Annotated in this window: 51 protein-coding genes (1 of these 51 only partly in view); 29 read left to right on the top strand and 22 right to left on the bottom strand. The window is 65.3% G+C overall.

Annotation, left to right across the window (positions count from 1 at the left end; all coding sequences use genetic code 11):
- The 7 genes from AC3FLX_RS09095 to AC3FLX_RS09065 all read left to right on the top strand — a co-directional run.
- Nucleotides 1-528, top strand: the 3' portion of a protein-coding gene (locus AC3FLX_RS09095) for a GlxA family transcriptional regulator (RefSeq protein WP_488695793.1). Its footprint begins 444 nt before the window's first position; 528 of the gene's 972 nt are visible here — the last part of the coding sequence; the start codon falls outside the window, past its left edge; the stop codon is at nucleotides 526-528.
- A 129-nt stretch (nucleotides 529-657) separates the two neighbouring features.
- Nucleotides 658-1,410, top strand: coding sequence for an SDR family oxidoreductase (locus tag AC3FLX_RS09090; protein WP_488695791.1), 753 nt, complete (start codon nucleotides 658-660; stop codon nucleotides 1,408-1,410).
- 14 nt (nucleotides 1,411-1,424) lie between these two features.
- Nucleotides 1,425-1,925, top strand: coding sequence for an Ohr family peroxiredoxin (locus AC3FLX_RS09085; RefSeq protein WP_488695789.1), 501 nt, complete (start codon nucleotides 1,425-1,427; stop codon nucleotides 1,923-1,925).
- Nucleotides 1,926-2,322: 397 nt separating this feature from the next.
- A complete protein-coding gene (locus tag AC3FLX_RS09080; RefSeq protein ID WP_488695788.1) occupies nucleotides 2,323-2,802 on the top strand; it encodes a carboxymuconolactone decarboxylase family protein in 480 nt (159 codons plus the stop codon).
- Nucleotides 2,803-2,806: 4 nt separating this feature from the next.
- Nucleotides 2,807-3,214: a cupin domain-containing protein gene (locus AC3FLX_RS09075; RefSeq protein ID WP_488695786.1), complete on the top strand. Its 408-nt coding sequence runs from the start codon at nucleotides 2,807-2,809 to the stop codon at nucleotides 3,212-3,214.
- Nucleotides 3,215-3,375: 161 nt separating this feature from the next.
- Nucleotides 3,376-4,584 (top strand): NAD(P)/FAD-dependent oxidoreductase, encoded by a 1,209-nt coding sequence (locus AC3FLX_RS09070; RefSeq protein WP_488695784.1) that lies wholly within the window; start codon nucleotides 3,376-3,378, stop codon nucleotides 4,582-4,584.
- 312 nt (nucleotides 4,585-4,896) lie between these two features.
- A complete protein-coding gene (locus tag AC3FLX_RS09065) occupies nucleotides 4,897-5,649 on the top strand; it encodes a response regulator transcription factor (protein ID WP_488695782.1) in 753 nt (250 codons plus the stop codon).
- Here AC3FLX_RS09065 and AC3FLX_RS09060 read toward each other — a convergent pair.
- The 5 genes from AC3FLX_RS09060 to AC3FLX_RS09040 form a co-directional block, all read right to left on the bottom strand.
- Entirely contained in the window at nucleotides 5,643-6,860 is a 1,218-nt protein-coding gene (locus tag AC3FLX_RS09060) for a DUF3734 domain-containing protein (protein ID WP_488695781.1), read from the bottom strand. The genes AC3FLX_RS09065 and AC3FLX_RS09060 overlap by 7 nt on opposite strands.
- Nucleotides 6,861-6,939: 79 nt before the next feature.
- Nucleotides 6,940-7,722: a 3-hydroxybutyrate dehydrogenase gene (locus AC3FLX_RS09055; protein ID WP_488695779.1), complete on the bottom strand. Its 783-nt coding sequence runs from the start codon at nucleotides 7,720-7,722 to the stop codon at nucleotides 6,940-6,942.
- Nucleotides 7,723-7,737: 15 nt separating this feature from the next.
- Nucleotides 7,738-8,493 carry an acetoacetate decarboxylase gene (locus AC3FLX_RS09050; protein ID WP_488695777.1) on the bottom strand — a complete coding sequence of 252 codons (756 nt, stop codon included), beginning with the start codon at nucleotides 8,491-8,493 and terminating at the stop codon, nucleotides 7,738-7,740.
- A 307-nt stretch (nucleotides 8,494-8,800) separates the two neighbouring features.
- Entirely contained in the window at nucleotides 8,801-9,577 is a 777-nt protein-coding gene (locus tag AC3FLX_RS09045; protein WP_488695776.1) for a 3-hydroxybutyrate dehydrogenase, read from the bottom strand.
- 12 nt (nucleotides 9,578-9,589) lie between these two features.
- The gene (locus AC3FLX_RS09040) at nucleotides 9,590-10,981 is read right to left on the bottom strand and encodes a GntP family permease (protein WP_488695774.1); all 1,392 of its coding nucleotides are present in this window, start codon (nucleotides 10,979-10,981) and stop codon (nucleotides 9,590-9,592) included.
- 269 nt (nucleotides 10,982-11,250) lie between these two features.
- Between AC3FLX_RS09040 and AC3FLX_RS09035 the strand changes: the two genes are divergently transcribed.
- Complete coding sequence (locus tag AC3FLX_RS09035) at nucleotides 11,251-12,780, top strand: sigma-54 interaction domain-containing protein (protein ID WP_488695773.1); 1,530 nt, start codon at nucleotides 11,251-11,253, stop codon at nucleotides 12,778-12,780.
- 70 nt (nucleotides 12,781-12,850) lie between these two features.
- Nucleotides 12,851-14,758, top strand: a complete 1,908-nt coding sequence (locus AC3FLX_RS09030) for a sigma-54-dependent Fis family transcriptional regulator (protein ID WP_488695771.1) — start codon at nucleotides 12,851-12,853, stop codon at nucleotides 14,756-14,758.
- 29 nt (nucleotides 14,759-14,787) lie between these two features.
- Here the strand turns inward: AC3FLX_RS09030 and adh are convergent, their stop codons facing one another.
- On the bottom strand, nucleotides 14,788-16,308 hold the full coding sequence (adh, locus tag AC3FLX_RS09025; RefSeq protein ID WP_488695769.1) for an aldehyde dehydrogenase: 1,521 nt from the start codon (nucleotides 16,306-16,308) through the stop codon (nucleotides 14,788-14,790).
- A gap of 230 nt (nucleotides 16,309-16,538) precedes the next feature.
- On the opposite strand from adh, the gene AC3FLX_RS09020 reads away from it, so the two are divergent.
- The 3 genes from AC3FLX_RS09020 to AC3FLX_RS09010 all read left to right on the top strand — a co-directional run bounded on the left by AC3FLX_RS09020 (nucleotide 16,539) and on the right by AC3FLX_RS09010 (nucleotide 20,545).
- On the top strand, nucleotides 16,539-17,603 hold the full coding sequence (locus AC3FLX_RS09020; RefSeq protein ID WP_488695768.1) for a transporter: 1,065 nt from the start codon (nucleotides 16,539-16,541) through the stop codon (nucleotides 17,601-17,603).
- A 100-nt stretch (nucleotides 17,604-17,703) separates the two neighbouring features.
- The gene (gene ppk2 / locus AC3FLX_RS09015; RefSeq protein WP_488695766.1) at nucleotides 17,704-18,654 is read left to right on the top strand and encodes a polyphosphate kinase 2; all 951 of its coding nucleotides are present in this window, start codon (nucleotides 17,704-17,706) and stop codon (nucleotides 18,652-18,654) included.
- Between the two features lie 190 nt (nucleotides 18,655-18,844).
- Nucleotides 18,845-20,545 carry a M30 family zinc metallopeptidase gene (locus AC3FLX_RS09010; RefSeq protein WP_488695764.1) on the top strand — a complete coding sequence of 567 codons (1,701 nt, stop codon included), beginning with the start codon at nucleotides 18,845-18,847 and terminating at the stop codon, nucleotides 20,543-20,545.
- Nucleotides 20,546-20,560: 15 nt separating this feature from the next.
- On the opposite strand, the gene AC3FLX_RS09005 is transcribed toward AC3FLX_RS09010, so the two are convergent.
- Complete coding sequence (locus AC3FLX_RS09005) at nucleotides 20,561-21,652, bottom strand: substrate-binding domain-containing protein (protein ID WP_488695762.1); 1,092 nt, start codon at nucleotides 21,650-21,652, stop codon at nucleotides 20,561-20,563.
- 136 nt (nucleotides 21,653-21,788) lie between these two features.
- Here AC3FLX_RS09005 and AC3FLX_RS09000 point away from each other — a divergent pair, with 136 nt between their 5' ends.
- From AC3FLX_RS09000 to AC3FLX_RS08980, 5 genes are all read left to right on the top strand, one after another.
- A complete protein-coding gene (locus tag AC3FLX_RS09000; protein ID WP_488695761.1) occupies nucleotides 21,789-22,304 on the top strand; it encodes a formate dehydrogenase subunit gamma in 516 nt (171 codons plus the stop codon).
- Nucleotides 22,301-23,857 carry a formate dehydrogenase beta subunit gene (locus tag AC3FLX_RS08995; protein ID WP_488695759.1) on the top strand — a complete coding sequence of 519 codons (1,557 nt, stop codon included), beginning with the start codon at nucleotides 22,301-22,303 and terminating at the stop codon, nucleotides 23,855-23,857. The genes AC3FLX_RS09000 and AC3FLX_RS08995 overlap by 4 nt, the downstream gene beginning before the upstream one ends.
- Nucleotides 23,858-23,929: 72 nt before the next feature.
- Nucleotides 23,930-26,803: a formate dehydrogenase subunit alpha gene (gene fdhF / locus AC3FLX_RS08990; protein ID WP_488695758.1), complete on the top strand. Its 2,874-nt coding sequence runs from the start codon at nucleotides 23,930-23,932 to the stop codon at nucleotides 26,801-26,803.
- Nucleotides 26,804-26,816: 13 nt separating this feature from the next.
- Entirely contained in the window at nucleotides 26,817-27,665 is an 849-nt protein-coding gene (fdhD, locus tag AC3FLX_RS08985) for a formate dehydrogenase accessory sulfurtransferase FdhD (RefSeq protein ID WP_488695756.1), read from the top strand.
- A gap of 10 nt (nucleotides 27,666-27,675) precedes the next feature.
- Nucleotides 27,676-27,933, top strand: coding sequence for a formate dehydrogenase subunit delta (locus AC3FLX_RS08980; protein WP_488695755.1), 258 nt, complete (start codon nucleotides 27,676-27,678; stop codon nucleotides 27,931-27,933).
- Here the strand turns inward: AC3FLX_RS08980 and AC3FLX_RS08975 are convergent.
- From AC3FLX_RS08975 to AC3FLX_RS08965, 3 genes are all read right to left on the bottom strand, one after another.
- Nucleotides 27,923-28,396, bottom strand: a complete 474-nt coding sequence (locus AC3FLX_RS08975) for an MgtC/SapB family protein (RefSeq protein WP_488696212.1) — start codon at nucleotides 28,394-28,396, stop codon at nucleotides 27,923-27,925. The genes AC3FLX_RS08980 and AC3FLX_RS08975 overlap by 11 nt on opposite strands.
- Before the next feature lie 101 nt (nucleotides 28,397-28,497).
- Entirely contained in the window at nucleotides 28,498-29,193 is a 696-nt protein-coding gene (locus AC3FLX_RS08970) for a transglycosylase domain-containing protein (RefSeq protein ID WP_488695753.1), read from the bottom strand.
- Between the two features lie 73 nt (nucleotides 29,194-29,266).
- Nucleotides 29,267-30,790: a DASS family sodium-coupled anion symporter gene (locus AC3FLX_RS08965; RefSeq protein WP_488695751.1), complete on the bottom strand. Its 1,524-nt coding sequence runs from the start codon at nucleotides 30,788-30,790 to the stop codon at nucleotides 29,267-29,269.
- Between the two features lie 301 nt (nucleotides 30,791-31,091).
- Between AC3FLX_RS08965 and AC3FLX_RS08960 the strand changes: the two genes are divergently transcribed.
- The gene (locus AC3FLX_RS08960; protein ID WP_488695749.1) at nucleotides 31,092-31,868 is read left to right on the top strand and encodes a tyrosine-protein phosphatase; all 777 of its coding nucleotides are present in this window, start codon (nucleotides 31,092-31,094) and stop codon (nucleotides 31,866-31,868) included.
- On the opposite strand, the gene AC3FLX_RS08955 is transcribed toward AC3FLX_RS08960, so the two are convergent.
- Nucleotides 31,863-33,086 (bottom strand): acetate/propionate family kinase, encoded by a 1,224-nt coding sequence (locus tag AC3FLX_RS08955; protein ID WP_488695747.1) that lies wholly within the window; start codon nucleotides 33,084-33,086, stop codon nucleotides 31,863-31,865. The two genes, AC3FLX_RS08960 and AC3FLX_RS08955, sit on opposite strands and share 6 nt — an antisense overlap.
- Before the next feature lie 12 nt (nucleotides 33,087-33,098).
- Nucleotides 33,099-34,046, bottom strand: a complete 948-nt coding sequence (locus AC3FLX_RS08950; protein ID WP_488695745.1) for a phosphate acetyltransferase — start codon at nucleotides 34,044-34,046, stop codon at nucleotides 33,099-33,101.
- Between the two features lie 265 nt (nucleotides 34,047-34,311).
- On the opposite strand from AC3FLX_RS08950, the gene AC3FLX_RS08945 reads away from it, so the two are divergent.
- From AC3FLX_RS08945 to AC3FLX_RS08925, 5 genes are all read left to right on the top strand, one after another.
- Nucleotides 34,312-36,609 carry a DUF3141 domain-containing protein gene (locus AC3FLX_RS08945; protein ID WP_488695743.1) on the top strand — a complete coding sequence of 766 codons (2,298 nt, stop codon included), beginning with the start codon at nucleotides 34,312-34,314 and terminating at the stop codon, nucleotides 36,607-36,609.
- Nucleotides 36,610-36,643: 34 nt separating this feature from the next.
- Nucleotides 36,644-37,423 (top strand): enoyl-ACP reductase FabI, encoded by a 780-nt coding sequence (gene fabI / locus AC3FLX_RS08940; RefSeq protein ID WP_488695742.1) that lies wholly within the window; start codon nucleotides 36,644-36,646, stop codon nucleotides 37,421-37,423.
- 91 nt (nucleotides 37,424-37,514) lie between these two features.
- Complete coding sequence (locus tag AC3FLX_RS08935) at nucleotides 37,515-37,757, top strand: RNA recognition motif domain-containing protein (RefSeq protein WP_488695740.1); 243 nt, start codon at nucleotides 37,515-37,517, stop codon at nucleotides 37,755-37,757.
- 59 nt (nucleotides 37,758-37,816) lie between these two features.
- Nucleotides 37,817-38,620, top strand: a complete 804-nt coding sequence (locus AC3FLX_RS08930) for a TOBE domain-containing protein (protein WP_488695738.1) — start codon at nucleotides 37,817-37,819, stop codon at nucleotides 38,618-38,620.
- 3 nt (nucleotides 38,621-38,623) lie between these two features.
- A complete protein-coding gene (locus tag AC3FLX_RS08925) occupies nucleotides 38,624-39,136 on the top strand; it encodes a class IV adenylate cyclase (protein WP_488695736.1) in 513 nt (170 codons plus the stop codon).
- Here AC3FLX_RS08925 and AC3FLX_RS08920 read toward each other — a convergent pair.
- The 3 genes from AC3FLX_RS08920 to modA are packed head-to-tail and all read right to left on the bottom strand — an operon-like array spanning nucleotide 39,133 to nucleotide 41,381.
- Nucleotides 39,133-39,855 carry an ATP-binding cassette domain-containing protein gene (locus AC3FLX_RS08920; protein ID WP_488695734.1) on the bottom strand — a complete coding sequence of 241 codons (723 nt, stop codon included), beginning with the start codon at nucleotides 39,853-39,855 and terminating at the stop codon, nucleotides 39,133-39,135. The genes AC3FLX_RS08925 and AC3FLX_RS08920 overlap by 4 nt on opposite strands.
- A 7-nt stretch (nucleotides 39,856-39,862) precedes the next feature.
- Nucleotides 39,863-40,579, bottom strand: coding sequence for a molybdate ABC transporter permease subunit (gene modB, locus AC3FLX_RS08915; RefSeq protein WP_488695733.1), 717 nt, complete (start codon nucleotides 40,577-40,579; stop codon nucleotides 39,863-39,865).
- Nucleotides 40,580-40,610: 31 nt separating this feature from the next.
- Nucleotides 40,611-41,381, bottom strand: a complete 771-nt coding sequence (modA, locus tag AC3FLX_RS08910) for a molybdate ABC transporter substrate-binding protein (protein ID WP_488695731.1) — start codon at nucleotides 41,379-41,381, stop codon at nucleotides 40,611-40,613.
- 272 nt (nucleotides 41,382-41,653) lie between these two features.
- Between modA and AC3FLX_RS08905 the strand changes: the two genes are divergently transcribed.
- The 3 genes from AC3FLX_RS08905 to AC3FLX_RS08895 all read left to right on the top strand — a co-directional run bounded on the left by AC3FLX_RS08905 (nucleotide 41,654) and on the right by AC3FLX_RS08895 (nucleotide 45,210).
- Nucleotides 41,654-43,720, top strand: a complete 2,067-nt coding sequence (locus AC3FLX_RS08905; protein ID WP_488695729.1) for a bifunctional 2',3'-cyclic-nucleotide 2'-phosphodiesterase/3'-nucleotidase — start codon at nucleotides 41,654-41,656, stop codon at nucleotides 43,718-43,720.
- Between the two features lie 14 nt (nucleotides 43,721-43,734).
- Entirely contained in the window at nucleotides 43,735-44,547 is an 813-nt protein-coding gene (locus AC3FLX_RS08900) for a tetratricopeptide repeat protein (protein ID WP_488695727.1), read from the top strand.
- 111 nt (nucleotides 44,548-44,658) lie between these two features.
- Nucleotides 44,659-45,210: a nucleoside 2-deoxyribosyltransferase gene (locus tag AC3FLX_RS08895; RefSeq protein WP_488695725.1), complete on the top strand. Its 552-nt coding sequence runs from the start codon at nucleotides 44,659-44,661 to the stop codon at nucleotides 45,208-45,210.
- Here AC3FLX_RS08895 and AC3FLX_RS08890 read toward each other — a convergent pair.
- The 6 genes from AC3FLX_RS08890 to AC3FLX_RS08865 form a co-directional block, all read right to left on the bottom strand.
- Nucleotides 45,207-45,866 carry a PqiC family protein gene (locus AC3FLX_RS08890; protein ID WP_488695724.1) on the bottom strand — a complete coding sequence of 220 codons (660 nt, stop codon included), beginning with the start codon at nucleotides 45,864-45,866 and terminating at the stop codon, nucleotides 45,207-45,209. The genes AC3FLX_RS08895 and AC3FLX_RS08890 overlap by 4 nt on opposite strands.
- Entirely contained in the window at nucleotides 45,863-47,506 is a 1,644-nt protein-coding gene (locus AC3FLX_RS08885; RefSeq protein WP_488695722.1) for a PqiB family protein, read from the bottom strand. The genes AC3FLX_RS08890 and AC3FLX_RS08885 overlap by 4 nt, the downstream gene beginning before the upstream one ends.
- Nucleotides 47,493-48,269 (bottom strand): paraquat-inducible protein A, encoded by a 777-nt coding sequence (locus tag AC3FLX_RS08880; protein WP_488695720.1) that lies wholly within the window; start codon nucleotides 48,267-48,269, stop codon nucleotides 47,493-47,495. Before AC3FLX_RS08880 ends, AC3FLX_RS08885 begins: the two co-directional genes overlap by 14 nt.
- On the bottom strand, nucleotides 48,266-48,943 hold the full coding sequence (locus AC3FLX_RS08875; protein WP_488695715.1) for a paraquat-inducible protein A: 678 nt from the start codon (nucleotides 48,941-48,943) through the stop codon (nucleotides 48,266-48,268). The genes AC3FLX_RS08880 and AC3FLX_RS08875 overlap by 4 nt, the downstream gene beginning before the upstream one ends.
- Entirely contained in the window at nucleotides 48,940-50,043 is a 1,104-nt protein-coding gene (locus AC3FLX_RS08870; protein ID WP_488695711.1) for an AI-2E family transporter, read from the bottom strand. The genes AC3FLX_RS08875 and AC3FLX_RS08870 overlap by 4 nt, the downstream gene beginning before the upstream one ends.
- A gap of 122 nt (nucleotides 50,044-50,165) precedes the next feature.
- Nucleotides 50,166-51,308, bottom strand: a complete 1,143-nt coding sequence (locus tag AC3FLX_RS08865; protein WP_488695709.1) for an HPP family protein — start codon at nucleotides 51,306-51,308, stop codon at nucleotides 50,166-50,168.
- A 128-nt stretch (nucleotides 51,309-51,436) separates the two neighbouring features.
- Here AC3FLX_RS08865 and AC3FLX_RS08860 point away from each other — a divergent pair, with 128 nt between their 5' ends.
- Nucleotides 51,437-53,260 (top strand): chloride channel protein, encoded by a 1,824-nt coding sequence (locus AC3FLX_RS08860; RefSeq protein WP_488695708.1) that lies wholly within the window; start codon nucleotides 51,437-51,439, stop codon nucleotides 53,258-53,260.
- Here AC3FLX_RS08860 and AC3FLX_RS08855 read toward each other — a convergent pair whose 3' ends face one another.
- Complete coding sequence (locus tag AC3FLX_RS08855; RefSeq protein WP_488695706.1) at nucleotides 53,261-53,683, bottom strand: Lrp/AsnC family transcriptional regulator; 423 nt, start codon at nucleotides 53,681-53,683, stop codon at nucleotides 53,261-53,263. It lies immediately after the preceding gene.
- A gap of 155 nt (nucleotides 53,684-53,838) precedes the next feature.
- Here AC3FLX_RS08855 and AC3FLX_RS08850 point away from each other — a divergent pair, with 155 nt between their 5' ends.
- A complete protein-coding gene (locus tag AC3FLX_RS08850; RefSeq protein ID WP_488695704.1) occupies nucleotides 53,839-54,717 on the top strand; it encodes a dimethylarginine dimethylaminohydrolase family protein in 879 nt (292 codons plus the stop codon).
- A gap of 13 nt (nucleotides 54,718-54,730) precedes the next feature.
- Nucleotides 54,731-55,882: an ornithine cyclodeaminase gene (gene ocd, locus AC3FLX_RS08845; protein ID WP_488695702.1), complete on the top strand. Its 1,152-nt coding sequence runs from the start codon at nucleotides 54,731-54,733 to the stop codon at nucleotides 55,880-55,882.
- Nucleotides 55,883-55,925: the final 43 nt, after the last annotated feature.

The raw sequence follows: 55,925 nt of genomic DNA, 5'->3' as shown, positions 1-55,925 counted from the left end.
GACCCCGAAGCCATCTTCGTGCGGCAGCGGAACCTGTGGACGTCGGCCGGCGTGACCACCGGTATCGACCTGGCGCTGGCAATGGTGGAGGCCGATTATGGCCACGAGGTGGCGCTCAACTCGGCCAAGGAACTCGCCGTCTACATGAAGCGGCCCGGCGCGCAGCCACAGCTCAGCGAGATGCTGATCTCCCAGAGCCGCCAGGTGCCCGTGTTCGAATCGCTGCACCTGTGGATCGTCCAGAACCTGTCGAAGGAAGAACTTTCGGTCGAACAACTGGCGGAGCACGTGGGCATGAGTCCGCGCAACTTCGCGCGCGTCTACAAGGAAAAGACCGGCCGCACGCCTGCCAAGGGCGTCGAACACTTCCGCCTGGAGGCCGCGCGCCGCCAGTTGCAGGACCTGGGCCGGCCCATCGAAGTGATTGCGAGCGATTGCGGCTTCGGCAGCGAAGAGCGCATGCGCGTGACGTTCCAGCGCCACTTCGGGTTATCCCCAAGCGAGTACCGGCTGAAGGTCAACCGCTAGGATCGTCCCGATCCGATTGATGCAATTCAGGAAACACCATGCGTCCAGCACTGGTCTGGTGCCAGCCTCCGGCCGGGCCTAGCATGGGGGTTATGTGGACGCGGTCCACCCTGAGCATGGAGATGCATCATGAAGATTGTTGTCATAGGCGGCACCGGGCTGATCGGCAAGAAGGTTGTGGCGCGGCTGGCCGCACAGGGACATGAGGTGCTGGCGGCCTCGCCTGGCACCGGCGTCAACGCGGTCACCGGCGAAGGCCTGGCACAGGCACTGGCCGGTGCGCAGGTGGTGGTGGATGTAGCGAACTCGCCCTCGTTCGAGGATCAGGCGGTGCTGCAATTCTTCGAGGCGTCGGGCCGCAACCTCGCGGCGGCCGAGAAAGCCGCGGGCGTGGCGCACCACGTGGCGCTGTCCGTGGTCGGTACGGACCAGCTCGACCAGAGCGGCTACTTCCGCGCCAAGATCGCGCAGGAAGCGCTGATCCGTGGCGCTGGCATCCCGTACACGATCGTGCGCGCCACGCAGTTCATGGAGTTCCTCGGCGCCATCGCCCAGTCGGCGGGACAGGCCGACACGATCACCATGACGTCGGCGTTCATCCAGCCAATTTCTTCCGATGACGTTGGGCACGCCGTGGCGGACGCGGCACTGGCTGCACCGGTCAACGGCATCGTCGAAATCGCCGGCCCCGAACGTTTCCGCATGAGCGACCTCGTGCAACGCTATCTGCAGGACACCGGCGACAAGCGCGCCGTCAAGGCCGATCCGGCAGCTCCCTATTTTGGCGCCACGCTGCAGGAAGGCACGCTCGTGCCCGCAGGCGAGGCACGCCTTGGCCACATCCACTATGAGGACTGGATTCGTCCGCAATTAAAAAAATAAGCCGGAGACACTTCATGGATAACGAGAGGTTGCAACCTCCGCCATTAACACTGCTCGATAGATACCGGGGTCAAGGATTCACCGCGCTGTACACGACAACCGTCACCGTGTCCGGTGGCGAAGCCGGGCACGGCCGCGCTTCCGGCGTAGCCAGGTCAGACGATGGCAATCTCATCCTCGACCTGCGGTTGCCGGCGGCGCTCGGTGGTCCGGGGAGTGGCACCAATCCCGAGCAGCTTTTTGCCGCTGGCTACGCCGGGTGCTTTCACGGCGCCCTGAGCCTGCTTGCCAAGCGTGCAGGTGTCGATATGACGCACGCCACGGTCGCCGTGGAGGTGGCATTCGGCCGCGACCCGGTTGACGGTGGCTACGCACTGATTGCCGAGATTCGCGTTCGCATGCCGGGGGTGGAACGCGCGGTTGCCGAGGAACTGGTGCGCAACACCGAGCGGTTCTGTCCCTACGCCAAGATGGCCCGCGAGGGCATTCACAGCGTCGTGAGCGTCATCGACTGATCTCACGTTGTCCGTCCCTGCCAGGATGCCGGCGGTCTGTCCGCCGCCGCTCCTGGCACGGACAGCCGGCGAGCCGCTGCAACGGTGGCTCCATGACGCGTTGCGACAGGCGCTTGCCAGTCGAGCCGGCATCGCATGACTTCCCCAATCCATTGATTCATTGATTCAAGGCGAGGCGCGCGCGCCTACATTGCCTTTGTCATGGCCATGTCGCGCAAAACAGCGTCTCCTACGCTGCACGCGCCGATTGGTGCCGGTGTGACAACAGTGTGGGCACTGTCGCGGCACTACCGGCGCACGCTGCCGCGCACTACGATTCGATTCAAGCAGTACCCGCTGCGCGTGTGGCGCGCCGGGCTCGGTAAGTGTCATTCCCTTCGTCCTGCAGGAGAGATCCATGTCGCAACGTTTGAACTACTTTCAGCAATCCCCGGAACTAACGAAAAAGCTGGTCGAGCTGGGCGCACTGTTCCAGAAGACGACGATCGAGCAGAGCATCCGCGAACTCGTCGAGATCCGTGCGTCGCAGTTGAATGGCTGCGCTTTCTGCGTCGACATGCATGTCAAGCAGGCCAAGATCCACGGTGAGCGCGAACTGCGCCTGCACCATGTAGCGATCTGGCGCGAATCGACGCTGTTCGCCCCGCGCGAGCGCGCCGCGCTGGCCTGGACCGAGGTGCTGACCAACCTGCCGGCCCACGGCGTGCCGGACGATGTCTTCGAGCGCGTGCGCACCCAGTTCTCCGAGAAGGAATTGTCGGACCTGACGTTCCAGATCGGTGCGATCAACGCATGGAACCGGCTCAACGTCGCATTCCAGATGGTGCCCGGCTCGGCCGACAAGATGTTCGGCCTCGACAAGGCCGGACTGGAGTAAAGCCATGACGCGCGTTCTTTCCATCGCGGCCCTGCTCGCCGCGGCATGCATGGCGCTGGCGCAGCCGGTGTTTGCCGCATCGCCAGAGGTCAAGGTCACCGAGCTGACCAGGGAGCCGTTGCCCGAGTATCCGGGCAAGGAAGTCGAGATGATCGTCGTGGAGTATCCGCCGGGCGGCTACGACCCCGTGCATCGTCACGACGCACATGGCTTCATCTATGTCCTGGAAGGCACCATCGTCATGGGCGTGAAGGGCGGCAAGGAAGTCACGCTCAAGGCGGGTCAGACCTTTCATGAAGGCCCCGACGACGTCCATACCGTCGGGCGCAACGCCAGCAAAACCAAGCCGGCCAAGTTCGTCGTGTTCCTGATCAAGAAGCAGGGAGCGCCGATCCTGACGCTCGAGAAGTAAGCCGCTCCAGCCAATCAGCCAATCAGCCGGCAGGCGCCCTCCGGGCGCGCCTGCCGCGCGCATCCGTTTTACCCGTTCCATCCGCCACGATCCGCCGGCGCCTGCGTGCCACGCGGCCGGTGTCGTTCGTCCATTAGCAACTGAAGAGTGAGGTCATCAACATGAAGCGAAACATCCTGATCGTCGGCGGCGGATTCGCCGGACTCTGGACAGCCCTTGGCGCGGCGCGCGTCGTCGACATGCAAGGCGACGCCGCCTCGGACATCGAGATTACGCTGGTGTCGCCGCGTCCCGAACTGCATGTGCGTCCGCGCCTGCACGAAACCCATCCCGAGCAGATGGCCGTGCCGTTCCAGCCGCTGCTGGATGCCGTTGGCGTGAAGTACCTGGAAGGCAGCGTCGAACGCCTTCATCCGAGTGATCACAGCGTCGACGTCGTCACGGCCACGGGCCGTACGCAATCGGTAACCTACGACCGCCTGGTGCTGACCAGCGGCAGCCGCCTGTTCCGCCCGCCACTGCCCGGTCTGGCCGAGCACGCCTTCGCGGTCGACCAGATCGATGAAGCCGTCAAGCTGCGCAAGCATCTGGAGGGCCTGGCATCGCAACCGGATACCGCCGCGCGCAATACGTTCGTCGTCGTTGGCGGCGGCTTTACCGGGCTGGAAGTTGCCACGGAGCTGCCGGTCCGGCTGCAAGCGATCTTCGGTGACACGATGCGTCCGCGCATCGTGGTGGTGGAACGCGCGGATGCGATCGGCCCGGATCTCGGCCCCGGCCCGCGTCCGCAGATCCTCGAAGCACTCGAACACCTCGGTATCGAAACACGTGTGGGCGGTGGCGTGGTGTCGTTCGATGCGAACGGCGTGGTCACCGGCACCGGCGAACGCATCGATGCCAGCACCGTGATCTGGACGGGCGGCATGGTGGCCAGCGCGCTGACCGCGCAGGTAGGACCGGCAGTGGATCGCCAGGGCCGGCTGGAAGTCTCCGGCGACCTGCGCGTCACCGGTGCCAAGGACATCTTCGGCGCTGGAGACGTGGTGCGCGCGCTGACCGATGACGACGGCCACTATTCGCTGATGTCGTGCCAGCACGCGCTGTTCATGGGCCGCTTTGCGGGCCACAACGTAGTCGCCGACCTGCTGGGCCTGCCCACGCTGGAATACCGGCAGCCGTTCTATGCCACCTGTCTCGATCTGGGATCGTGGGGCGCGGTGTACACCGAAGGCTGGGACCGCGACGTCAAGCTGACGCATGCCGAGGGCAAGGAACGCAAGATCATGATCAATACGCAGTGGATCTACCCGCCCGCACCGGTACGCGAGCAGGCGCTGGCGGCAGGCGATCCCAATATCTCGTACGCGTAACGCACAACACGTCACGCATAACACGTAGCGCGTATCGACCGTTGTTCGCTCCCGTTGGCCGACGCCTTCCACCTCCGGGGGCGTCGGTCTTTTTTTGTACTGCCATCCGATGCGTGTTATCGCGGCCAACGTTGCCCCGCTGGCGCGCCGATTGGTGCGCGAATGGAAACGCGGCCTCCGCTCGCCGCGTCTTGTTGCAGCACCCGGGGCTTTCTAGACTTCCATCAACACAGTCGCACAGTGTGATCTCAGGCAATGCGCCAGTGCGATGACATCCCTTGTACAGCCATACCGGAGCCCATCGTGAACGCCATGACATCCAAGCCCATCCGCGGCCGCGACACCATCGAACCCGTGGTCTATATCGTCGACGACGACCCGGACATGAACGACGCGCTGGCCGATCTGCTGTGCTCGGTCGGTATCCGTTCCAGATCGTTCCTGTCGGCCGATGCATTCCTGGCGACGCAGATCGAGGCGGTGCCCGGTTGCGCGGTGATCGATGTGCGACTGCGCGGCGCCAATGGGCTTGAAGTCCAGCGCGAGATGATCCGGCGCGGCATTTGCGTGCCAGTGGTGTTCATCACCGGACACGGCGATATCGAGATGACCGTGCGCGCGATGAAGGCCGGTGCGATCGATTTTCTGGCCAAGCCATTCCGCGACCAGGACTTCCTTGATGCCGTCACGGGCGCGATTGCCGTCGATCGCAGCAAGCGCCAGGCACTGCAATGCTGCGACGATCTTCGCGCGCGTTACGCGACGCTGAGCGGCCGCGAGCGCGAAGTGATGGCGCTGGCGGTATCCGGCCTCATGAACAAGCAGATCGCGGGCAGGATCGGCATCAGCGAGGTCACGATCAAGATCCACCGTAGCCGCGCCATGCGCAAGATGGCCGCGCGCACCTTCGCGGACCTTGTGAAGATGGCGATCGAACTCGATCTGCCTGCCAATGCGGAGTCCGCCTTCGCGGCGGTGGCTGCATTGACGCCGATAACGGCGGCACCCGTGCTGGCACCGCGCCCGGCGATGGGCGCGGCGTCACAGATGATGGCCGCCTACTGACGCGCTTCGGCGTTGGAGCGGTGGATGTCGTGCGTGACGAACGGATACTCGTGCGTCGGCATGGCCAGCCATTCGGGGTGCAGCAGCGTGCCGCGAATATCTTCGAGTCCGCTCTTCCAGTGCTCGCGCATCGTCAGCGGACCGAACTGGAAGTCCTTGGCGCTGCCTTCGAACGACTTGTCTCGATAGATCAGCTGAATCACATTGCGGCGTGCGTCGCAGGCGTGGGCGGCGGCGCGCTGGTACGCATCGCTCTGCCGGCGGGCGGCCGGCACCAGGTCCAGCACATCGCTGAGCAGGCGGCGGAAATTCTGCTGCTCGCTCATGTAGTCGGTGATGAAGCGGGTGCGGCTTGAATACTGGATGTCCTTCTGGCGCGTGGTCACGCCATCGAGGTTATGGGGCAGGGCGCCGCGCGCGCTCCATAGGTCCACCTGGAAGATCAGCGCGTTCCGGCGCGGCTGTTCCCGAAGAATCGCCTGCAGCGGCGTGTTCGAGACCAGGCCACCATCCCAGTAATATTCCCCGTCGATCTCCACTGCCGGAAAGCCCGGCGGCAAGGCACCGGAGGCCATGAAGTGCTCGGCACGCAGCCGCATCCGGGTGTTGTCGAAGTACACGAAGTTGCCGTTGCGCACGTTCACGGCACCCACCGACACGCGCATCTCGTCGGGACGGTTGATGCGGTCGAAGTCGGCAAAGCGTTCGAGCGTGGCTTTCAGCGGTTGCGTATCGTAATAGCTCGCGCTGTGCGCGGTTGCGGGCTGCGCAAAACCGGTGGGCCACAGGCGGGGCGAGAAGAATCCGTTCTGGCCTTCCACCAGCGCGCGCGCGGCCTCCATGCCGTCAAACCAGATGCGCAGCGGGTCTGGCCAGTGCTGCGCGCTGTCGGCAATCATGTCGTAGGGAATCAGGCTGGGCAGCCACGGCTGCCGGCAGATGTGCTGCCAGAATTCGCGCAGCTTCGTCACGCGATGCTCGGGCGCGTTGCCCGCGATGATCGCCGCATTGAGCGCGCCGATCGAAATGCCTGCCACCCAGTTCGGCTCGATACCGGCTTCGGCAAGGCCCTGGTAGACGCCCGCCTGGTACGAGCCGAGTGCGCCGCCGCCCTGCAGCACCAGTGCCTTGACGGCGTAGCCGCCATCCACGGCGGTACGTACCGCCGCGGCGCCGGAGGTGCCCTGCAAGTCCTGTCTCTCTTGAAACATGATGTGTCTGCTCCTGCGTTGTCGGTTGTCGCGCCCCGCCGCTGGCCGCAAGCGCCGGAGGCGGGGCGCGGCCGCGCGGTTATTGCATGTACCAGCCGTGGCTGACCACGAACGACTGGCCGGTCAGCGCGGCCGACGGATACGCGCACAGGAACAGGGCAGTCTGGGCCACATCGTCGACCGTTGTGAACACGCCGTCGACGGTGCCGCCCAGCATCACGCGACGCACTACTTCTTCCTCGCTGATGCCGAGCTCGCGCGCCTGCTCCGGAATCTGCTTGTCCACCAGCGGCGTGCGAACAAAGCCGGGGCAGATCACATGCGAGCGCACATTGCGTTCGCCACCTTCCTTGGCCACCACGCGAGCCAGGCCCAGCAGGCCATGCTTGGCGGCCACGTAGGCGCACTTGAGCGGCGAGGCTTCGTGCGAATGCACCGATCCCATGTAGATCACGGTGCCGCCGCGGCCTTCGCGGTACATATGGCGTAGTGCGGCGCGCGTGGTCAGGAAGGCGCCATCGAGGTGGATGGCTTGCATGCGCTTCCAGTCCGAGAAGCTGTACTCGTGGATCGGATTGACGATCTGGATACCGGCATTCGAGACCAGGATGTCGACGCCGCCGAAGCGGTCCGCCACGGCTTCCGTCGCACGGTCCACGGCCTGCTCGTCGGTGACGTCCATCGCCACACCCATCGCCAGGCCGCCGGCGGCCTCGATCGAGCGGGCGACCTTGACGGCCGCTTCCTCGTTGAGATCGGCCACGGCCACGGCCGCGCCTTCACTGGCCAGCAGTTCCGCGATGGCCTTGCCAATACCGCTGGCCGCGCCCGTGACGATGGCCGATTTGCCTTGAAGCTTCATGATGGTTCTCCGGAATCAGGGTTGGGATGGTTTCTGCAGGTAATCGAAGACGACTTCGCCAAGGCCCAGCGTCAAATCGGCCACATAGTGCTTGGCGCCCAGCACTTCGAGCACCGGCAGCGATGCCACCGGTGCCAGTGCGTGGGGGAACAGGGACAGCGCCGCCGGGCCGCTCCATGCGCCCTTGACATCGACGTCCTTGAGGAAATAGCAGACCAGCTCGCACACGCGCGCCGTGCCATCGACGTGGGGCAGGATCTTGAGCAGGTAGTTCGGCGTGTCGGTCAGCGCGTCGCGCACCTGGCCGGGCGGGATGCACTTGTGCTTGTAGCCCATCGTGCCTGTGGCCACGCGCACCGGGCCATAGTCGAGCGTGCCGAGCAGCGTGTCTTTTTCGACCGAGAGATGCGGGCTGGCCAGCTTCTTCGGAAAGCCCCAGATCTCGCGCCCGCCGGCCAGCGGCGGATGGTCATCCAGGAACATCGAGTGCGTGTAGTTGCCGGGCCGGCCCTGGTATGTCACCGGGATGACCTGGCCGGATTCGGTGTAGTCGCCAAAGCCCGTGGAGTCGGGCATGCGGATGAACTCGTAGTGCACCACCGGGTCGGTCACTTCCAGCGGCTCGGGTACCACTGCGCGCAGCAGATCGGGATCGGTGCGGTAGGAAATGACGAAGTATTCCCGCTGCAGGAACCGGTACGGTCCCATCGGATAGGCCGGGCTGCATAGTGGCGTGGCGTAAGCGCGCTCCCGGATGGTCTGGATGTCCATGACTGGCCTCCTGAACAATGCCGTGCCGCGACGCCGCCGTCCCAATGACAGTGGCGCATCGCGGCCCGGGATCATTCTGGTAGGCCAGTGATTCGGAAGCCATCACACGTCGGTATCGTTGGGGCGATGCTTACGTATGATGGCTGCTGACACCCTGGGGACATGGTGCAGAACACCGCACGTGGCGGTGTGTCGACCCGTGTGCGAAGGCGGTGCCGGTTAGTGATCCGCGGAAGAAAAAAAGCCCCGACGTGTGTCGGGGCCTCTGGCGACATTGGGCCACACCATGTGGGCCAGGGACAAAGCGCTACTGCGCCGTCCATCCCCCGTCCATCGCCCACGCCGCACCGCGCACCTGGTCGCCGAACGGCGAGCACAGCATCAGCACGAGGTTGCCGAGCTGTTCGGGCGTGACGAATTGCCCCGATGGCTGCTTGTCGGAGAGCAGACGGGCCTGCGCCGCCTCGGTGGTGATGCTTTCGCGCTGCGCGATGGCATCGATCTGCGCGGCCACCAGCGGCGTCAGCACAAAGCCCGGGCAGATGGCGTTGCAAGTGATGCCGGTGGCGGCGGTTTCCAGAGCGGTCACCTTGGTCAGGCCCACCAGGCCGTGCTTGGCTGCCACATAGGCCGACTTGCCTGCCGAACCAACCAGGCCGTGCACCGAGGCGATGTTGATGATGCGGCCCCAGTTCGCGGCACGCATCGCGGGCAACGCCAGGCGCGTGGTGTGAAAGCCGGAGCTGAGGTTGATGGCGATGATGTCATCCCACTTCTGCACCGGAAAATCTTCCACGGGCGACACATGCTGGATGCCGGCGTTGTTGACGACGATGTCCACGCCGCCGAACTGTTGGGTGGCCAGCGCGAACATCGCTTCGATTTCATCGGCGCGGCGCATGTCGGCGCCGTGATGAATCGCCTGCGCGCCGGTGGCGCGGATGGTTGCCAGGGCGGCATCGACGTCGCCGAAGCCGTTCAGCACGATATTGGCACCGGCCTGCGCCAGCGCCTGTGCGATACCGAGTCCGATGCCGCTCGTGGAGCCGGTGATCAGTGCGGTCTTGCCTTGCAGATTGACCATGATGCCGCTCCCTTAGACCAGACCCGTCATGTAGAACACCGAGATCACGAAGAACACGGCCAGCGTCTTGATCAGCGTGATGGCAAAGATGTCGCGGTACGACTCGCGGTGCGTCAGGCCGGTCACGGCCAGCAGCGTGATCACGGCACCGTTGTGCGGCAGCGTATCCATGCCGCCGCTGGCCATCGACACCACGCGGTGCAGCACTTCCAGCGGAATCTGCGCGGCCTGCGCGCCCTGGATGAATACATCGGACATCGCAGCCAGCGCGATGCTCATGCCGCCCGATGCCGAACCGGTGATACCGGCCAGCGTGCTGACGGACACCGCGGCGTTGACCAGCGGGTTTGGGATGCTGCGCAGTGCATCGCTGACCACCAGGAAGCCGGGCAGGGCGGCAATCACGCCACCGAAGCCGTATTCCGATGCGGTATTCATCGATGCCAGCAGCGCGCCCGATACGGCGCTCTTGGTGCCTTCGGCAAAGCGCGAGCGCACCGCACCGAACGCGGTGACCAGCACCACCACGATACCCAGCAGCAGGGCGCCTTCCACGGCCCAGATGGCGGTTACGCTGGCAATCTTGGTTTCCACCGGCTTGGGCAGGCCCGGCAGCGACACGCTGTTGGCCTGGCCGTACCAGAGCGGGATCATGCGCGTGAGCCAGAAGTTGGATACGCCAACCACGACCAGCGGCAGGATGGCCAGCAGCGGCGGCGGCAGCTTGCCGCCTTCCACACGTTGCGGTTCGTTGATCAGGTTCGTGCCATAGCCTTCACCGCGTGCCGCGGCGGCGCGGCGGCGCCATTCCAGGTAGGACAGGCCAACGATGATGATGAACAGCGAGCCGGCCACGCCCAGCGCCGGTGCGGCCCACGACGTGGTCTTGAAGAACGTGGTCGGAATGATGTTCTGGATCTGCGGCGTACCCGGCAGCGAATCCATCGTGAACGAGAACGCGCCCAGCGCGATCGCGCCCGGCATCAGGCGCTTGGGGATATTGCTCTGGCGATACAGCTCGGCCGCGAACGGATAGACCGCGAACACCACCACGAACAGCGACACGCCACCGTAGGTCAGCAGTGCGCAGACGGCGACGATCACCGCATTGGCGCGCGAGCGGCCGATGTAGCGGATGGCGGCCGCCACGATCGACTCGGAAAACCCGGACAGCTCGATGACCTTGCCGAACACGGCGCCCAGCATGAACACCGGGAAGTAGAGCTTTACGAAGCCGACCATCTTCTCCATGAAGATGCCGGAAAACACCGGCGCCACCGCCGACGGATCGGTCAGCAGCACCGCGCCCAATGCGGCCAGTGGGGCAAACAGGATGACGCTGTAGCCGCGATAGGCGGCAAACATGAGGAACGCCAGTGCGGCGAGCACTACGACAAAAGACATGGGGTCTCCATTGCTTGTTCTTGAATGCGGTCGAGCAGCGGCAGGGTGCGTAGCGATGCTGTCGAGCGATAGTCCCTTGGTCATATGACAGGGGTCGCTTCAATAGCACGCTCTGTGCCACATCCAAAAGTTACGATTACGCCGCAAATAGTGTATCCCGGCGGGCTTTGTCTCATCGTTGAGACAACGCAAGCGACGCGCGGAACGCAGAAGTCTTCAATGTGAGACACTTCGCGTCCACGAATCGAGACAATCAGGACCCCAAAAGCATGCACAAGATCGCCGACGAAGGTGGCGCACTGCTGTTCGACTATGACTACGTGGCGCGCCGCGCGATGGAGTCTTTGTTCCGCACATTCGAGAATTTCAGCGAAGGCACCTTTGTGGTGGACGAACACGCGCGCGTGGTGTGGATCAACAAGCGCTATGCGGCCCGCTTTGGTTTTACGAACCCGCAGGACGCGATCGGGCTCGATTGCGAACAGGTGATTCCAAACAGCCTGATGCGCGAAGTGGTCACCACGGGCAAGCCGATCCTGCTGGACCTGCTGGAAACGGACCGCGAGCCGATGATCGTCACGCGCCTGCCGATCAAGGACGACAGCGGCCGCACGATCGGCGGCGTGGGCTTTGCGCTGTTCGACGAACTGAAGGCGTTGACGCCGATCTTTGCCCACTATTCGCGCGTGCAGGCCGAGCTTGCGGCGGCACGCCGGTCGCTCGATCACGCGCGCCGCGCCAAGTACACGTTCGCCAGCTTCGTGGGCACCAGCCCCGCCGCACAGGAGGTCAAGCGCCAGGCTCGCCGCGCCGCGCTGGTGGAGTCTCCGGTGCTGCTGCTTGGTGAGACCGGCACCGGCAAGGAGTTGCTGGCGCACGGCATTCACGCGGGCTCGGCGCGTGCGGAGCGGCCGCTGGTGACGGTCAACGTCGCGGCCATTCCCGATACGCTGCTCGAAGTGGAGTTCTTTGGCGCCGCGCCGGGCGCTTACACGGGCGTCGACCGCAAGGGGCGTGTCGGCAAGTTCGAGCTGGCCGACGGCGGCACGTTGTTTCTCGATGAAATCGGTGACATGCCGCTGGCGCTGCAGAGCAAGCTGTTGCGCGCGCTGCAAGACCGGGAGTTCGAGCCGCTGGGGTCGAACCGCATCGTGCGTAGCGATGTGCGGATCATCGCGGCCACCTCGGCAGACCTGCCTGCGCTGGTTGCCGAGGGCAGGTTCCGTGCCGATCTCTATTACCGGCTGAACGTGCTGACGATCGAACTGCCGTCGCTGCGCGAACGCCGCACCGATCTGCTGCCGCTGGTCTATGCCATCGTCGAAGAACTCAGCATCAAGGCCGAGCGTCATCCGCTGGGCTTGCAGGACGACGCATTGCAACTGCTGCGCGACTACGACTGGCCCGGCAATGTGCGCGAGCTGCGCAACGTGCTGGAACGGGTGGTGATGCTGTGCGACGAGGATTCCGTCGATGCCGCCACGCTGGCGCCCTTGCTGGGCGCGCGGCGCGCGAGCCTGCCCGTGGCCGTGGCGCCTGCCGCGCAACTGGTTGAGCCGCTGATCGAACCGCAGCCCGTGCTTTCGCCAGCCATCGTGCCGCAGCCGCAGCAGTCGCCGTCACTATCATCACTGCTGCCGGCACAGAACTATGCCGAAGCGATGGCGCAGTTCGAGGCCGCCTTTCTGGCGCAGGCACTCGATGCATGTGGCGGACGCGTCGCAGAGGCCGCCGCGCGTATCGGCATCAGCCGCGCCGCTTTCTACAAGAAGTTGGCCGCATCGCGTAGCGGGCTGTGATATGGTCCCCGGCAGAGATGCTCCGCCCTGTCCGTGACGGCGGCGAGAGGTCCTGCCAGGAGACCAGTCGATGCGCAATTCCCTGACGTTCCAGGAAGCCTTGCAGTCCGACGTGCTTGCCACCGGACTCGACGACACTGCCGACCGCCATGAACTGCTGCGGCGCGCGCATCACCGCTCGGCCGGATTCGGTCTCGATGCGGCGCAGACCCCTGACTACCATCCATTGAGCCGCCGCGCGCTCGGCGAGCGCGTGGATTGCAGCCGCGCGCTATACCGTCACGCATTGCCGGTGATGGAAAGCCTGTACCGGCAGGTGGCCGGCACGGACAGCATGGTATTGCTCAGCGACAGCAGCGGCGTGATCCTGCATAGCGTCGGCGATGGCAGTGGCAACGGCTTTGCGGCGCGCGCCCGCGACGTGGCGCTGGCACCTGGCGTGTCGTGGTCCGAGGCCAGCAAGGGCACTAACGCCATCGGCACCGCACTGGCCGAAGGACGGCCCGCCATCATCCACGGCGACGAACATTTCCTGCATGCCAATCGCCAGCTCACCTGCTCATGCACGCCGATTGCCGGACCTACCGGTGCGTGGCTGGGCGCGCTCGACGTCAGTGGCGATCCGCGCGGATTCCAGCCGCACACGATGGCACTGGTGCGCATGTCCGCGCAGACCATCGAGAATCAGTTGTTCGCGGCCCAGTTTGCCGACGCGCTGGTGGTGCGCTTTCATGCCCGGTCGGAACTGGTCGGCACGCTGTTCGAGGGCATGGCAGCGTTCTCGTCCGACGGTACGTTCCTGGCCGCCAACCGTAGTGGCTGGTTCCAGCTAGGCATGAGCGCGGACACGTTGGCTGGTGCGGCCTTCAGCGAAGTGTTCGCGCTACCGATGCCACCGACGGGAACCGCCGATACGCTGCTGCGCGAACTGGCACTGCCCAGCGGCGTGCGCATTTATGCCAGGCTGTCGCATCGGCCGGAAACGGTGAAGCCGGTCAGCCAGACGCAGACCGCGGTGCCACCGGCGTCTGCGCTGGCGCGGCTCGACACCGGCGATGCGCGCATGGCCGCGGTGTTGCAGCGCGTGGCGCGGCTGCGTGGCCGCGACATTCCGTTGCTGATCCTCGGCCCGACCGGATCGGGCAAGGAATGGCTGGCGCGCGCCGTGCACGCCGATTCACCGCGCGCCGCTGGCCCGTTCGTGGCCGTCAACTGCGCGGCGATTCCGGAAACGCTGATCGAAGCCGAGTTGTTTGGCTATGAGGAGGGCGCGTTCACCGGCGCGCGACGTCGTGGTCACGCCGGCAAGATCGCGCAGGCGCACGGCGGCACGTTGTTCCTGGACGAGATTGGCGACATGCCGCTGGCCCAGCAGGTGCGGCTGGTGCGCGTGCTGCAGGACCGCGCGGTGACCGCGCTTGGCGGCGCGCACAGCACGCCCGTCGATATCCGCATCGTATGCGCCACGCACCGCGATCTGCGCGCGCAGATGGCCGACGGCACGTTCCGCGAAGATCTCTACTACCGTGTGCACGGGCTTGCCGTGACATTGCCCGCGCTGGTCGAACGCAGCGATTTCGATGAATTGGTATCGCGCATTCTGGATGCGGAATGCGGGTACGGCCCGCAGCGGGTGTCGGCGAGCGCGATGGCGCGCCTGCGCCGCCATGCATGGCCCGGCAACCTGCGCGAGCTTTCGAGCGTGCTGCGAACCGCTGCGTTGATGGCCGAAGGCGAGGCGCGGATCGACATCGACCACCTGCCCGAAGAACTCTGCGGACCGGATGCACATGGCGTTGCCGCGCACGCCAACGCCAACGCGCAGGCCCCCGGCAGTGGCGGCATGCGCGAGTGGGAAGCGGCCCGCATCCGCGACACACTCGCACGCCACGGCGGCAACATCAGCGCCGCGGCGCGCGAGCTTGGTGTGTCGCGCAACACGATCTACCGGCGGCAGCGCCAGCGCCGTACAAAGTAAGGCAGCGCGGCCCGCCGGTTTGGCAAGGCTCAGAAGAATCCGAGCGGATTCGGGTTGTAGCTGACCAGCAGGTTCTTGGTTTGCTGGTAGTGGTCCAGCATCATGCGATGGTTCTCGCGGCCCACGCCAGACTGCTTGTATCCGCCGAAGGCCGCATGGGCCGGGTAGGCGTGATAGCAGTTGATCCACACACGCCCGGCCTCGATGCCTCGGCCCATGCGGAACGTGCGCGCCCCATCGCGCGTCCAGACACCGGCCCCCAGGCCATAGAGCGTGTCATTGGCAATCGCCAGCGCTTCTTCCTCGTCCTTGAACGTGGTCACCGACACCACCGGCCCGAATATTTCCTCCTGGAAGATGCGCATCTTGTTATGGCCTTCGAAGATCGTGGGCTTGACGTAATAGCCGCCGGCCAGATCCCCGGACAGCCTGTTCCGCTCGCCGCCGGTCAGTACCCTGGCGCCTTCCTGCTTGCCGATGTCGATGTACGACAGGATCTTCTGCAACTGTTCTTCCGATGCCTGCGCACCGATCATCGTGGCGCGGTCCAGCGGATGACCCTGGCGGATCGCTTCCACGCGCTTGACCGCGCGCTCCATGAACGCCTTGTAGATCGACTCCTGGATCAGCACGCGCGAGGGGCAGGTGCAGACCTCGCCCTGGTTCAGCGCGAACATCGCAAAGCCTTCGAGGGCCTTGTCGAAGTAGGCGTCGTCGGCGGCCATCACGTCTTCGAAGAAGATATTGGGCGACTTGCCGCCCAGCTCCAGCGTCACCGGAATCAGGTTTTGCGACGCGTATTGCATGATCAGCCGGCCCGTGGTGGTCTCGCCGGTAAAGGCCACCTTGGCAATGCGCGGGCTCGATGCCAGCGGCTTGCCCGCCTCGACGCCGAAGCCGTTGACGACGTTGATCACGCCGGGGGGCAGCAGGTCATGCAGCAGCTCCATCAGTACCAGGATGGAAGCCGGCGTCTGCTCGGCCGGCTTGAGCACCACGCAGTTGCCGGCCGCCAGTGCCGGAGCAAGCTTCCATACCGCCATCAGCAGCGGGAAATTCCACGGAATGATCTGTCCCACCACGCCCAGTGGCTCATGGAAGTGATAGGCGATGGTGTCGTGGTCGATCTCGGAAATGCTGCCTTCCTGCGCGCGGATACAGCCGGCGAAGTAGCGAAAGTGGTCCACGGCTAACGGCAGGTCGGCCGCCGATGTTTCGCGCACGGGCTTGCCGTTGTCGATGGTCTCGGCGACGGCCAGCAGCGTCAGGTTGGTCTCGATGCGGTCGGCGATGCGGTTCAACAGATTGGCGCGCTCGGCCGTGGAGGTCCGGCCCCACGCGGCACGCGCGCGATGGGCGGCGTCCAGCGCGGCTTCGACGTCTTTCTCGTTCGAACGCGGCACGCGCGTGAACGGCTTGCCGGTCAGCGGTGTGACGGCCTCGAAGTACTGGCCATCCGCGGGTGGCACCCAGGCGCCGCCAATGTAGTTTTCGTACTGCTGCTTGAACGGGTAGGACACGCCCAGCTGGGCAATTTCGGCCATATTCATGTCTCGCTCCACGTGATCGTTGGATGTCGTTGGAAAGTGCCGTGTGGCACGGCGAGACTGACTGCAAGCGCCGTGCCGGGGATGGGTCCGACACAGGCATGCGGGATGCCGGCCGATGTTGCGGCTGGCGGTGTGTTCCAGAATGGAACAGCTGTTGCGGGCTGGCACAGCCGCGCCGATCGTCACGGCGACGTGATAACGTCGCGCGAGGCAACGTGAATGGAGTTTGCATGCAATCGGGCATTGTCGAAGCCGGCTATGGTTCCGACCCGGTCGGTCTGGTCAGCGGTTTCCTGTTCGAACCGGGGCGGCCGGGGCGCGAGATCGATTCCCACGCGGCCGCCGCCTGGCTTCGTGATCACCGGCCGGCAGATCCGGACGAGACGGCGAAGTATGTGGAGCAGGGTGAGCGCCCGTTCGTCTGGCTGCATTTCAATTTGTCGCACAGTGCCTGCGAGCGCTGGATGCGCGCCCAGCTCGACTTGCCGGAGGACTATTTCGAGGCACTGCGGCAGGGTTCGCGTTCCACGCGCATCGAGCGCCAGGACGAAGCCCTGCTGGCCGTGGTCAACGACGTGATTTACAACTTCGGCGTGACCTCGACCGACATTTCCACACTCTGGGCGCATGCGGATCAGCGCCTTGTTGTGACGGCGCGGGCGCGCCCGCTGCGATCGGTGGACCGTCTGCGCGCGGCGGTGCGCCGTGGCGAGATGTTCGGCTCGCCGCTGAAACTGGTGGTGCACCTGCTGCAGGACCAGGCCGATGTGCTGGTACAGATCGTGCGCGAAACAGGTGTCAATGTGGACCAGATCGAGGACCAGTTGCTGTCCCAGCGGCTGCAGTCGAACCGTGCGGACCTGGGCGCCATGCGGCGTGGCCTGGTCCGGCTGCAGCGGCTGCTGGCCCCGGAGCCTGGTGCGTTGTTCCGCCTGTTGAATCGTCCACCTGTCTGGCTGCAGGAGAGTGACTTGCAGGAGTTGCGCGAGTCGACCGAAGAGTTCTCGCTGGTGCTGAGCGACCTGGCCGCGCTGGTGGAGCGCATCAAGTTGCTGCAGGAAGAAATTGCAGCCAAGCTCAATGAACAGACCAACCGCACGCTGTTCACGCTGACGCTCGTCACGGTGCTGGCGCTGCCGATCAATATCGTGGCCGGCTTCTTCGGGATGAACGTCGGCGGCATTCCGCTGGCCGAGCATCCACACGGCTTTTGGGTGCTGGTGGTGCTGGTGGCCAGCTTCACCGTGCTGGCGGGGCGCTGGGCGTTCCGCAAGCAGGAGAGCGGCATGATGTGATGTATGGTGCCTCTATGACAATTCATCGAATTGCCACGAGGCAGGCGTACGATGGTTCACCAAGGCGCACGCCGTTCGGCGGACGCAATGGAGGAAAGCGATGAACTACAACGATGAAGACCTGATCCGGCGCATACACCGCGAAGTCGCCGATTATTACGACGAGGAACTCGAACTCGAGCTGGAAGACCGCGACCCGATGCTGGTGCAGGCCGTGCTGGCTGGCGAGGCGGGCGGCCCGGGGGACAACAGCAATCTCAATGGCGACGAGGCCGAGCGTGCCGAACGTCATCGCTACTTCCGCGAGCTGTTCCGACTGCAAGGTGAACTGGTCAAGCTGCAGAGCTGGGTGGTGGCCACGGGCCACAAGGTGGTGATCCTGTTCGAAGGGCGCGATGCCGCGGGCAAGGGCGGTGTGATCAAGCGCATCACCCAGCGGCTGAACCCGCGCGTGTGCCGCGTGGCCGCGCTGCCGGCACCGAACGATCGTGAACGCACGCAGTGGTATTTCCAGCGCTATGTGTCGCACCTGCCCGCCGCTGGCGAGATGGTGCTGTTCGACCGCAGCTGGTACAACCGTGCCGGCGTGGAGCACGTCATGGGCTTCTGCACGGACGAACAGTACGAGGAATTCTTCCGCTCGGTGCCGGAGTTCGAACGCATGCTGGTGCGCTCGGGTATCCAGGTGATCAAGTACTGGTTCTCGATCACCGACGACGAGCAGCATATGCGCTTTCTGAGCCGTATCCACGATCCGCTCAAGCAGTGGAAGCTGAGCCCGATGGACCTGGAATCGCGCCGCCGCTGGGAAGACTACACGCGCGCCAAGGAAATCATGCTGGAGCGCACCCACATTCCCGAAGCCCCGTGGTGGGTGGTGCAAGCCGTGGACAAGAAGCGCGCGCGGCTCAACTGCATCCACCATCTGCTGCAGCAGATGCCGTACGTCGAGCCGCCGCAGTCTTCCATCGTGCTGCCCCAGCGCGAGCGCCATGCCGACTACACGCGCCTGCCGGTACCGGACAACATGATCATTCCGGAGATTTACTGAGCCTTGCACGCGCATCGCCTTGCGTGCGTATCACGACGGATTGAAACGGCCGTTGCATCGAATCATCGGGAAAAGCGATGTAACGACCGCTAAACCTGGTGCTATTCGCGTCGTTATTGGGTGACCACTCCCGCGTGGTGCGCATGCGCGCGCCCGCCGAGGGAGACCGCTTTGTTTCGGAGTCCCCCAGATGCGTCGCATGACCCTGCGTGCCGGAGCGCGCGCTCGATTGTCCACCGGGTTGACCGGTCTTGCGGCACTGGCCGCGCTGGCCCTTGCCGCCTGTGGCGGCGGGGGTGGCGATGACGGTGGCAGTGCCGCCAGCACCCAGGCCACCACCACCACTTCCACCGAGCCGATGCTGGTGACCGGGCTGACCCAGTCATGCGCGACTTGCGGCGCGGTCACGGCCAGCAGCTACTCGGGCACCGACGCCGGTATCTGGGGCTACCAGAACGGAAACGGTGCCGCGGTTGACGTGCAATATTCCATTTCCGGCGTGACCGGCAAGTCGGTCTGGCTTCAGCTTTACAACCTCGGCGGTGCGGCGGTGGCCATGCCGGCCGGGCTGTCTTCTCGCGTGGCTTCGGAATTGATCTCGCCGCAGTCGCTGACCCAGGGTTCGACCGAAGAAGCCATGCGGCGCGCCATCGGCGAGTACAACCGTGCGGGCTGGATCGATGCCACGCGCCCATCGGGCGATCCGATGCTGAGTACGTTGAGCGCGCCGGCGCCGCTTGCCACCGCGATCGGCACCACGGCCATGAGCGAGGGCGCCAGCCGCAACTGGTATCACATCGATGGCACGCAGCGCACGGCCACGCTGCGCAAGCAGCTGACCGCCAGTGACGGCACTCGCGTCAACGTCTGGGCGGAGGCCGCCGAAGCCACCAACGTGACCGACACGATGGTCGCGGACCTGGCCAACGCGTTTGCCGGCACCGGCATGGTCTACGACCGGCTGGTCGACGTGGGCGGCAAACTCTGGGGTGCCAACCAGTTCGGCACGTCGATGCTGCCGTCCGGCGTGCCGGTGGATATCGTCATCCTCAACTTCAACCATGATGCCAAGCCCTACGGCACCGTCGGCTATTTCTGGGGCGTGCACAACTTCCTCAAGACCAAGGAAGCAAACAGCAACGAATCGATTTCGCTGTACCTCGACAGCGAAACGATGACGCTGGGCGGGCCCGACGGCGTGCGGTCCGTCAAGATCACGATGGCGCACGAGGGCACCCATATGCAGAATTTCTATCGCCGCCAGGTGAGCATGGGCGCGAGCTCCGCCTATGACACGTGGCTGGAGGAAATGACCGCGATGCAGATGGAAGACTTCCTGAGCGGGGCGATCGTTTCCAACTACAACCCGATCCGCGATGTCCGTCTGCCCGATTACTACCGCTACAGCGACTACAACTGCAACCTGACCGAATTCACCGGCTTTGGCGCATCGTGCGAGAGCTACGCGGTGTCGGGCAGTCTCGGCGGCTTCCTGAACCGCCAGCTCGGTATCGGCTTCTATCGCGATCTGCTGACGCGCCAGGCGGCCGATTCCCGCCTGGTCCTGGCCGGAGCGATCCAGGCGGCCCGGCCGGGCTGGACCTTCGATCAGGCGATGTTGAGCTGGCGTGCCACGACGAACAGCAACATGCCGCTAGGCCGCTCGCCCGGCAACTACGGGTATCCGGCCTGGTCGGACGGCACCTACACGCTGCCGGAGATCGACCCGTCGGCATCGACGTACACCGCGCTGCGCAAGCTGCCGGCCACCGCGCCGTCGATGCTGCAGGGCTATGCCAGCTACATCGCGCCGCGCAGCGCCAGCAACGACGTGTACAGCGACAAGGTGCGCGTGCCGGCCGGCGTGGCGCTGTCGGTGGTGGTGTATTGAAGGCCCAGGGGTGCCTTAAAGCCGCACCCCGGGGAATGCTTCCGCAAACGTGAGCACGGTCCCTGTCAGTTCGCCGTCATAGCCGGGCAGGGCGTTCACGCGGTCGCGGAAGCTGGCGCTCTTCATGGCGGCCACCGCGCCGGTCAGGGCGGGGCTTTGCAGCGCGTCCGATTCCAGTGCAAAGAAGTAGCGCTCCTTGAGCACCGGCACGAATTCGAGGTTGAAGTGGCGAGCGGCCGTTTCCACGCCAAAGCCGACGTCGGCCATGCCGCTGCCGATATAGGCGGCCACGGCGGCGTGCGTGAATTCGCCGTTGCTGAAACCCTCGATCCCGTTGCTGTCGATGCCGCGTCGTGCCAGCATCAGGTCCAGCAGCAGGCGCGTGCCGGAGCCTAGCTGGCGATTGACGAAGCGCACATCCGAGCGCGTCAGGTCTTCCAGCGAGTGGATGCTCAGCGGATTGCCCGGGCGCACGAAGAGTCCCTGCTGGCGCGTGGCCAGGTGGATCAGACAGTGCTTTTCGGGGTGCAGCCAGCGCAAAAAGCCACGCAGCGTTTCTTCCTCGAATTCGCCGATCGGTACGTGAAAACCCGCAATGTCGCAGGCGCCCTCGGACAGCGCGGCGGCGGCCTCCAGGCTGCCGCAGTACTTGAGGTCGTGGCGTACCTTCTGCTCGTCCAGAAAATCACGTAGCGCGGCCACGGCAAAACCGTGGCTGGCGTGGATGCGTACGGTGGGGTCGCTGGCCGCCATCAGCTTCTTGAGCTCGATCTCCAGCTCGGAGGCCAGGCTGTCCAGCGTCGGCGACAGACGCGCCGCGATGCGCTTGCTGGCCCACACCAGCTGCTGCGCCAACGGGGTTAGGGTAGACCCTCGTCCACGTGTTTTGGCGATGAGCGCACCGCCGAACAAGGTTTCCGCATCACGCAAAATGCCCCAGGCGTAGCGGTATGACAACGCCATCGCCTCGGCGGACTGGGCAATATTGCCGGTGGATTCGATCAGGCCCAACAGGGCCACCAGACGTGACACATCCAGTGCTGGCGCGGGCGCCGGGGAGGTGTCGTCGCGGATCTGGAGGTGCGGAAGGATCGAGATGCGTAGCATATGCGGAAAATAGCATATTGAACGGTGCAAAACACGGTCCTATAGTCGCACAAAGAGGCCGAAACGCCCGTTGTGATGTTCCCGAATATGAATAAAAAAGCCGATATCGGGATCGACAGAACAAAATGGAGACAGCATGCCAGAGACCGCCATCCCCACGGCGCCAGCCGGCAGTGGCAACACCGCACCAGACATCCTGCGCATCGTCGCGGCCAAGCGTGACATGCCGGGGGCGTTGCTGCCGATCCTGCACGATATCCAGGACAGCCACGGCTTTATTCCCGACGATGCAGTACCCGTCATCGCCCGCGCGCTGAACCTGTCGCGCGCCGAAGTGCATGGCGTCATCACGTTCTATCACCACTTCCGCCAGCAACCGGCCGGCCGCCATGTGGTTCAGGTTTGCCGTGCCGAGGCCTGCCAGTCGGTAGGCGCCGACGCGCTGGCCGAACATGCGTGCCGCAAGCTCGGTTGCGATTTTCATGAGACGACGGCCGATGGCCAGTTCACGCTGGAGCCGGTCTATTGCCTCGGGCAATGCGCGACCGGCCCGGCCATGATGATCGGCGAGCGTCTGCACGCACGGGTGGACGCAAAGCGCTTCGACAAGCTCGTCGATGCGGTACGTGAAGACGAGGAGGCCCGCGCATGACCACGACCATCTTCGTACCCCGCGACTCCACCGCGCTGGCACTCGGTGCGGATGAGGTGGCGCAGGCCATCGCCAGCGAGGCCGCAAAACGTGGCGCCGATGTGCGCATCGTGCGCAACGGATCGCGTGGCATGTTCTGGCTTGAACCGCTGGTCGAGGTGCAGACCGATGCGGGTCGCGTCGCGTACGGCCCTGTGACCGAAGACGACGTCGGCGCGCTGTTCGACGCCGGCTTGCTGACGGGCGGCCCGCATGCGCTGGCGCATGGCCTGACCGACGAGATCCCGTTCCTGAAGCAGCAGGAGCGCCTGACCTTTGCGCGCGTGGGCATCACCGATCCGCTCTCGCTCGACGACTACATCGCGCACGAAGGCTTTGCCGGCCTGACGCGCGCGCTGGCGATGTCGTCCGAACAGATCGTGCAGGAAGTGCTCGACTCCGGCCTGCGCGGTCGCGGCGGCGCGGCGTTCCCCACGGGCATCAAATGGAAGACGGTGCTGGCCGCGAAGTCGCCGGTCAAATACATCGTCTGCAATGCCGATGAAGGCGACTCGGGTACGTTCTCCGACCGCATGGTCATGGAAGACGATCCGTTCATGCTGATCGAAGGCATGACGATCGCGGGCCTGGCCGTCGGCGCGGAGTCCGGCTACATCTACACGCGGTCCGAATACCCGCATGCGATTGCGGCCACCGAAGCCGCCATCGAGATCGCCACGCAGGCGGGCTGGCTTGGCGACAACATCCGCGGCAGCGGCAAGCGCTTTACGCTGGAGGTGCGCAAGGGCGCCGGCGCCTACGTGTGCGGCGAGGAAACGGCGCTGCTGGAAAGCCTGGAAGGAAAGCGCGGCGTGGTGCGCGCCAAGCCGCCACTGCCGGCGTTGAAGGGTTTGTTCGGCCAGCCGACCGTGATCAACAACGTGATTTCGCTGGCCACGGTGCCGGTGATCCTGGCGCGCGGTGCAAAGTTCTACCAGGACTTCGGCATGGGCCGCTCGCGCGGCACGCTGCCGTTCCAGATCGCCGGAAACATCAAGCAGGGCGGGCTGGTCGAGAAGGCGTTCGGTGTGACGCTGCGCGAGCTGATGTTCGACTTCGGCGGCGGTACGCGCAGCGGCCGCGCCATCCGCGCGGTGCAGGTCGGTGGCCCGCTGGGCGCGTACCTGCCCGAGTCGCGCTTCGATACGCCGCTCGACTACGAGGCCTATGCCGCATTCGGTGCGGTGGTGGGCCACGGAGGCATCGTCGTGTTCGACGAAACCGTCGATATGGCGAAGATGGCGCGGTATGCGATGGAATTCTGCGCGATCGAGTCGTGTGGCAAGTGCACGCCATGCCGGATCGGTTCCACACGTGGCGTCGAGGTGATCGACCGCATCATCGCGGGCGACCAGCCGGTCAAGCATGTGGCCCTGGTGCGCGATCTGTGCGACACGATGCTCGCGGGTTCGCTGTGCGCGATGGGAGGCATGACGCCTTACCCGGTGCTGTCCGCGCTCAACGAATTCCCGGAAGACTTCGGGTTGTCGGCAAAGCCTGCCCGCGCCGCCTGATTGGCATTTAAGAACGACGCGCCTCTCAGGGGCGCGCATCCTCATAAAGCAGTGCATTACGGGAGACGTCCCTTGAACGCTCGCGACGATTTTGACTACGGAACCCCCGCCATCGACTCAGACACGATGGTGACGCTGGAGATCGACGGCGTATCCGTCACCGTGCCCGCCGGCACCTCCGTCATGCGCGCCTCCGCCGAAGCCGGCATTGGCGTGCCCAAGCTCTGCGCCACCGACTCACTGGAACCGTTCGGCTCGTGCCGTCTGTGCCTGGTGGAAATCGAAGGCCGGCGCGGCTATCCGGCGTCGTGCACGACGCCCGTGGAACCCGGCATGAAGGTGCGCACGCAGAGCGGCAAGCTCGGCGAACTGCGCCGTGGTGTGATGGAGCTGTATATCTCCGATCACCCGCTCGACTGCCTGACCTGCCCGACCAACGGTAACTGCGAGCTGCAGGACATGGCCGGCGTGGTGGGCCTGCGCGAAGTGCGCTACGCGGATGGTGCCGGCGGTGCCTCGCCCATTGCCACGCACACGCAGATGAAGAAGGACGAGTCGAATCCGTACTTCACGTATGACCCGTCCAAGTGCATCGTCTGCAACCGTTGCGTGCGTGCCTGCGAAGAGACGCAAGGCACGTTTGCGCTGACGATCAGCGGGCGCGGCTTCGACTCCCGCGTGGCGGCCGGCACGAGCCAGCCGTTCATGGAATCGGACTGCGTATCCTGCGGCGCCTGCGTGCAGGCTTGCCCGACCGCCACGCTGACGGAAACGTCGGTGATCCAGCTTGGCCAGCCGTCGCACAGCAAGGTCACCACGTGCGCATACTGCGGCGTGGGTTGCTCGTTCAAGGCCGAGATGAAGGGCAACGAAGTGGTGCGCATGGTGCCGTACAAGGACGGCGCCGCCAACGAAGGCCATGCCTGCGTGAAGGGCCGCTTCGCCTGGGGCTATGCCACGCACAAGGATCGCATTCTGAAGCCGATGATCCGCGCCAAGATCACCGACCCGTGGCGCGAAGTGTCGTGGGAAGAGGCGATCGGCTACGCCGCGTCGCAGTTCAAGCGTATCCAGGCCGAGCATGGCAAGGATTCGATCGGCGGCATCGTGTCGTCGCGCTGCACGAACGAGGAAGGCTATCTGGTGCAGAAGCTCGTGCGCGCCGCGTTCGGCAACAACAACGTCGACACCTGCGCGCGGGTTTGCCATTCGCCCACGGGCTACGGCCTGAAGACCACGCTTGGCGAATCGGCGGGCACGCAGACGTTCCGCTCGGTGGCCAAGGCCGACGTGATCATGGTGATCGGCGCCAATCCGACCGATGGCCATCCGGTGTTCGCATCGCGCATGAAGCGCCGTCTGCGCGCCGGCGCCAAGCTGATCGTCGTTGATCCGCGCCAGATCGACCTGGTCGATTCGCCGCATATCCGCGCGGACTACCATCTGCAACTGCGTCCGGGTACCAACGTGGCCGTGGTGACGTCGCTGGCGCACGTGATCGTGACCGAGGGCCTGCTGGCCGAGCAGTTCATCGCCGAGCGCTGCGAAGACCGGGCGTTCCAGCAATGGCGCGATTTTGTGGCGCTGCCCGAGAATTCTCCGGAAGCGCTGGAAGCATCGACCGGCGTGCCGGCCGACCTGATGCGTGGCGCCGCACGGCTCTACGCCACCGGCGGCAACGCGGCCATCTACTACGGCCTGGGCGTGACCGAGCATGCGCAAGGTTCCACCACGGTGATGGGCATTGCCAACCTGGCGATGGCTACCGGCAACGTTGGCCGCGAAGGCGTGGGCGTGAACCCGCTGCGTGGTCAGAACAACGTGCAGGGTTCGTGCGACATGGGTTCGTTCCCGCACGAGCTGCCCGGCTATCGCCATGTGTCCGATTCCACGGTACGTACCAGCTTCGAGGCTGCCTGGGGCGTCGACATCAATCCGGAACCGGGCCTGCGCATTCCCAACATGTTCGAGGCCGCGATCACGGGCTCGTTCAAGGGCCTGTATTGCCAGGGCGAGGATATCGTCCAGTCCGATCCGAACACGCAGCACGTGGCCGAGGCACTGTCGTCGATGGAGTGTATCGTCGTGCAGGACATCTTCCTGAACGAGACCGCCAAGTACGCGCACGTGTTCCTGCCCGGTTCGTCGTTCCTGGAAAAGGACGGCACGTTCACCAATGCCGAGCGCCGCATCTCGCGCGTGCGCAAGGTGATGCCGGCCAAGGCGGGCTATTCGGACTGGGAAGTCACGCTGCTGCTGTCGGAGGCGCTTGGCTATCCGATGGCTTATAGCCATCCGTCCGAAATCATGGACGAGATCGCGCGCCTGACGCCGACGTTCTCGGGCGTGAGCTACCAGAAGCTCGACGAACTGGGCAGCGTCCAGTGGCCCTGCAACGCCGAGGCGCCGCACGGCACGCCGACCATGCACGTCGATGGCTTCGTGCGCGGCAAGGGCAAGTTCATCATCACCAAGTACGTGCCGACCGACGAGAAGGTCACGCCGAAGTATCCGCTGCTGCTGACCACGGGTCGCATCCTGTCGCAGTACAACGTCGGCGCGCAGACGCGGCGCACGGATAACGTGCACTGGCATGACGAGGACCGCCTGGAGCTTCACCCGCACGATGCCGAGGAGCGTGGCATCAAGGACGGCGACTGGGTTGGCGTGCAGAGCCGCGCGGGCGAGACGGTGCTGCGTGCCATCGTCAGCCAGCGCATGCAGCCGGGCGTGGTCTACACGACATTCCACTTCCCGGAGTCGGGCGCCAACGTGATTACCACCGACAACTCGGACTGGGCCACGAACTGCCCCGAGTACAAGGTGACGGCGGTGCAGGTGATGCCGGTGGCGCAACCGTCCACATGGCAGCGCAACTATCAGGCGTTCAACGAGGAGCAGCTCGGACACCTGCGCGCGGCCAGCGAGACGGCGCAGGCGGGCTGACGCAGGACTGGCGATGAAGCGCGACGTACCATCCCCCGATAGCGCAACCGGTACCGACGAGGTACCGGCACAGCGCACGTTCGCGGTCAGGCGCTGGCGGCATGGCACGATGACGCCGGAGGTTGACCACCTGGCCGAGGAAATCCCCGTTGCACTGGAGTACAACGGCATCTCGCACGCGGTGATGCTGGCCACGCCGGCCGACCTGGAGGACTTCGCCATCGGCTTCAGCCTCAGCGAGGGCATTGTCGATGCGGCCGGCGATATCTACGGCATCGACGTGGAGGCCGGCGAGCAAGGCATCACGGTGAAGGTGGAGATCGCCACGGGCGCGTTCGTGGAACTCAAGGGCAGGCGTCGCGCGTTGGCCGGGCGTACCGGATGCGGACTGTGCGGCACCGAATCGCTAGACGAGGTGATGCGCATGCCGCAGCCGGTGCGCAGCGATGCCAGCTTCGATCCCCGCGTGTTCGAGCATGCATTCGCGGTGCTGCACAAGCGGCAGGCGCTGTTGCGCGACACCGGGGCCACGCATGCCGCGGCGTGGATGCGTGCCGATGGCGAGATCGCGCTGGTGCGCGAGGACGTGGGCCGCCACAATGCGCTGGACAAGCTGGCGGGCGCGCTGGCTCGTGGCGGCCAGGAAGATATTGCGAAGGGCGCGGTCATCGTCACAAGCCGCGCAAGCTACGAGATGGTGCAGAAGACCGCGGCCATCGGCGCCGGTGTGCTGGCTGCCGTGTCAGGGCCGACCGCGATGGCCGTGCGCCTGGCCGAAACCGCCGGCCTGACGCTGGCCGGCTTTGTGCGCGGCGGCAGCATGGTGGTCTACAGCCATCCCCAACGACTTCATACGGAATAAAAGGTCAGGCATGCATATCGAAAACCTGGTCAAGATGGCCAACCAGATCGGCAACTTCTTCGAGGCAATGCCGGATCGTGAAGAAGCGCTCGCCGATATCGCCTCCCATGTCAAGAAGTTCTGGGAGCCGCGCATGAAGCGCGCGTTCCTGGCGCATATGGACGACGCCGGAGGCGAAGGCGTGGAACCCATCGTCAAGGAAGCGGTGGCGCGTCACCGCGAAAAGTTCGAAGTGACGCTGCGCGACGCGGCCACAACTACTGCTTGAGCCGATAGAGCAACTGCAGGATCGCCAGTCCGAATACGGTGGCGATCACCGCGGTCATTTCGCGGCCCAGCCCGCATGCCACGCCGATGGCCGCCACGGTCCAGATGCTGGCGGCGGTGGTCAGCCCGCGGATGTCCTCTTTACCGCCGCTGTGCTTGATGATGGCGCCTGCGCCGAGAAAGCCGATGCCGGACATCAACCCCTGCAGCACGCGGCTCATATCGCCCAGCGGCATGCCGGCCTGCAGCGGTACCAGCACAAACAGCGCCGACCCCATCGCCACCAGCATGTGCGTGCGCAAACCGGCGGGCTTGCCGGCCGACTCCCGCTCGTAGCCGATCAGGCCGCCGAGCAGCACGGCCAGTGTCAGCCGTAGCAGGATGCGTGTGAGTTCCTTGACGTCCGGTACATCCGCGAACTCCGATCGCAGCGTGCCGTAGACTTCGCCCCAAAGTCCTTCCATCATGGCTGTCTCCACGGTTGTTTCCACCCTTCGGCGTTTCGTGGAGGCAGGCTAGCATGCGGGGGCAGGGCGGCGCCGTCGGGCGCCCGCTGACATAGCTGTCAGCGCAGCCGCAGTGGCTCCAGCAGCGCGGCGTCGTACTGGGCGCGCGTGATGCGGCCCAGTTCCATCATGCGCAGCAGAATGTAGGTCTGGCGCTGCCGTGCGCGGCGCGGATTGACCACCGGATTGTTGGCGGACGGCGCCTTGGGCAGGCCAGCCAGCATCGCGCATTCGGCCAGCGTCAGTTGTTCGACGGGCTTGCCGAAATAGGTCTGCGCCGCCTCCGAGAAGCCATAGGCGCCCTGGCCAAGGTAGATCTTGTTCAGGTAGAGCTCAAGGATCTCATCCTTGGTCAGCGTGTTCTCGATGCGGTAGGCCAGCAGGATTTCGTAGAGCTTGCGCGTGTAGGTCTTCTGGCGGGACAGGAAGAAATTGCGGGCCACCTGCATCGTGATCGTGGAAGCGCCCTGCGACAGCTCGTCCGACAGATTGGCGATGCCGGCGCGCATCACGCCAACATAGTCGACGCCATCGTGCAGATAGAAGCGGTCATCCTCGATGGCGACTACCGCCTCCGGCAGTGTGTGCGGAAAATCGCCCAGCTTGACGTAGCCAGCCGTTTGCCTGAACGCCATCAGCGAATCGAGCGACGGCAACTGCCGGTTGGCCATCAGGACGGCAAAGGCGACCAGCAACACGCCGCCCACCGCGGCGAGCAGCACGAACTTGACGAAGGCGGACCAGAGACGTTGCATGGCGCATATTGTGCCATTGGCGGCACGCCCCGCCCATGTTTGTGCTGTCCGGTCCGCGGGTATCGCCGGAGAATCAGATCCAGCCAAGCCAGCGCCAGTACGTGGATGCAAACAGCAGCATCAACAGGTAGCCGATGATGGTGAGCGGTATGCCGATGCGGGCGAACTGCTTGCCATTGAATGTGTCGGTGCCCAGGCAGACCATGTTCTGCGGCGCGTTGATCGGCAGGATGAAGCCGAAGCTGACCGTGAAGCCGAGCAGCATGGTCATGCCGACCCTGTTGATATCGCCGGGCAGCGTCTGCAATACCGCGATCAGGATCGGCAGCAGCGCGGCCGTCAGCGCCGTGGCGCTGGCAAAGCCCAGGTGGATCAGGATCAGGAACGCGGCAAGCACCGCAAAGACCATCAGCGTGCCGTGATCGGCCAGGCCGGAATGCGTGACGACGAACCCGCCCAGCCACTGGCCGGCCTTCGTCGTCAGCAGCGCGGTGCCAAGGCTGATGCCGACGCCGAACACGATCAGCGTGCCCCACGGCGTGCGCTGCTGCATGGTCTTCCAGTCCATCACGCCGATGCGCGGCATCATCAGGATGACCAGGCCGATGAATGTGATGGTGGCCGTATCGAATGAATGGAGCTTGCCCTCGGTGGCCCAGAACAGCAGCAGGCCGATGGCCACGGCGGACAGGCGCTTCTGCGGCGCGGACATCGGCCCCAGCGCGGTCAGTTCCCGCTGCACGGCTTCCTTGCCGCCTGCGATTGCCTCGGTTTCCGGCGGCAGCAGCCAGCGCACCAGGAAGTACAGGACCACCGACATCACGATGGCCCACGGCGCACCGGCCACCAGCCATTGCAGCCAGGTCACGCGCTCGCCGAGCAGCTTATCCATGAAGCCGGCGGTCAGCAGGTTCTGCGCTGCCGCGGTCTGGATGCCGACGTTCCATACGCTGGTGGCCAGCGCCACCATGATCATGATGCCGGCGGCGATATTCGACTTCTTGTCGACACCGAACGCGGCAATCACACCCATCATGATCGGCACGGTACACGCGCTGCGCGCGGTGGCACTTGGCACCACCAGGCTCAGGATGATGGTGACCGCGATGGTGCCGATCAGGATGCGGCGCGTACTCGTGCCGATCGCGGAAAGTGTCACCAGCGCGATGCGCCGGTCCAGCCCGGTGACGGTCATCGCCGCCGAGATGAACAGCGCGGCGGCCACCAGTGCCAGCGCGGTATTGGAGAATCCGGCCAGCGCCATGCCCAGCGCGCGCGACGTGCCGTAGATCGTGTTCGGATCATTTACCATCGGCGCGAACCCGATCAACCCGGCCATCAGCGACGTGATCATGACGGCGCTGGTTTCATACGTGACCGCTTCGGTGATCCACACCACCACCGCGAAGGCCAGGATCGCCAGCATGCGCTGTCCGGCGACGGGCAGGTCCGGTGGCATTGGAATCATGAGCACCGCGATCAGCACCGCGACGGCGGCGTAGAGACCCCAGTGAATGCGTAGTTTGGGAGCGACGGACACACTCGCCGCAGCCGCGGAGCCGCCGGGGCCGGCAGGAGAAATTTGAGGGTCAGGCATTTGAAACTTCCTTGGTCTGGAGTAGCTGGCCGGACACGTAGCGAAGCAGGATCGCCGTGTTCGACACAGGGGCATTATGTGAACCGCCAGGCAGCATGCCAAGCCGATGGAGTCTCAAAAATTGCCTTGGATCAACACTCCAGTAAGTCGGAAATTTCAAGAGAAATGGCACATTGCAGAAACGGCAATGGCAGGCGGAATATCTGTTGCAGGAAGGGTGTTCTCTCGGCAGGCGATCTGAAATAATTGATGCCAACACTGAATGTTTTCAAATGCGCGTCGTGTGGCGCGCCAAAGGGATATGCAGACTGATGAAGCCAAACTGGCAGCCGCCGCGATGCGGACTTGCCTCGATCTGGAGACCATCGCCAACGCGCGCGATCTCGGCGGACTGACTGGCCACGCCGGACGCCGCGTCCGGCAGCACAAGCTGTATCGCAGTGCCAATCCCGCGCTCGGTTGTGCCGCGGATCTCGACAAGCTCGACGCCATGCAACTGGACATCGTTGTCGACTTCCGCTCTACCGGTGAGAAGTCGCCGGCCGAGGCCGCATTCGGCGAGCGCTTCGAATGGCTGGCGGTGCCCGTGCTGGACGGCACGATGTCGATGGATGTGCTGATGCCACGCCTGCGTGCCAGCAATGCCGCGCAGATGCACGGGTTCATGCTCGACGTGTATCGAGATTTTCCCGTGCGCTACCGCGATGCCTTCGGTGCATTCCTGCGCCATGCCGAAGCGGGCAAGACGCTGTACTACCACTGTACAGCAGGCAAGGACCGCACCGGATTTGCGTCACTGCTGCTGCTGAGCGCGCTGGGCGTGGCACAGGACGACATCGTGGCCAACTATCTTGAGTCGAACCACTGGAACCGGCGCTTCAACGAGAAGATGCTTGCGGGGGTGGAACAGATCGGCGTGACGCCCGATGCGATGATGCCGTTGCTGGAAGTGCGTCCCGAATACATCGAAGCGTCGATGGATGCGATCGCGCAAACGTATGGCAGCGTCGAGCGGTTTCTGGCCGACAATCTCGGTGTCGACGCCGCACTGCTGCGCCGACACTACCTGGAGTCATAGGCCGCCGTTCTCGCGCAATATCCGCGCGGTCGATAGCGCGATCATGCCTTCCTCGTCCGTTGGCAGCACCAGCACCGGCACGCGGCTGGCATCGTGGCTCACGCGCTGGCAGTTCTCGCCATTCGCCGCTGCGTCGAGCGAGATACCGAACAGGTCGGTCAGATGTGCGCAGATGCGCGACCGAACCTCCGGCGAATTGGCACCGATGCCCGCGGTGAAGACCAGCGCTTCCAGGCCGCCGAGCGTGACGGCCAGTTTGCCGATTTCCTGCGCGGCACGATATGCGTAGAAATCGACGGCAAGCTTTGCGCGCGGGCTGTCGCTGGCCAGCAGCGCGCGCATGTCGCTGCTGATGCCAGAGATGCCCTTGAGGCCCGACTGTCCGTAGAGCATCGACTGGATGGCATCCGCGCCCATGCCCTGCGCGGCCAGGTACAGCACGGCACCGGGATCGATCGATCCGCAGCGCGTTCCCATCGGCATGCCGTCGAGCGCCGTCAGGCCCATCGTCGAATCCACGCTCTTGCCGTCCCGCATGGCGCACAGGCTCGCGCCGTTGCCCAGATGTGCCACGATGACGCGGCCATCGGCCAGATCGGGCGCCACCTGCCTGAGTCGCCGGGCGATATACGCGTACGACAAACCGTGAAAGCCATAACGCCGCACGCCTTGCTCGTAGTACTCGTAGGGCAGCGCCATCAACTGCGCCAGCGGATCGCGGCCGGCGTGGAATGCCGTGTCGAAGCAGGCTACCTGAAGCAGGTCGGGCGCCGCGCCGCGAATGGCGCGGATGGCGGTCAGGTTGTGCGGCTGGTGCAGCGGTGCCAGCGGCACCAGCGCTTCCAGTTTTGCGATGACGTCGTCGTCGATGCGCACCGCATCGGAAAATTCGCTGCCGCCATGCACCACGCGATGCCCGATCGCCACCGGCGGCGTATCGCGCAGCGCTACGCTCAGCGTCAGGCGGATCAGGCGAAAGGCCGCGTCGTGATCGGCTACCTGCTCGACGGGAAACGTCTGGTCGGTGACTTCGCGGCCGTCGGCCATGCGCGCCACCAGGCGCGGCGTCACGCCGATGCCTTCGATCTGGCCGTGCGCTTCCAGCGTGGGCTGAATGTCAACGTTCTCGTGCGCGCACTCCGGCACCACGTAGATCGACACCTTCACGCTCGAAGAACCGGCGTTGACGACAAGAATGACGGGGTGGGGTGTGCTCACGCGCGGTTCTCCTCAGGCGGGTACGGCGGCTTGCGAGGTGCGCCGCGCGTGGGCCAGCAGCACGGCGATCGCGCAACTGCCGATGCGGGCGCGCACGCTGTCGGCGCGGCTGGTCAGGATGATCGGCACGCGCGCGCCCAGCACGATGCCCGCCGCTTCGGCGCCAGCCAGGAAGGTGAGCTGCTTGGCCAGCATGTTGCCCGCCTCAAGGTCGGGCACGAGCAGGATGTCGGGGTCGCCCGCCACCTCGGAACGGATGCCCTTGGTCTCGGCGGCTGCCTTGCTGATGGCGTTGTCGAACGCGAGCGGGCCATCGAGCAGGCCGCCTTCGATCTGTCCGCGCTCGCTCATCTTGCAGAGCGCGGCGGCTTCGATCGTCGAAGGAATCTTGTCGGTAACGGTCTCCACCGCGGACAGGATGGCCACCTTGGGATGCTCGACGCCGAGCACGCGCACGAGGTCGATCGCGTTGCGCACGATGTCGGCCTTCTCGTTCAGCGTCGGAAAGATATTGACCGCCGCGTCGGTGATGAAGAGCGGCTTGTGATAGTTCGGCACGTCCATCGCAAATACATGCGACAGGCGCCGCGCGGTACGCAGGCCACTGGCGGAGCGTGCCACCGTTTGCAGCAGTTCGTCGCTGTGCAGGCTGCCCTTCATCAGCAGCTCGGCGTGTCCGGTGCGCACGGCCTCGACCGCATATTCGGCCGAAGCATGGCTGTGCGGCGCATCGATGATCTCTGTGTCGCCCAGAGCCAGGCCATGTTCCTCGGCCACCGCGCGAATGCGCGCGGCGGGACCGCACAGAATCGGCACGATCAGCCCAAGCCGGGCCGCTTCCAGCGCGCCATCGAGCGACGAATAGTCGCAGGGATGGGCCACGGCGGTGGGAATGGGCGGCAGGCCCTCGCAGCGTGCGAGCAGCATGGCGTACTTGTCTTCGGACGATGGTGTCGGCATGGGCGGGTACCTGGTGTTCCATCGGGACAGCACCCGCGTGCGGATGCTGCATCGCGCAAAACGTCTTGGGGGAGTATAGGCCAATGCGTGCGCCGTATCGATGACTTGCTGTTGTCATATACGTCATTGTCAATAGCATTGGCCTTTGGTGACAGTTGTCATGTCGCGCCGAGGCTGGTAGATTTTTGCTGTTGCATCGCAGCAAGCGGTGTACGCACCACGCTGCACGCCATCTGACTCCGCCTATCCCAAAGGAGAAACGGAAATGAATGCACGCCAACCTGTTACGGGACAAGCGCCCGGGCAGGACGATACCGCCGCCGCTCCCGAATCCGCTGAAACCCCCGTATCGCCATTTGCGTCCCTCGGACCGTTTGCCGCGTTCCCACCGGTCCCGCTGAACCCCGTGGCGCAGGCAGCGTGGGAATACGGACTCGATGCCTGGCAGCGCTCCATCCTCTTCCTCGATATCCTGCGCCAGCGCGGCAACGAAACCGCCGAGCACGAAAAAGGCGGCATGCCGCCCGTGCTTGTGTTCGATTACGAGGTGCTGATCGATGGGCGCGATCTGCCCAAGCCGGTCAACTATGCGCTGATGCGCATCGTGCCACCCGAGGCGCATCCCACCGATATGAGCAAGCGCGCATTCGTGGTGATGGACCCGCGCGCGGGTCATGGACCCGGCATCGGCGGCTTCAAGGCCGACAGCGAGATTGGCAACGCGATCCGCACCGGACATCCGTGCTACTTCATCACGTTCTTCCGTGACCCCTGCCCGGGTCAGACCATCGAGGACGTGGCGCGCACCGAAGGCAAGTTCCTGCTGGCCGTCGCCGAACGTCATCCCGATGCACCGGGCAAGCCGTTCGTGATCGGCAATTGCCAGGCGGGCTGGGCACTGCTGATGCTGGCAGCGGCGGCGCCCGATGTGACCGGCCCGATCTTGCTGGCCGGCGCGCCGGTGGCCTATTGGTCCGGCGTACGAGGCAAGAACCCGATGCGCTATTCGGGCGGCCTGCTCGGCGGCACCTGGCTGTCGTCGCTGGCGGCGGACCTCGGAAACGGCCGCTTTGACGGCGCCTGGCTGGTGCAGAACTTCGAGAAGCTGAATCCCTCGAACACGCTGTGGGAAAAGCTGTACAACGTCTACGCCAAGGTGGACACGGAAGGGCCGCGCTTCCTGGAATTCGAGCGCTGGTGGGGCGGCCATTTCCTGATGAACCGCGCGGAGATCGACTGGATCGTGCAGAACCTGTTCGTCGGCAACCATCTGACGGCCGGCGAGGTGCGCAGCAACGATGGCAAGACCGTGATCGACCTGCGTAATGTCCGCTCACCGGTGATCGTGTTCGCTTCCTGGGGAGACAACATCACGCCGCCGCAGCAGGCGCTGAACTGGATTCCCGATCTGTACGCGAGCGTGGACGAGATCGTGGCCAACGACCAGACCATCGTCTATTGCCTGCATCCGTCGATCGGGCACCTCGGCATTTTCGTCTCGGGCAGCGTGGCAAACAAGGAGCACTCGGAACTGTTCTGCGCGCTCGATCTGATCGACGTGCTGCCGCCGGGCCTGTACGAAGCGAAGATCGAGGACTTCGCGCCCGATTCCCCGCACAGTGAACTGATCGAAGGCCGCTACCTGGTGCGCTTCGAGCGGCGGACCATCGACGATATCCTGGCACTCGACGATGGCCGCGCCGACGAGCAGCCCTTTGAAGTCGTACGCCGCGTGGCCGAGATCAACCAGCATGTCTATGACACGTTCGCCTCACCGGTGGTGCGTGCGATGGCGAACGAGTCCACGGCCGAGGCGATCCGGGCCACCCATCCGTCGCGGCTCGAACGCTCGCTGTTCACCGACGGCAATCCGTGGATGCAATGGATCGCCGCAATGGCGCCGGCCGTGCGCGAGGCGCGCAAGCCCGTGTCGCCGGACAACCCGTTCCTGGCCATGCAGCAGGCGATGTCCGACCAGATCGTGCGCTCGCTGGACCAGTACCGCGATGCGCGCGATGCCTGGCAGGAGCGCATGTTCGAATCGATCTATGCCACGCCCTGGCTGCCTGCGCTGCTGGGCATGACGACCACGCCAAAGCGCCCGGAGTCGCCGGCGGTGACCGCCTTGCGCAAGGAGGTGGCCGATCTGCGTCGGCGCGAGGCCGAGCGCGAAATTGGCACGGGCACGGCGCTCGACGCGTTCCTGCGCGTGCTGTCGTACGTCACGCAGGGCCGCTCGGCCATCGAGGAAAGGCCGTTCAACCTGCTGCGCAAGCTGGCCCGCGAGAATCCGCCGGAAAAGCGCATCACGCTGGCGCAGTTCAAGGACGCGGTGCGGCGGCAGAGCTATATCGTCAGCCTGGACCCGGAAGGCGCAATCCGCGTGCTGCCGGACCTCGTGCCGGACATGAAGGAGCGGCGCCGCATCATGGTGCTCGCGCACCGTGTGCTCACGGTCGGCGGCCCGCTCGATGCGGAATGGCTGGAACGTTATCGCGAAGTGGCCGAAGCCTTCGGCACCGACCACGGCAACGGCAAGGCAATGCAGGAGGCGGAAGCCTGACTGGTTGCTCCGTAACCGCCCACGGGAGAAGCTCATGGTCCAAGTCCCCAACCCGCCGCTGTCCGGTCATCGCGTTCTGATCGCCGGCGTTGCCAATGAGGATTCCATTGCCTGGGGTTGCGCGCGGGCGTTCCGCGAACTCGGTGCCGAGGTGGCACTGACCTACCTGAACGAAAAGGCATATCCCCATGTGGCGCCGCTGGCCGAGCAGATCAGGGCGCCGCTGCTGTTGCCGCTGAATGTGGAAGACGACGCGCAGATGGACGCGCTGTTCACGCGGATCGGCGAGACGTGGGGCCGGTTGGATTCGGTCGTGCATTCGGTGGCTTTCGCGCCCAAGGCCGATCTGCAAGGCGGACTGCTGCAATCGTCAGCGGCCGGATTTGCGCGCGCGATGGATGTATCGTGCCATTCGTTCATCCGGATGGCACGGCGCGCGGTGCCGCTGATGGATCGGGGCGGCACGCTGTTTGCGATGAGCTATGACGGCGCCAACCGCGTGGTGCCGAACTACGACCTGATGGGGCCGGTCAAGGCCGCGCTCGAGGCGACGTGCCGCTATCTGGCCTATGAACTTGGGCCGCAGGGCATCCGCGTGCATGCGATTTCGCCGGGACCGCTCAAGACACGCGCCGCATCGGGCCTCAAGGACTTCGACGTGCTGCTGGCCGAGGCCGCGGGGCGTGCGCCGCTGGGGGAACTGGTCGACATCATGGACGTCGGCTTTACCACGGCCTACCTGGCCACGCCTTATGCGCGCCGTGTGTCCGGCAACACGGTGTATGTGGACGGCGGCGTGCACATCATGGCCTGAAACGTGCGATTGCCGCATCGTCGGGGCGCCACAAGGCAAAGCGCGGCCTAAAATACACGCATCACCACTTTCCAAAAGGGGAGAGGCTGCAATGCAGGTACTGATCCGTGGGCTGCATCGTGATGTGACCGAGGACATGCTGCGCGACAAGCTCAAGGACTACGCCAAGGTCAACTCCGTCGAGATCGTGCGCGACGGCGATCCGAATCACCCCTGGGCGTGGGTGGACCTGGCGGTCGACCCATTCACCTGCTGGCGCCTGCTGCGACAGTTGGACAAGCAGTACTTTGCCGGCAGTGTCATGCGCTGGTATATCCCCGCCCATCAAAGCTGACGCGCCGGGTGCTTCCGGCGGTACCATACGCATTTCCGACACTACTGACAGGTCAGCGCATGCTTGAACTCCAGGGCGCCATCTGGTTTCGTGCCGGCAAGCACGACTGGGGCGGCAAAGACCGCATCGCGCTGCTGGCCGCGATTGGCGAGCATGGCTCGATCACGGCCGCCGCACGCGCGGTGGGCATCAGCTACAAGGGCGCGTGGGATGCCATCGACGCCATGAACAACAGCGCCGGCGAACCGCTGGTGCTTCGTGCGGCGGGCGGCAAGGGCGGCGGCGGCACGCGGCTGACCGAACGCGCGGAGCGGCTGATTGCGACGTACCGGATCATGGAAACCGAGCACGCGCGCTTTCTCGCTCATCTGGAACGCGCCGGCGCGATGTTCGATGCGCATCCCGAAGACCTTCACCTGATCCAACGCATGATGATCAAGACCAGTGCGCGCAACAAGCTGTTCGGCCGCGTGGAGGCCGTGCGGGCCGGCGCCGTCAATGACGAAGTCACGCTGGCGTTGCCGGGCGGCCTGCGCATCGTGTCCACGATCACACATGAGAGCGTCGAGACGCTGGGCCTGGCACCCGGTGCCGAGGCATTTGCGCTGGTCAAGGCGTCGTCGGTGATGATCGGTCTGCCCGACCCGGCAGCCCGGCTTTCCGCGCGCAACCAGTTGCCGGGCACGGTGGCGCGCCTGGCACCCGGCGCGGTCAACGCCGAGGTAGTGCTTGATCTCGATGGCGGCGGCACCGTGGCGGCCATCATCACCAACACGGCACTGACCGACCTCGATCTGAAGGAAGGCACGCGCGCGCTGGCCATCTTCAAGGCATCGAGCGTCATTCTTGGGACGATGATCTGAGGCATGGCACGCAACGTTGAAATCAAGGCGCGCATCGCCAGCGTCGAAGCGCTGGTACCGCGAGCGGCGGCGCTTGCCACCGAGGGACCGGAACGAATCGAGCAGGACGATACGTTCTTTCCATGTCCGAATGGCCGTCTGAAGCTACGCGCATTTCACGCGCAGTCGGGGCAGTTGATCTTCTATGCACGGCCAGACCTCGCGGGGCCGAAGGAGAGCTTCTACATCCTGTCGCCCACGGCTTCACCCGATACGCTGCGCGATGCCCTGACCGCTGCGCAGGGTATCAGCGGCAGGGTGCGCAAGGTGCGCACGCTGTTCCTGGTGGGACGCACGCGCGTGCATCTCGATCGTGTGGAAGGACTGGGCGATTTTCTGGAGCTTGAGGTCGTGCTGCGCGATGACGAGCCGGTCGAAGCCGGCGTGGCGGAGGCGCATGCACTGATGGCGCAACTTGGGGTGGCGCCCGATGCGCTGATCGAAGGCGCGTACGTGGATCTGCTGAACGCGCGCTAGGCCACGTGGGCGGTCTGCGGTGCGTAGACTGGCGGATGCCGGTGCGCGCGGCCGCTGGCATGGATGCGGCCGTCGCGGATTTCCAGCACATGCTCACCTAGCACTTCGACGTCCTCAGGGTCGTGCGAAATCATCAGCATCGGCACGTCGAGGCTTTCCTGCAGGGCGCGCAGCTCCTGGCGCATGCGCGTGCGCAAGGCAGGGTCGAGCGCCGAGAACGGTTCGTCGAGCAGCAGGATGTCCGGCCGGGCTACCAGGGCGCGGGCCAAGGCAACACGCTGCTTCTGGCCACCCGAGATTTGCGATGGGTACTGGTTGACGATATCGCGCAGGCCAAACGCATCGATCCAGCGGACGGCTTCCGGCGGCAAGGCCCGGCGGCCAGGGTTGCGCCAGCCTCGTCGCAAACCAAATGCAATGTTCTGCGACACGGTCAGGTGCGGGAAGAGCGCGTAATCCTGGAACAGATAGGCCACGCGGCGGTCCTGGGGACGCACATCGATACCGGCGTCACTATCGAACAGCGTCTGGCCATTCAGCACGATCCGGCCGCTGTCGGGCGCCATCAGTCCGGCGATGGCGCGCAGCGTCAGGCTCTTGCCGGCACCGGACGGGCCGAACAGCGCAATGCGCCGGCTGTCCGATTCGAATGCGATATCAAGCGCGAAGTGGCGATCCTGGGATGCCATGCGCTTGCGGACGGTGATCTGCATGCTCATGACGATCTCACTTGGCAGCCGGGGCGCGCGTGAACTTGCGCCGTTCGAAGAGATTGGCCGTGCCGCGCTGAGCGGGCGGCACCAGGCGCGCCGCCGCCACGAGCAATACGATGCAGGTCACGGAAGTGACCAGTACCAGCAGATTGGCGGTGTCGTCGTTGCCGGCCTGCACGGCCTCGTAGATCGCCACGGACAGTGTCTGCGTGCGGCCCGGCAGGTTGCCGGCCACCATCAGCGTGGCGCCAAACTCGCCCAGGGCGCGCGCAAAGGCCAGCAGCACGCCTGCCACGATGCCGGGCAGCGCCATCGGCAGGGTCACGCGAAAGAAAACTCCGGCCTCTGAGATGCCCAGCACGCGCGCGGCGTTTTCGAGCTGGTGGTCCACGCCCTCGAACGCGGCGCGCGCCGACTTGAGCACCAGCGGAAAGGCGACCACGGTGGAGGCCAGTACCGCGCCCTGCCACGTGAATACGAGTTCGATGCCGAGCTTTTCCAGCCATGCGCCAAACACGCCGCGCCGGCCCACCAGCACAAGCAGGTAATAGCCGAGCACCGTGGGCGGCAGCACCAGCGGCAGCGTCAGGATGGCATCGACCACATCGCGCGCGTTCGAGCGCCAGCGCGCGATCGCATAGGCGGCCGCCACGCCCAGGATGGCATTGAGCAACGTGGCCCAGCCCGCTACCTTGAGCGACAGCAGCAGTGGAACCCAGACGGCATCCATGTGGCGGCAGTGTTAGTTGGTTCTTGGGAGATCAGGGCTTCTGGAAGCCGTACTTGGCCAGCGTCGCCTGGCCTTCGGGCGACAGCACGTATTGTACGAACGCATTGGCCTGCTGTGCCTGTTTGGTCTGCGCGGTCACGGCAATCGGATAGGTCACCGGCGTGGCGGTCGGCACGCGCGTGGCCACCTTGACCTTGTCCGGCATCACAGCCGCGTCGGTGGCAAACACAAAGCCGGCATCGACCTCGCCGCGCGCCACGTAGTCCAGCGCCTGGCGCACGTTCTGTGCAGGCACGCCCTTGGCTTCCACCGCGCTCCACAGGCCCTGCGATTCCAGCGCGCCCTTGGTGTAGCGGCCCACCGGCACCGATGACGGATTGCCATAGGCAACGCGCTTGACGTCCGCCCGTGTCAGGTCCTTCGGTGCGGCGATGTCAAGCTTGCTGTCGTGCGGCACGATCAGCACGATCGCGTTGGCCGCGAAATCCTTGCGCGAAGCGGGCTGCACCACTTTTTCGGCCTCGGCCTTGTTCATCGCGTCCTGGTCGGCGGAAGCAAACACGTCGGCCGGGGCACCCTTGACGATCTGCTGCATCAGCACGTCGGACGCGCCGAAGTTCAGCACCACCTTGGTATCGGGATGGGCGCGCTCGAACTGCTCGCCCAGTTGCTTGAATGCGTTGGTCAGGCTGGCGGCGGCGGAAACCACCAGGTCGGCGGCAAACGCCGACGGCGCGGCCAGTGTCAGGGCAACCAGGGCGGCGCCCGCTGCGGCGCGGCGCACGAAAGGATGAAGGGTCATGGCAGATGCGGGAGAAAGTGGATGGAGTGCACGATCGTTTGCATCCGCAATATAAGCGCCTATATAACGCAGCGTCAATTGCGCAAATGGATAAGGGTCTTCAGCCAATCGGAATAGTCTGCTCGGCGGCAGCACATTTCGATATGTCATTTCTGCCATATTCGAATCGATTGTCACGATAATGACGCGATTTCGCCACTTCTCTGCCATCCGGACTTCCGACAATCCCCTGGCTGCACCACAAACAGAAAACGACAGGGGAATCCGAGACCATGCAACACCATCGCATCCGGGCCGCCATGCTGGCGGCCCTGGTGGCCACCGCATTGGCCGCCTGTGGCTCCGACGACAACAATAGCAACGCCGGCAACGGCAACAACGGCAACAACAGCAACACATCGATCCCGGCGGGCACGAAGTCCACGCTGGCGCTGCTGGAAACCACCGACCTGCACACCAATGTGCTGAGCTACGACTACTTCAAGCTTGCCGAAGACAAGTCGATCGGTTTCGAGCGCGTGGCCACGCTGATCAAGTCGGCGCGCGCCGAATTCCCGAACACCATGCTGCTGGACAACGGCGACACCATCCAGGGCACCGCGCTGTCGGACTACCAGGCGCTGGTCAAGCCGGTGACGTGCAGCGAGACGCTGGCCATGTACAAGGTGATGAACGCGGCCAGTTTCGACGGCGGCGGCATCGGCAACCACGAGTTCAACTATGGCCTGCAGTACCTGAGCCAGGTCACGGGCAACCGCTTCAACGTTGCTGGCCTGCCCGATCCATCGGCGCAGCAGACCTGTGCCGGCCCGAAGTTCCCGCAGGTGCTGGCCAACGTCTACAGCGTCAAGACCCGCCAGCCGCTGTTCCAGCCATACGCGATCCTGAGCAAGACGATTACCGCCACCGGCCCCGACGGCAAGACGATTTCCGCACCGATCAAGGTCGGCATCATCGGCTTTGCACCGCCGGCTATCCTGAGCTGGGACAAGCGCTGGCTCGACGGCAAGGTCTACACCGAGGGCGTGGTCGAGACCGCGCAGAAATACATCCCCGAAATGCGCGCCAAGGGCGCCGACCTGATCGTCGTGATCTCGCACGGCGGGCTGGACAATTCCACCTACTCGCCGACGATGGAAAACGGCAGCTATCACCTGTCGAAGGTGGCGGGCGTGGATGCGATGCTGATTGGCCACTCGCACCAGATCTTCCCCGATGCCAACAGCACGGTCGGCCAGTTCAACCTGCCGGGCGTGGACAAGGTCAAGGGCACGGTCAACGGCGTGCCTACCGTGATGGCCAACTATTGGGGCAAGCACCTGGGTGTGGTCAACCTGGCGCTGAACTATGACGGCAAGGCCTGGAGCGTCGACCGTGCCAACACCAAGGTGGAAGCGCGTTCCACGCAGAACGCCGACAAGTCGTATGTGGCCGCCGACGCCAGCGTGGCGCCCGCCATCGATACGGAGCACCAGGCCACCATCCAGTACGTGAAGACCCCGATCGGCAGCACCGACTACCGCATGACGAGCTACTTCGCCGATGTGGGTGATCCGGGCGCGATCCAGATCGTGAACCAGGCGCAGGCCAAGTACGTGAAGGACTACATCACGGCCAATCTGCCGGCGCTGGCGGCACTGCCGGTGCTGTCCGTGTCGGCGCCGTTCAAGAGCGGCTTTGGCGGCGGCAATGACTACACCGATGTGGCGATGGGCAACCTGGCCATCAACAACGCTGCCGACCTGTACCTGTATCCGAACACGGTCTACGCGGTGAAGGTCAACGGCGACGAGGTCAAGGCGTGGCTGGAAACGGCGGCCAAGCGCTTCAACCAGATCAACCCGGCACTGACCACGGAGCAGCAGCTGATCAGCACGTTCCCGGGCTACAACTTCGACATGTTCACCGATGCCGACATGCAGTACGAGATCGATGTCACGCAGCCGGTGGGCAGCCGCATCAAGAACCTGACGTACAAGGGCGCTGCGGTGACCTCGGCGATGGACTTCATCGTGGCCACCAACAACTACCGCGCCAGCGGCGGCGGCAACTTTCCGGGCCTCGATGGCACGAAGACCGTCTACGCATCGCCCGACGCCAACCGCGACGTGCTGATCCAGTACATCAAGACCATTGCCAACGTGACCCGCGCCAGCAATGGCAGCGCCCGCAGCTGGCACTTCACGAAGGTGGTGACCAGCGGCGACGTGGTGTTCAGCTCGGGCGTGGGCATGCTGTCTCAGGCAGCGGCCGGCGGCGTGGCCGGCGTGTCGCTGGTTGCGGCCGACGATGGCTCGAACAAGAACCTGTCGAAGTACAAGATCGATCTGAACCAGTAACGCGATTCACTCTGATGCAAGCCACTGCTACCGTCACACCGCCTCGGCCCGTCTCGCGGCGACTTCCGCGTATTCATCCCCTGTTCGTCGCCGCGACGCTGGCCGTGGCGGTGGCCACTGCAGGCGTGGCGGGTGCCGCCGTGTGGCGGCACCAGTCCGACACACGGCAGGCCGAGATTTCGCAATGGCAATTGCTGGCGACCTCGGCGGGGGATGCGGACGCGCTCGACCGCCTGCAGCAAGGTGCCCGCGCGGGAGAAACCGTCGCGCGTGCCGCGCTCGGTGAAACGCTAATGTCGCGCGCCGATGCGGCAACTCGCGCCGACGGCGAGCGTTGGCTGCGTATGGCTGCTGAAAGCGGCCATGTCCGCGCGCAGTTCCTGCTTGGCAAGGCGGCCATGCTGGGCGGCCTGGCGTCAGGCCGGACCGATCTGCCATTGGCATGGCAGCAACTCGATGCGGCGGCACGCGGCGGCGATGTCGGTGCTGCCTACTATCTGGGCCTGCTGTATCGCGGCGGGTATGGCCGTACGCCAGACCCGGCCAGCGCGGCACGCTGGTTCAAGGTGGCCGCTGACGGCGGCGTTGCGCAGGCCATGTTCATGCTGGCCAATGCGTACCGTGAAGGCGAGGGCGTGGCACGGGACGACGCGCGCGCGGTGTCATGGTACGAAGTGGCCGCCGAGCGCGAGCACCCGGCATCGATCCAGGCATTGGCGATGGCCTACCGCAATGGCGAACTCGGGCTGGCCCAGGATGATCGCAACTACCGCCAGCACATGGCCGAGGCCGCGCATGCGCTGAAGCATCCGGCAATCACTCCGTAGCGTGTCCTGGCGGCCGGGTGTCGTTCTCCTCCCACAGGAGGGGTGCGACACCCTCTGGCTGGCAACACGAGCGCTGCGCTATGCTTCATAGCGTCCTTCGAAGGAGACGCCATGAAGACCATCTACCTCGCCGGGTTCGACGTATTTCGCAAGGACGCGCCCGCCTGGGGTCAGCACCTGAAGACCCTCTGCGCGCAGCATGGCTACGAAGGGCTGTACCCGCTCGACAAGGCGGTGCCAAAGGGACTCTCCGGTCCGGCTGCCGCGCAGTGGATCTACGAATCCAATATCGCGCTGATTCGCCGCGCCGATATCGTGATGGCGAATCTCGATGACTTCCGTGGCCCCGGTGAGCCGGACAGCGGCACCGTGTTCGAAGTGGGATTCGCCGTGGCGCTGCAGAAAACCGTATGGGGCTATGCGGCCGACGCCGGCACGCTGCTGGACCGTGCGCGGGCGAGTACCGACGATGACGGCGACGCACGCGATGCCCGTGGCTATGTGGTGGAGAATTTCGGCCTGCCGATGAACCTGATGCTGGCTTGCAGCGTCCGGCTGGTGCACGGAGACGCCGAAGCGTGTCTGGCGGAAATTGCCGAGGCCGACCGCCGCCGCGCCGCGCGGCGTGCGCAGGCGCTGGCCGAGGGTGGCCCCGAAGATTAACGTGACGGCGCCGTGGTCTTGGCGGCGGCGCCGCCCTGCACGTGCAGCGAGCGGACGCCGCTGGCAATTTCCGACGCCGTGGTGGCCAGTATCTGCCGGTAGGCGCCAACCATGCCATCCACCTGGCCTGGCGCGGGCAGATCGGCCTCCGTGCGGCCGCTCAGCACCTTGCCGTCGGGCAGCCGGCGTACGGTCCACGCGATCGTCGCGCCGGCGCGCTGGCCAGGGTCGGCTTCGAGACGTACCACCTCGGTCGTGATGCGGAACACGGGTTCCACGTCCGCCAGGCCCTGCTGATAGGTATCCACGGCACCAAGGTTGCCCTGCAACTGCTGCGACAACGCATCGCGCAGTTCGTCGGGCAATGGCGATGCCCAGCGCGACTGGTCGAGCAGCCGCACGTTACCGTTGGCGTCGGTCACCACGAGCTGGGCGCGATTCAGGCGCTCCGGAACGCGCACCGGCGACACTTCAATCCAGATCGGCGACGTGGCGGCGGGGCTGGCCGCCAGCGCGGGCGTGCCAGCCGTACCGGCCGCGGTGGCCGCGGCAGGGCCGGTTGCCAGCGTGTAGTAGCGCGGCTCCGGCGATGCGCAGCCTCCGAGCCAGACCACGGCAGCCAGCGCGGCGCAGAGCATCAGCGAACGATTCATCATTTGTCCTCCGTCTTGCCGCGCAGCAGCGCTTCGGGGTGGCGTTCGAGGTAATCGGTGAGCGCGCGCAGCGATACCGCCGTGCGCGTCAGTTCCTGCATCATGCGGCGCGTGTCCTGCTGCAGCGGCGCATCGGACGCCAGCGTGCCGTTGGCCGAGTTCAAGGTGCGGCGCGCGTCCTGCAGCGCGGCCAGCACCTGGGGCGCGACATCGCCATTGAGCTGGGCCACGAGCTTGTCGGCGGTCTCCAGCATCTTGTTCATCGATGCGATGGCCGTGCGTGTGTCCTGGCCGATCTGGTCGAACGGCACCTTGTCGATCTTGTTGACGATCTCGCCGAGCTTGGCCTGCAGTTCGTCAAACGTTCCCGGCGTCGTCGGGAATTCCGGCATCGGTGCTTCGAGGTCGATATCCTTGGCTGGCGGCGCCTTCGGGAAGAAGTCGAGCGCCACATAGAGCTGCCCGGTCAGCAGGTTGCCGGTACGCAGCTGCGCACGCATGCCGCGCTTGACCAGCGCCTGCACGATGGTGCGCTTGCGCGCTTCGTCAGCCACGTCGCGCTCGCGGAAGCCCATCCGCGACGGATACAGCTCCACCACCACCGGCATGCGGAACGCCTTCTTGTCCCGCTGGTATTCGATGCCGATCGAACGGACCTGCCCCACGATCACGCCGCGGAAGTCTACCGGCGCACCCGGCGACAGACCGCGCACCGACTGGTCGAAGTTCAGCACGGCCAGCGTCGGCGCCAGTTCCTCGGGTTCCTTCATCGCCTCGGCCTGATCGCCCGCGAGCAGGAACTGTGTGTTCTCGGCGGCAGCCGTTTGCGCAGCCGAATTTTCCGGCACCTGGAAGGCCACACCGCCCAGCAGCACTGTCACCAGTGACTGCGTCGAGAGCTTGAGGCCGCTGGCATCGAGCTTCAGGTCGACACCGCTGGCGTGCCAGAAGCGAGTGTCGGCGGTCACGAGCTTGTCGTAGGGTTTGTTGACGAATACGCGCAGCGTGATGTCGCGGCCGTTCGGCTCCAGCTGGTAGGCCACCACTTGGCCCACCTGCACGCGGCGATAGTAGACCGGGGACCCGATGTCGAGCGAACCCAGGTCTTGCGCACGCAACACGAATTGCCGGCCCGACGCATCGGTGGTGATCACGGGCGGCACCTCCAGGCCCGTGAAGCTACGGGTGGTCTCGCCGGACTTGCCCGCGTCCACGCCGATATAGGCGCCCGAAAGCAGCGTTTCCAGCCCCGACACCCCGCTGATCGCAAAACGCGGGCGCACCACCCAGAACCGCGTGTCCTTGACCGCGAAGTTCTCGGCGTCCTTGGTCAACTCGATCGTGGCCAGCACATGGGAGCGATCCGACGCCAGCCGCACCGACTTGACCAGCCCGATGTCCACGTCCTTGTAGCGCACGGCGGTCTTTCCGGGTGTCAGACCTTCGGCGGTGCTGAACGTGACCGTGATTTCGGGGCCGCGTGAGGCAAGCGTGCTGATCAGCAGCGAGATGCCAACCACGGCGGCCACGATCGGAATCAGCCACACCAGCGACGGCAGCCAGCGTGTACGGCTTTTGCGCGCGGGTTGCGGCAGCCCGGAGGAGGGGCCGGGAGGAGGAGATTGGATGTCAGGATCGGGCATTGTCGGATTCCGGCAATTTCGATGAGGGATGCGCGTCGAGCGAATCCCATAGCAGGCGAGGGTCGAACGAGAGCGACGCCAGCATGGTCAGTACGACCACGGAGGCAAAGGCCAGCGCCCCGCCTCCAGGAATGATCGTGGCCAGCGCGCCGGCGCGCACCAGTGCGGCCAGCAGTGCTACCACGAAGATATCGAGCATGGACCACCGGCCGATGATCTCGACCAGGCCATAGAGCCTGGTCTGTTGCCGGATGCGCCAGGTGGACCTGAAATGCACCGACGCCAGCAGCAGCGTCAGGATCAGCATCTTGAGCAGCGGCACGATGATGCTGGCAATCAGCACCACACCGGCCAGCATATGCGAGCCGGACAGCCACAGGTAGATCACGCCGGACATGATCGTATCGCGCTGCGTGCCCAGGATGGATTGGGTCACCATCACCGGCAGCAGGTTGGCGGGTATGTAGAGAATGAACGCCGACAGCAGGAACGCCCAGGTGCGGGCCAGGCTGGCTGGCTTGCGACGATGGAGCGTGGCGCCGCAGCGCGGGCACGGCTCGCCGTCGAGCGCGATCGGGCTGACGAGGTCGCATGCATGGCAAGACAACAACCCGCGCGACGCCGCCGTGGGCACCTGCGCCAGCGGTGTGCGTTCGTCGTCATCGGTCAGCTCGGCCACCACGTCGGCGGCCATGCGGCGCGAACGTGCCAGTTGCTCGCGCGCCTGTGCGGTGCGTGACGGACGGGGCTGAGGCGTGCTCATGATGCGTCCACCCTCGGCGGCACTTCGTCGGCGCCGGCCGGTTCCAGGTAATGCCAGAGATCGCGCGGATCGAACGACAGCATCGCGGCCAGCACCACCACGAGCGCTCCGAACGACCAGAGCGCCACGCCAGGAATCACCTGTGCCATCGTCGACAGCTTCACCACGGTTACCAGTACGCCGATCATGAAGACCTCGATCATGCCCCACGGCCGGGTCTGGCGGATGCCTCGCACGATGCGGTCTAAACCGGCCGGCATGCGATGGCGTGCCATCGGCACCAGCAGGTAGCACATCATCAGCATTTCGGAGAGCGGGAACAGGATCGTGGTGCCGAACACGAGCATGGCGACCAATGTCATGTGGTCGGAATGCAGGGCCATCACGGCGCCCCACAGCGTGGTCTCGGTGCGCACGCCCTTGAGATCCATCTCGACGATCGGATAGGTGTTCGAGACCAGGAACAGGATCAGCGCCGTCATCACCAGCGGCAGCAGCCGGCGGTAGGCGCGTGTGCTTTCACGGTACAGCAGGCCGCCGCAGCGCAGGCAGGTGGCGCGTTCGCCGGGCGCCAGCGCGGTGCGCTCGTAGAGCGCGTCGCAATACTCGCACGCCACAAGCCGGTGCAGGTCCTGCGCCGGGTCCTGTGACGAGGCGTGCGTGTCCTGCGTCATGCGTCCGGCGTCAGTTGCGAGGGCGGTGCCGGTGTCACGTCGGTCACGCCGGGCCGTTCCTGCGTGCCGATGGTCCAGTCGCGCAGCAGCGCGTAGGCCACGGCCAGCACCGTCGGGCCAAGGAACACACCGAGGAAGCCAAAAGCCAGCGCCCCACCCAGCACGCCCATCATGATCCAGATCAGCGGCAGGCCGGTGCCCTTGCTGATCAGCAGCGGCTTGATCACGTTGTCGGCCATGCCGACCACCACGGCACCCCACACCACCATGAAGATGGCCCAGCCCGTTTCGCCGCCGTGATAGAGCCACAGTGCGGCCGGAATCCAGATCAGCGGCGGACCCATCGGAATCACGGACACGAAGAATGTAATGAGGCCCAGGATGGCGGCGCCGGGCACGCCTGCGATCCAGAAGCCGATCGCGGCCAGCACCGCCTGCACGAACGCGGTACCGAGCACGCCGTAGACCACGCCCTTGATGGTGCCGCCGGCCAGTGCCATCAGGTGATCGGCCCGTTCGCCCGCCACGCGGCGCATGCCGCCACGCAGCCAGTCCACGGCCAGCTCGCCGCCGGTATAGAAGAAGAAGGCCAGGATGATGGACAACGCGAGCTGGCCGAGTCCGCCGCCGATCGACAGGCCCGCGCCCAGCAGCGCATGGCCCACCGGCGCGATCAGCTTGCGCAGGTTGGCCACCATTTCGGAATCGGCGTGGATGATCTGCTCGTAGCTCGACTGCAATTGCGGCCCCACATAGGGCAGGCCGCTGAGCCAGTCCGGCAGTTGCGGGAAGCCGCGCTCGGCGTAGCGGTTGACCAGGCCGGTCAGCTCATCGATATGGGCGGAGAAGCTGGCGCCGGCGTAGACAAACGGCCCCAGCACGATGACCGTGGCGACCAGCACGCACACCAGCGCGGCCAGACCGCGGCGGTTGCCCAGCCAGCGCGACAGCACGGTATAGGGGTACCACGAGGCGTAGGCCAGGATGGCGCCCCAGACCAGCGCCGTGGCAAACGGGGCAAGAACCAGCAGCGATCCACCAATCAGAACGATCAGCGCAAATACGGCGGCAAGCTTCTCAATCAATTGTCCGGAACTCATCGTCGCGCGCCTGACCGGCGTCCATGTTGCGAGAACGCCGTAAGCATAGCGGAATTCGAGGATGGCTCCGGGTTTTCCCTTGCCTGGTCAATGAATCCGGGAAGCGCGGAGACGCGCGGGCGTCATGCCGCCGGCTTGACTTCCGGGCCGCTGTTGCGCAGCAGCGCGGCCACGAGGTCGGACTGCGTCACGATGCCCACCACGCGCTTGTCGGCGTCGATCACGGGCACATGATGCAGGCCGCCGTCGGAAAACGCCTGGGTCAATTCGACGATGGGCTGGTCGGTGCGCGCGGCGATCACGGTCCGCGTCATCAGGTCTCGCACCGCACCATTCACGCGACGCGAATTCACGCGATGTGCGTGAAAGAAATCGCTCTGCGTCACGATGCCGAGCAGGCGCCGCTGTCGATTGACCACCGGCAGCGCCTTGATGTGATGCCGCGTCAGCATCGCGGCGGCATCGGCGGCCAGTTGGCCGGGGCGGACGGAAACCACGTCGCGCGACATGATGTCACCGCAGCGCACGTCGCCGAAGCGGCGCGAATAGGCGCGCAGCTCGGCCGCCACCAGGATCGCTTCGAGATCATCTTCCTCGATGTCCAGGAATTCGCCACGTGCAGCCAGCACCGCATCCAGGTCACCCCGCGTAAAGCCCAGGCGCTTGCTTGGCGGCGCATCCTTGGTGTGATGTTGCGCGGCGGGTTCGGGCGGACGGTGCGGGTAGCGGCGCCGCGTCACGTTGTTGAAGGCCAGCGCGGTCAACAGCAGCAGCATCGAATTGATGGCCACCGGAATCACGACAAAGCCAAAGCCCAGCGCCTGAACCGCCGGCCCGCCCAGGACCGCGGTTACGGCCACCGCGCCGCTTGGCGGGTGCACGCAACGCAACTGGAACATCAGCGCGATGGCGGCTGCCACGGCCACGCCCGCCGCAAGGCCGGGGTCGGGAATCCATCTGGCGCAGGCCACGCCTACCGTGGCCGCCACGAGATTGCCGCCGATGATCGACCACGGCTGCGCCAGCGGGCTGGACGGCACGCCGAATAGCAGCACGGCCGATGCACCCATCGGGGCGATGAACCAAGGGTTGAAACCCTGTAGAAACTGGCGGCAGATCCACTCGGTCAGCGCCAGGCCGATCAGCGCGCCAAGGCAGCTCTTGAGCCTCTCGCGCCGGTTCGCGGCGATTGGCATCGGGACAAAAGTGCGCAGCCAGGCACGGGCCTCGGCGACGGATGAGGTCGGGTCGAATGCAGCGGGCATCGAAAGCGGGGGCGGCTTTGAAGGTTGGGGGCGTCACGGCGCATTGGCCGAACCGGCAATGTATCACAGCGTGATATATTCCGCAGGCTGTGCCTCCGCATCATCACAGCCGCCCCCGGCTTTTGTCCATGTCAAACCATTCCGCATTGCACCATTCCGAGAAGCGTGACTACGCCGTCAACGCGCGCTTGCCCATGCTGGCAGGCATCGCTTTACTGATCGGTGGAGTCAGTACCGGCGCCGCCTTCGTGCTGGTCAACCTGATCCGCTTCTTCACCAATCTGTTCTTCTTCCAGACGTTGTCGTTCGCCGAGCGCTCGCCCGCGCATCATGCGCTGGGCCCCTGGGTGATTGCCGTGCCGGCCGTGGGAGGACTGATCGTCGGCCTGATGGCGCGCTACGGCAGCGACAAGATTCGCGGGCACGGCATCCCGGAGGCGATCGAAGCCGTGCTGTTCGGCAAGAGCAAGATGTCGCCGAAGGTGGCGGTGCTCAAGCCGCTGTCGTCGGGCATCGTGATCGGTAGCGGCGGCCCGTTCGGCGCCGAGGGGCCGATCATCATGACTGGCGGGTCCATCGCTTCATTGCTGGCCCAATATCTGCACCTGACCGCGGCCGAGCGCAAGACGCTGCTGGTGGCCGGCGCCTGTGCCGGCATGACGGCGATCTTCGGCACCCCGGTCGCGGCGGTACTGCTGGCCGTCGAATTGCTGCTGTTCGAACTGCGCCCGCGCAGCCTGTTGCCGGTGGCGTTGGCCTGCGCCGTGGCCGGCTTTCTGCGGCCGTTCGTGTTCGAATCCGGGCCGCTGTTTCCGCTGCATACCGCGGCGGCCGGTACGGTGGCCCTGGGCTCTTGCGTGCTGGCCGGTCTGCTGTGCGGTGTGCTGGGCGCGGTACTGACGCTGGCGCTGTATCGCACCGAGGACGCCTTCAGCAAGTTGCGGCTGCACTGGATGTGGTGGCCGGCCATCGGTGGCCTGGTGGTGGGCATCGGCGGCTATTTCGAGCCGCGCGCGCTGGGTGTGGGCTACGACGTGATCGGTGACCTGCTCAACAACCGGCTGGCAATCGAAGTGGCCGTGGCGCTGTTGGCGGTCAAGGCGGTGATCTGGATTGCGGCGCTCGGTTCCGGCACGTCGGGCGGCGTGCTGGCACCGCTGCTGATGCTCGGTGCCGGGCTGGGCGTGGTGCTCGGTCCGTTTTTGCCAGGCGGCTCGCCCGCGCTGTGGGCCCTGGTCTGCATGGCCGGTGTGCTCGGCAGCGTGCTGGGCGCGCCGCTGACCGCCATCGTGTTCGCCTTTGGCCTGACGCACGACAGCGAGGCACTGCTGCCGCTGCTGCTGACCACGGCCGTGGCGTATGGCTTCTCCGTGCTGACGATGAAGCGCGGCATCATGACCGAGAAGATCGCGCGCCGTGGCCTGCATATCTACCGTGAATATGGCGTCGACCCGCTGGAGCGCGCACATGTGGAAGATCTGATGACGCGGGAGGTTGTGACGATCGACGCCAATGTGCCGGTGGCCGAGGCGCTGGATCGCTACTTCGGCAGCCATGCGGCGCATCGCGCCTATCCGGTGATCGCTGAAGGGCGTGTGCTGGGGATGCTCCATCGCTCGGCCATCACGGCCGCCCATGCCGGCGACGATGCCGGCCTGCGCTGTGGCGACCTGATCGTGGGGCAGGGCGACGGGATCGGGAGCGGCAAGCTGACGGATCAAGGCGTGCCCACCGTGCTCCTGCCGTCCCAGACGGGGCGCGCGGCGGCCGGGCAGATGGCGGCGCTAAGCGTGGCGCGCATGCCCGTGGTGGACAGCCTGGAGGCAATGCGGCTGGTAGGTATCGTCTCGCTGCGCGACCTGCTGGCGCCGAGCGAACATGCGCTGCATGAGGAAACGCACCGTGAGCGGCTGCGCGGAGCCGCTCAGGTGCCGGCCGGGCAGCGCGCGTAGTCAGAGCTTGTAACTCGACAACAGGATGCTGGTTTCGGTGGCCGAGATGCCATCGACCAGCCTGATTCGCTCCAGCGTGCGGTCGAATTGCTCCAGGGTATCGGCGCGCAGTTCCGCAATGATGTCCCAGCGGCCGTTGGTCGTATGCAGCGTCTGCACGTTGGGATCTCCGCGTAGCGCCTGCAGCACCTGGCGAGCCTTGTTGCCTTCCACGGCCACCGTCATCCACGCACGAATGCGGTGTGGCTCGGCTTCCGGCTTGAGCCGCACCGTATAGCCGACGATCTGGCCTTCCTTTTCCAGTTTTTCGATACGGTTCTGCACCGTCGCCCGCGACACGCGCAGCGCCTTGGCCAGCGCCGTCACCGGCGTGCGCGCGTTATCGCGTAGCAGGCCGAGCAGTTGACGATCGGTCGCATCCATCGCGCTCTCCCAGGTGAAGTTGACGAATTGCCAACATCGTCTGGCGGATTGTTAAACGCTCATAGCAATTTGTCCAGTTTGCTAACTATTCGTTGGCACTGACGGGCACGAGAATGCACTCATCGCGTCCCTATAACATGACCAAGGAGAGCACTGTGATCATTCGCCCGACCATCCTGTTGGTTGCCCCGACCTTCTATGACGTGTCCTACAGCATCAATCCGTGGATGGACCCGATGGCGTGGGCGCGCGATCCGGGCGGCATGCATCGCCGCGCGCTGGCGTCGTTCGAAGCCTTGCGCGATGCACTGGACCGGGCGGGGTTTGACGTCGAGGTTGCCGAAGGCGCACCCGGCCAGCCCGACATGGTGTTCCCGGCCAACGCGGCCGTCGTGCTCGATGGCAAGGCGGTACTGGCGCGCTTTCGCTATCCGCAGCGGCGCGGGGAAGAAGCACCATTCGCCGCAATCTTCGACACACTGCGCGCGCGCGGCCTGATTGATACGGTCGAGCTGTTGCCCGAGGGGTGCTTCCAGGAAGGCGCGGGCGATTGCATCTGGGATGCGCGACGCGGTCATTTCTGGGCCGGCTTCGGCCCGCGCTCGTCCCGCGAGGCGGCCGAAGCCGTGGCGCGCCAGTTCGGCCAGGAGGTGGTTGCGCTGGAGCTGGCCACCGAGCAGAGCTATCACCTGGACGTCTGCTTCTGTCCGCTGTCGGGCGGCGAGGTGCTGTACTACCCTCCAGCCTTCACGGAAGCCGCGCTGAGAACGCTGCGCGCGCGTGTGCCGATGGCGCAGCGCATCGAGGCTACCGAGGACGATCTACGGCACTTCAGCGTGAATGCGGTCAACCTCGACGAACACGTGGTGATGACGCGCACGACCTCGCACCTGCGCGACGAACTTGGCCGGCGCGGCTACCGCCTGCATGAGGTGGACTTGTCGCCATACATGATGTCGGGCGGCGGTGCGTATTGCATGACGCTGCGGCTCGATCGTACGAGCACGCCCGAGCGGCGTGCCGCCGCGGCTTGATGGGAGATGCGTCATGACTCCGACCACAAAGACGATGGGGCAGGCCGGGCACACCGCGAGGACCCGCTTTCTCGATGCGGGCGATGTTGCCACGCTGGTACGCGGTATCGGCGTCCGGCAGGCCATCGTGCAACTGGCCGACTGTGTGCGGCAGGATTTTCTGCGGTGGCAGGACTTTGAGAAATCGGCACGGCTGGCCAGCCATTCGCCGGTCGGTGTGATCGAGCTGATGCCCGTCACCGACGGCGTGCACTACGCGTTCAAGTACGTGAACGGACATCCGCGCAACGCGCAGCATGCGCTGCCCACGGTCATGGCCTGCGGCATGCTGGCCGAAGTGGCGACGGGCTTTCCGCTGCTGCTGGCTGACCTGACCCTGGCCACGGCGCTGCGTACCGCGGCCACGTCGGCCCTGGCCGCGCAGGCGATGGCCAGGCCCGGTGCGCGCACGATGGCGCTGATCGGCAATGGTGCCCAGGCGGAATTTCAGGCGCTGGCGTTTCATGCGATGGCAGGCATCAGAGTGGTGCGCGCCTTCGACATCGACCCGGCGGCAACCGCGCGGCTGGCGCGCAATCTTGCGGGGGTGCCCGGCCTGACCATCGTGCCGGTGCGCTCGGTGAGCGAGGCGCTGGCCGGGGCCGATATCGTGACCACGGTCACGGCCGACAAGACGCGCGCCACGATCCTGACGCCGGACATGGTGCAACCGGGCATGCATCTGAATGCCGTGGGCGGAGACTGCCCCGGTAAAACCGAGTTGCACGCCGACATTCTGCACAACGCGCGCATCGTGGTGGAATACGCGCCCCAGTCACGCATCGAGGGCGAGATCCAGCAATGGCCGGAGGCGCCCGTCAGCGAGCTCTGGGAAGTGATGTCGGGCAGGGCGCCGGGCCGTGCCAGCGCCGACGACGTGACGATCTTCGACTCCGTCGGCTTCGCGCTCGAAGACTATTCGGCGTTGTGCTGGCTCCATGCGGCCGCCGTGGCACGCGATGCGGGCCGCCATGTCGAACTGGTGGCTATGCCACCCGATCCACGGGACCTGTACGGATGGATGATGCAGGCGCAGCCGGGTGCCGCGGAAGCTGCGTTGGCAAGCAATCAGGAGAGGGGGTGGGGGAAAGGTCGGGCCACTGAAGATGTGACGGTGGAAATCTGAAGACGCCGGAAGTCATCGGCGCAAAAAAAACAGCCCGGAGAAT

This window comes from Cupriavidus sp. 291-E7, from assembly GCF_057798835.1.
The sequence above is the reverse complement of the archived record's forward strand: the minus strand, read 5'-3'. Positions and strand labels throughout refer to the sequence as shown.

Excerpts from the sequence above, each read along its gene's own strand:
- AC3FLX_RS09090 (WP_488695791.1), top strand. The coding sequence starts at position 658 with ATGAAGATTGTTGTCATAGGCGGCACCGGGCTGATCGGCAAGAAGGTT.
- AC3FLX_RS09085 (WP_488695789.1), top strand. The coding sequence starts at position 1,425 with ATGGATAACGAGAGGTTGCAACCTCCGCCATTAACACTGCTCGATAGA.
- AC3FLX_RS09080 (WP_488695788.1), top strand. The coding sequence starts at position 2,323 with ATGTCGCAACGTTTGAACTACTTTCAGCAATCCCCGGAACTAACGAAA.
- AC3FLX_RS09075 (WP_488695786.1), top strand. The coding sequence starts at position 2,807 with ATGACGCGCGTTCTTTCCATCGCGGCCCTGCTCGCCGCGGCATGCATG.
- AC3FLX_RS09070 (WP_488695784.1), top strand. The coding sequence starts at position 3,376 with ATGAAGCGAAACATCCTGATCGTCGGCGGCGGATTCGCCGGACTCTGG.
- AC3FLX_RS09065 (WP_488695782.1), top strand. The coding sequence starts at position 4,897 with ATGACATCCAAGCCCATCCGCGGCCGCGACACCATCGAACCCGTGGTC.
- AC3FLX_RS09060 (WP_488695781.1), bottom strand. The coding sequence starts at position 6,860 with ATGTTTCAAGAGAGACAGGACTTGCAGGGCACCTCCGGCGCCGCGGCG.
- AC3FLX_RS09055 (WP_488695779.1), bottom strand. The coding sequence starts at position 7,722 with ATGAAGCTTCAAGGCAAATCGGCCATCGTCACGGGCGCGGCCAGCGGT.
- AC3FLX_RS09050 (WP_488695777.1), bottom strand. The coding sequence starts at position 8,493 with ATGGACATCCAGACCATCCGGGAGCGCGCTTACGCCACGCCACTATGC.
- AC3FLX_RS09045 (WP_488695776.1), bottom strand. The coding sequence starts at position 9,577 with ATGGTCAATCTGCAAGGCAAGACCGCACTGATCACCGGCTCCACGAGC.
- AC3FLX_RS09040 (WP_488695774.1), bottom strand. The coding sequence starts at position 10,981 with ATGTCTTTTGTCGTAGTGCTCGCCGCACTGGCGTTCCTCATGTTTGCC.
- AC3FLX_RS09035 (WP_488695773.1), top strand. The coding sequence starts at position 11,251 with ATGCACAAGATCGCCGACGAAGGTGGCGCACTGCTGTTCGACTATGAC.
- AC3FLX_RS09030 (WP_488695771.1), top strand. The coding sequence starts at position 12,851 with ATGCGCAATTCCCTGACGTTCCAGGAAGCCTTGCAGTCCGACGTGCTT.
- adh (WP_488695769.1), bottom strand. The coding sequence starts at position 16,308 with ATGAATATGGCCGAAATTGCCCAGCTGGGCGTGTCCTACCCGTTCAAG.
- AC3FLX_RS09020 (WP_488695768.1), top strand. The coding sequence starts at position 16,539 with ATGCAATCGGGCATTGTCGAAGCCGGCTATGGTTCCGACCCGGTCGGT.
- ppk2 (WP_488695766.1), top strand. The coding sequence starts at position 17,704 with ATGAACTACAACGATGAAGACCTGATCCGGCGCATACACCGCGAAGTC.
- AC3FLX_RS09010 (WP_488695764.1), top strand. The coding sequence starts at position 18,845 with ATGCGTCGCATGACCCTGCGTGCCGGAGCGCGCGCTCGATTGTCCACC.
- AC3FLX_RS09005 (WP_488695762.1), bottom strand. The coding sequence starts at position 21,652 with ATGCTACGCATCTCGATCCTTCCGCACCTCCAGATCCGCGACGACACC.
- AC3FLX_RS09000 (WP_488695761.1), top strand. The coding sequence starts at position 21,789 with ATGCCAGAGACCGCCATCCCCACGGCGCCAGCCGGCAGTGGCAACACC.
- AC3FLX_RS08995 (WP_488695759.1), top strand. The coding sequence starts at position 22,301 with ATGACCACGACCATCTTCGTACCCCGCGACTCCACCGCGCTGGCACTC.
- fdhD (WP_488695756.1), top strand. The coding sequence starts at position 26,817 with ATGAAGCGCGACGTACCATCCCCCGATAGCGCAACCGGTACCGACGAG.
- AC3FLX_RS08980 (WP_488695755.1), top strand. The coding sequence starts at position 27,676 with ATGCATATCGAAAACCTGGTCAAGATGGCCAACCAGATCGGCAACTTC.
- AC3FLX_RS08975 (WP_488696212.1), bottom strand. The coding sequence starts at position 28,396 with ATGGAAGGACTTTGGGGCGAAGTCTACGGCACGCTGCGATCGGAGTTC.
- AC3FLX_RS08970 (WP_488695753.1), bottom strand. The coding sequence starts at position 29,193 with ATGCAACGTCTCTGGTCCGCCTTCGTCAAGTTCGTGCTGCTCGCCGCG.
- AC3FLX_RS08965 (WP_488695751.1), bottom strand. The coding sequence starts at position 30,790 with ATGCCTGACCCTCAAATTTCTCCTGCCGGCCCCGGCGGCTCCGCGGCT.
- AC3FLX_RS08960 (WP_488695749.1), top strand. The coding sequence starts at position 31,092 with ATGCAGACTGATGAAGCCAAACTGGCAGCCGCCGCGATGCGGACTTGC.
- AC3FLX_RS08950 (WP_488695745.1), bottom strand. The coding sequence starts at position 34,046 with ATGCCGACACCATCGTCCGAAGACAAGTACGCCATGCTGCTCGCACGC.
- AC3FLX_RS08945 (WP_488695743.1), top strand. The coding sequence starts at position 34,312 with ATGAATGCACGCCAACCTGTTACGGGACAAGCGCCCGGGCAGGACGAT.
- fabI (WP_488695742.1), top strand. The coding sequence starts at position 36,644 with ATGGTCCAAGTCCCCAACCCGCCGCTGTCCGGTCATCGCGTTCTGATC.
- AC3FLX_RS08935 (WP_488695740.1), top strand. The coding sequence starts at position 37,515 with ATGCAGGTACTGATCCGTGGGCTGCATCGTGATGTGACCGAGGACATG.
- AC3FLX_RS08930 (WP_488695738.1), top strand. The coding sequence starts at position 37,817 with ATGCTTGAACTCCAGGGCGCCATCTGGTTTCGTGCCGGCAAGCACGAC.
- AC3FLX_RS08925 (WP_488695736.1), top strand. The coding sequence starts at position 38,624 with ATGGCACGCAACGTTGAAATCAAGGCGCGCATCGCCAGCGTCGAAGCG.
- AC3FLX_RS08920 (WP_488695734.1), bottom strand. The coding sequence starts at position 39,855 with ATGAGCATGCAGATCACCGTCCGCAAGCGCATGGCATCCCAGGATCGC.
- modB (WP_488695733.1), bottom strand. The coding sequence starts at position 40,579 with ATGGATGCCGTCTGGGTTCCACTGCTGCTGTCGCTCAAGGTAGCGGGC.
- modA (WP_488695731.1), bottom strand. The coding sequence starts at position 41,381 with ATGACCCTTCATCCTTTCGTGCGCCGCGCCGCAGCGGGCGCCGCCCTG.
- AC3FLX_RS08905 (WP_488695729.1), top strand. The coding sequence starts at position 41,654 with ATGCAACACCATCGCATCCGGGCCGCCATGCTGGCGGCCCTGGTGGCC.
- AC3FLX_RS08900 (WP_488695727.1), top strand. The coding sequence starts at position 43,735 with ATGCAAGCCACTGCTACCGTCACACCGCCTCGGCCCGTCTCGCGGCGA.
- AC3FLX_RS08895 (WP_488695725.1), top strand. The coding sequence starts at position 44,659 with ATGAAGACCATCTACCTCGCCGGGTTCGACGTATTTCGCAAGGACGCG.
- AC3FLX_RS08890 (WP_488695724.1), bottom strand. The coding sequence starts at position 45,866 with ATGATGAATCGTTCGCTGATGCTCTGCGCCGCGCTGGCTGCCGTGGTC.
- AC3FLX_RS08885 (WP_488695722.1), bottom strand. The coding sequence starts at position 47,506 with ATGCCCGATCCTGACATCCAATCTCCTCCTCCCGGCCCCTCCTCCGGG.
- AC3FLX_RS08880 (WP_488695720.1), bottom strand. The coding sequence starts at position 48,269 with ATGAGCACGCCTCAGCCCCGTCCGTCACGCACCGCACAGGCGCGCGAG.
- AC3FLX_RS08875 (WP_488695715.1), bottom strand. The coding sequence starts at position 48,943 with ATGACGCAGGACACGCACGCCTCGTCACAGGACCCGGCGCAGGACCTG.
- AC3FLX_RS08870 (WP_488695711.1), bottom strand. The coding sequence starts at position 50,043 with ATGAGTTCCGGACAATTGATTGAGAAGCTTGCCGCCGTATTTGCGCTG.
- AC3FLX_RS08865 (WP_488695709.1), bottom strand. The coding sequence starts at position 51,308 with ATGCCCGCTGCATTCGACCCGACCTCATCCGTCGCCGAGGCCCGTGCC.
- AC3FLX_RS08860 (WP_488695708.1), top strand. The coding sequence starts at position 51,437 with ATGTCAAACCATTCCGCATTGCACCATTCCGAGAAGCGTGACTACGCC.
- AC3FLX_RS08855 (WP_488695706.1), bottom strand. The coding sequence starts at position 53,683 with ATGGATGCGACCGATCGTCAACTGCTCGGCCTGCTACGCGATAACGCG.
- ocd (WP_488695702.1), top strand. The coding sequence starts at position 54,731 with ATGACTCCGACCACAAAGACGATGGGGCAGGCCGGGCACACCGCGAGG.